The sequence below is a fragment of the Thioalkalivibrio versutus genome (assembly GCF_001999325.1).
Taxonomy (GTDB): domain Bacteria; phylum Pseudomonadota; class Gammaproteobacteria; order Ectothiorhodospirales; family Ectothiorhodospiraceae; genus Thioalkalivibrio; species Thioalkalivibrio versutus.
Genome location: NZ_MVAR01000008.1, coordinates 1 through 52,208 on the forward strand (window position 1 = coordinate 1; position 52,208 = coordinate 52,208).

The window sequence follows — 52,208 nt, forward strand, 5'->3', positions numbered from 1 at the left end:
GGGTTCTTCATCCGGCGCGCGACCCCGCGGGCGTAGGTATCCAGCCAGCCCTCGACCATGCGCTGCGGCCCCAGGCAGGCCGCCAGCGCCTGTTCCTCGGCCGCGTGCGTGAAGCCTTCCAGCTCGCCGTCATTATCGCGCGGGCCGAGCATGATGAACGGCTGCCCACCGGTGTGGAACGAGTGCAGATCCAGCAGCACATCATGCGCCGCCAGCAGCGGGCACAGCACGTTGGCGATGCGGTCCTCGAAGTCCTGTGGGTCGTCGGTCACGCGCAGATTGCGGTTCAGGTTGCGCTCGCCCATGCGGCTTTCCAGCTGATAGGCCAGCGGGTTGGTGCGCGGCACCAGCGTCAGTTGTCCGCGCAGCAAACGCCGCTGCCCCGACTCCAGCTCCGCGTGCAGGCGTTCGGTGGCCTGGGTGCCACAGGTCTCGTTGCCGTGCACCGCCCCCAGCACGATCAGACGCGGCCCCGGCTCCAGGCCGTGAAAGGTGATCGAACGCAAGGCAGTGGGACGGGACGGATCGGACATCGGGGCAGCTCCGGGCAAGAGACGGGCCTAAAGGCTACCGGAGCGGCCCAGGGGATGCCATGCGGGCATGCCTGACGACACTGACCAGCGGGCCCCCTCAGGGTGTCGGCAGGCCGGCATGCTTCGTCATCCAGGCATCCAGCGCCTCGATCTCCAGCGGCCGACTGTAGAGATACCCCTGACCCAGGGCACAGCCGCGCTCCTGCAGGAAGGCCGCCTGCTCCGCCGTCTCCACGCCTTCGGCGATCACCTGCATGTTCAGGTTGCGGCCCATCGCGATGATGGTGGCGGCGATCTCGCGGTCGGCGCTCTCGCTGGCAACACCATCCACGAAACTGCGGTCGATCTTCAGGACATCCAGCGGATAGGTCCTCAAGGCCGCCAGCGAGGAATACCCGGTCCCGAAGTCGTCGATGGCCAGCTTCACCCCCAGCGCCTTCAGCGCCACCAACCGTGCAATCGCCTGATCGCCCTGCTGCATGATCGCGGTCTCGGTGATCTCCAGCTCCAGCTGGGCGGCCGGGAAGCCGGTCAGCGCCAGGATCTCCGCCACGCGATTGACGAAGTCGCTGCGCTGCAGCTGCACCGGGGACAGATTGACCGCCAGACCGAAATCTCCGGCGCCGCGGTCCAGCAATCGGCGCCCGGCGTCGCAGGCCTCGCGCAATACCCACTCGCCCAGCGCAACGATCAACCCGGTGTCCTCGGCGATCGGGATAAAGCGATCCGGCGGGATCATCTCCCCCTGTGCCGGCTGCCAGCGCAGCAGCGCCTCCATGCCGAAGGGTTGCCCGTCCTCCAGCCGCACCTGTGGCTGGAAATGCAGCCGCAACTCGCCGTTGTCGTCCTGCAGGGCCTGGCGCAGTCGGTTCTCCAGCTCCAGGCGCTCGTCGGCCGCGCGTGTCAGGGCCTGGGTATAGACACTCCAGGTCTGGCGCCCGGATGCCTTGGCCTGGTACATCGCCGCATCCGCGTGCTGGATCAGCGCGGTCACGGTGTCGCCATGATCGGGGTAGAGACTGATACCGATGCTGCCATTCAGATAGACCGAACGCCCGTCCTCCAGCGTAAAGGGGCGCTCGAAGCTTGCCAGCAAACTGCGGGCGCAGCGCGCGATCTCGTCGTCGCTGTCCGGGTTCTCCGCCACAATCAGGAATTCATCGCCGCCCAGCCGACCCAGCACATGGGTTGGCCCCAGCACCCCGCGCAGACGCCGCGCGACCTCCACCAGCACCTGATCGCCCGCCGGGTGCCCCATGGAATCGTTCACGTTCTTGAACCGGTCCAGATCGAGATTCAGCACCGCAATCCGGTGCCCATGCATGCGGGCACGCTCCAGCGCCTGCCCCAGCATCACCTGCAGCTGGCTGCGATTGGGCAGGTCGGTCAGGGCGTCGTTCTGAGCCAGGTACTGCAACTCTTCCTCCGAGCGGCGCAACTCGGACATATCGGTCAGCACCCCGGAGTAGTGCAGGGCCTGACCCTGTTCGTCGTAAACGGTGTTCAGGCTCAGCCACTGCGGGGCCACCTCACCATTGTGCCGGCGGTTCCAGATCTCGCCCTGCCAGTGACCCTCGCGCTGCAGGCTGTCCCACATGTGCTTGAAGAACTCTCCGTCATGGCGCCCGGACTGCAGAAAGCTCGGGTTGCGCCCCAGGGCCTCGCCCTCGGAAAAACCGGTGATGTCGACGAAGGCCGGATTCACCGCGACGATCCGCGGGGTCAGGTCGGTGATGATGATGCCGTCACGGGTACTCTCGAATACCGCCGCCATGCGCCGCAGGCCCAGCAAGGCCTGGCGCCGTTCCAGCGCCGCCCCCAGACTGGAGGCGACGATGCGCGCCAGGCTCTGGTCCGCATCGGTCCAGCGCTGCGCGCGCCGCACCCGGTCGAGCGCGAGGAACCCGCGGTACTCGCCCTCCACGTACAGGGGTACCAGCAGCACAGCCTGGCTTTGCGAGGCCTCCAGGATCGCGCGTTCCTCATCCGGCAGCTCGCGGGTCAGCACATCGATCGCACCGCCGCCCTGCAGGATCTCGTGCCAGCGCGGCAGGACCGATTCCAGGCTCAGGTTGCGCAGCGGCGGCGGGCGGATCATCTCCTCGGCATCCGAACGCACCCAGTAGTAGCGGTGGATATCCAGGGCCTCGCGCACCGCGTGGTCCAGTTCGGCCACCAGCACATAGGCCCGGTCGGCGCCAGCCTCCTGCCCCAGTTCGGCCAGCAGCCGGTGGATCACGCTGGCGGGGTTGTCCTCGCGCAACAGTTCCACGGTCAGCTCGGCGGCAGTGCGCAGCGCGCGCTCGCGCTCGCCGAGTGCCTGCGAGACGCGCAGCTTCTGCGCCGCCAGCCCCGCGATCTGGGTGAACTCGTCGATCAGCACCCGTTCGCCAGGGTAGGGTCCGCGTGACGCGCCGAGATAAATACCCAGGGTGCCCAGCACGCCACCGTCGGCATCCCGGAAGGGGAACGACCAGCAAGCGCCAAAGCCCGCCCCACGCACGAGATCGCAGAACCCGGCCCAGTTCGGGTGCGTCCCGCAGTCCTCGATGATCATCGGCTCGCCACTCCAGGCGGCCTCGCCGCAGGAGGCCACCCCCTGGGCAGCGCGGATCCGGCGGGTCGCACTGCGCAGCGGGTCCGGCAGCCGCGGAGCCGCCACGCCGTAGAGTTCCTGACTGTCGGCATCCAGCAGCATGATGCAGCCGTGCAGGTCAGGCGCCAGCGATTCCAGGCCCTTGACCACATCCTCCAGCAGGCGTGGATCGCGCTCCCCCGTGGCCAGGCGTGCCAGTACGTTCCCGCGTACCTCCTGAACGCGCTGGTCCAGCACCCGCCGGGTCACGTCCACCAGACTCCCGGACAGGCCCGTGGCCCGGCCCGCGGCATCCAGATTGACCTGGCCGCGCAGCTCCAGCCAGCACAGCGAGCCGTCGGCTGCGCGCAGACGAATCTCGGCCTCCAGCCGGCCGTCGTCGGCCTCCACGGCGCGCGTCAGCAGTCGCGCGGCCAAACCGCGATCCTCCAGCGGCATGAACGACAACATCTCCTCGCCAATCGACAATTCCACCGAATGGCCGGTGATGGCCGTCCAGGCCGGATTGAGGAAACGCCAGCAACCGGCGGCATCGGTCTCGAAGACGATATCGCCGGCGCGTTCGATCACCTCGCGGTAGCGCCGTTCGGAGGCCGCCAGCGCCGCACGTTCCCGGCGCAGCCGCACGCGGGCATACACCTGGTCCAGCAGCATCGGCAGGGTCTTCAGATAGCCCTCGTGCTTGACCGTGTAATCCTCCACGCCCATACGCAGGGCACGCGCGGCGAGGTCCTCGGTGCCTTGCCCGGTCACCAGGATGGTCGGCAGGTCCAGTCCGCGGTCCTCGCGCACCAGGCGCGCCAGCTCGAGGCCGTCGATCCCGGGCAACCGGTAGTCCACCAACAACAAGTCAAAGCCCAGCTCCCCGGCGGCACTTTCCGGTAGCGCCGCCAGGGCCTCCTCGGCGGTGTGCATCGTCGCCAGCTGCACATGTGGGGCCGTGCGCGCCAGTTCGCGACAGGTCAGGCCGACATCGAATTCGCTGTGCTCGACATACAGTACCCGCAGCGGCTCACGCGCCTCGATCACCCGCAGCTCGCGCCGGGCGCAAGCATCCACCACCCGCCCCGGAAGGCGCTCCAGGTAGCCATCGGCCTTGGTCAGATAGTCATCGGCACCCGCGCGAAACGCCGCCACCACGGTTTCCTGTTCGCCGTGCCCGGTGAGCACCAGCACGGCCTCGCCGCGTCCCGCGGCGTGCAGCTCGCTGATCAAGTCGAGACCGCTGCCATCCGGCAGGCGCAGATCCACCACCACACAGTCGAAGCCATCCGCCCCGGTCAGCGCCGCGCGCGCCTCGGCCAGAGACCCCGCCGGGGACACGTCGGCGCCCGGCACCTGACGTTCCAGGACGCGGCGCTGCAGATCGGCATCTGCCGAGTTATCTTCTACGAGCAGGATTCGCATGGGGTCTCGGGTTGCAAGGGGGCCGCGGCTTCAGACCGGCGGGTGGTTAAGCAGGCACCAGTAGAGCTCGACCTGCTCGGCGACCTGCACGAACTGGGCGAAATCCACTGGTTTGACGATGTAGGAGTTGGCGCCGCAGTCATAGGCAGTGGCGATGTCACGGTCCTCATTGGAGGAGGTCAGCATCACCACCGGAATGCGCCGGAAGCGTTCGTGCGCACGGATACGCCGAAGCACCTCCAGTCCGTCCACCTTGGGCAGCTTGATATCCAGCAGGATCACCGCCGGCGGCGCGAGTTCGCCGCGCTCCCAGCGATCGAGAAACTCCAGCGCCTCCACCCCATCGCGCGCGGTCTCCAGCGGGTTGGAGAGGTTTCTCCGCTTGAAGGCGCGCTGCATCAGATCGATATCCACCGGGTTGTCCTCCACCACCAGGATGGAGGGCTGACGTCCGGCGTGGCTCATCGCGGGAACTCCACGTGGAAGGCGGCCCCCTCGCCCGGCGTGCCCTCGGCGCGGATCTCGCCGCGCAGCCGGTGGACTGCACGGCGCACCAGGGCCAGGCCGACGCCGGTCCCCGGATAAGCCTCGGCTCGGTTCAGGCGCTGGAAGATATCGAAGATACGATCCCGAAACGCCATGTCAAAACCGATCCCGTTATCCCGCACCGTGATCCCGAGTGTAGCGCTGCGGGATTCGGCCTGCACCGTTACCTGCGGGGCCTCGCGCTCGGCACTGAACTTGAACGCGTTCTCCAGCAGGTTGCGCAGGATCAGGGCGACGCCATCCGGGTCGCTTACAAAGCAGAGATCAGGGTCGATCTCGATACTCACCTCGGCGCGCTCACGGAGTCCCGGATCCACCGACTCCAGCACCTCCTCCACCAGCGCGCGCACGCGGACGGTGCGCTCCTCCAGCGGCCGACGCTCCATGCGCGAGTAGGCCAGAAGATCCGAAATCAGTTCGTTCATCTGCGCCACGCCATTGCGGATATTGCTGAGGAAGACGCGACCCTCACCCTCCAGCTGCTCGCCGTAGTCCGCCTCCAGCAACTGGCTGTAGCCCTCGATTCCGCGCAGGGGTGCCTTCAGGTCGTGGGAGACGGCATAGGAAAACGATTCCAGTTCCTGGTTGAGCGCCTGCAGGGCCGCCGTGCGTTCCGCCACCCGCTGTTCGAGCGTGGCGTTCAGATTGCGCAGTTCCAGTTCGTTACGCTTGAGCTCGGTCACCTCCAGCACCGTGCCCTGTACGTAATGCAGGCCGTCGGCGCGCTCGATCGGCGCCTCCATGGTGAGACTGAACCAGGCCTCCTCGCGCGCCTCGGGCCGGGCCTTCAGGAGCAACCGCTGGGGCCCGGGCCGGCCGCCGGCGATCAGGGTCTCCATCGCCGCGGAGAAGCTCGCCCCGTCCGCGGACTCGAGGTCGAAGAAATTGCGGGCAAACGACTCCAGCGTCGGCTTGCCGTAGTGGGCATCACAGCCCAGCAGCGCATACAACCGATCGGACCACCACAGCTCGCGGCTCTCCAGCAGGTACTCCCAGCTGCCCAGGCCGGCGTGGCGCTCGGCCTGGCTCAAGCGATCCACCTGGCGTGCCAGGGCGGCCTCCGCCTGCTTGCGCGCCTCGATATTGCGCAGCGTCACCAGCAGCAGCTTCTCTCCGGCGATCTCGGTGACCTGCAGGTTGGCCTCCACCCAGAACCCGTGGCCGTCACGGTGCCGGGCGCGCCACTCGAACACCAACTGTTCGCCACGCCGGGCGCGCTCCATCAGGGCCTTCTGGCGCTGAACGTCGAATCCGGTCTCGTCCGCGCTAAGGTCGTCCACGTTGCAGGCCAGCAGCTCGGCACGGCTGTAGCCGTACATCTTCTCGGCCGCAGCGTTAATCCCGATCAGGGCCTCGGTATCCAGGTCTTGCAGCAGGATCGCCTCCTGCACGTTGTCGAAGATCGCGCGGAAGCGGGTCTCGGAATCACGCAGGTCCTGCTCGGCGCGCCGGCGTTCGGTCACGTCCACCAGCAGACCATTGATACGGATGACCTGCCCGGACTCGTCACGGGTCAGCCAGGTCCGGTCTTCCAGCCAGACCCAGCCGCCCGGTCCGTCCCGCAGACGATACAACTGGGTGTAACGGTCCGGGCCGCGCTCGATGTGCGCGGCGACCTCGGCCACGATGCGGTCGATATCGTCGGGATGAATCAGGTCGGCATAGTGCACCTCGCCGCGCAGCAGGGCATCGCGGGCAATGCCCCAGCGCTCGATATTCGGGGAGACAAAGGTGACCGGCCAGCCGGGGGTGGTAGCCCACTCAATGGCAACCACTGGGGAACGTTCAACAATCCCGGTGAGCCGGCGCGCCTCGCGCGAGGCGCGGTCACGATCCTTCAGGGGGAAATACACCAGCAGGAACAGGAGGATGGCTGTGACCACCACGTAGCCCCAGCCCTTGAGGGTCTGCAACTGCCCCAGCAGCTCCAGATCGTCGACCATCAGCAGCAGGGCCCGGTCGGACAGGGCGATCCAGAGCAGCCCGACGATCAGATACAGCACGGCGACGAGTAACGCGGTGCGCCCCGCGCTGGGTCTCCAGCTTCCCTTGTTGCCTCCCGCCATGCCATTCCTCCGACCGCCACGGAGACGCGGCCGGCATTCCCTGCCCGCCAGCTGTCCTGTCTCGAGCATCGACCACCCGTGGCCCAAGCGCAACCCAGGGCAGGCGGGGCCAGTTCGCGGGCTTCGGAGCGCGGTTCGAAAATGGTATTCTTCGCCGCTCCCGCAAGCGGACGCAGCGATGTTCAAGCAACTCGAAGGCGAGTCCCGTGGCGAGCGCCACCCGACCCCAGCGGTCCTGGATCGCCTGAAGCTCAATGCCGGCGGTTTGATCCCCGCCATTGCCCAGCAGCACGACACCGGCGAGGTCCTGATGCTGGCGTGGATGAACCGCGAGGCCCTGGACGAGACCCTGGCGACCGGACGCGTCTGCTACTACTCGCGCTCGCGCCAGGCGTTGTGGCGCAAGGGCGAGCAGTCCGGGCAGGTGCAGCAGCTGCATTCGCTGCACCTGGACTGCGACGGCGACACCCTGCTGCTGAAGGTCGACCAGACCGGCCCGGCCTGCCATACCGGGCGGCGCAGCTGCTTCTACCTGCAGGTCGGACAGGACACCGTCGTGGTGACCAGCGATCCCGAGATCGCCCCCGAGACGCTGTACGGCAAGGACACCGGGCAATGAGCGCGGCCCGGACCCTCACCCTGCACAACACCCTGGGCGGGCGCGACGAGCCGTTCGTGCCCCAGGACCCGGAGCGGGTGACGCTCTACGTCTGCGGCCCCACCGTGTACAACCGCGTGCACATCGGCAATGGCCGGCCGGTGGTCGTGTTCGACGTGCTGTTCCGCGTGTTGCGCGAGCTCTACGGCCCGGATCACGTGGTCTACGCCCGCAACATCACCGACGTCGACGACAAGATCAACAAGGCCGCCGCCGACAACGGCGAGCCCATCGCCGCGCTGACCGAACGCTTCACCCGGGCCTTCCACGAGGACATCGCCGAACTCGGCACGCTCAAGCCGACCCTCGAGCCGCGCGCGACCGAACACATCCAGCCGATGATCGAGCTGATCGAACGCCTGATCGAACGCGGCCATGCCTACGTGGCCGACGACCACGTGCTGTTCGACGTGACCTCCTACCCGGACTACGGCGCCCTGTCCGGGCGCTCGCTGGCGGACATGCAGGCCGGCGCCCGGGTCGAGGTCGCCGACTACAAGCGCCACCCCGGCGACTTCGTGCTGTGGAAGCCGGCCGCGGCGGGCGAGCCCGGCTGGGAGAGCCCCTGGGGCACGGGCCGCCCCGGCTGGCACCTGGAATGCACGGCAATGATCCGCAGCCACCTGGGCCCGATGATCGACATCCACGGCGGCGGCCACGACCTGGTCTTCCCGCACCACGAAAACGAGATCGCCCAGGGCTGCGCGGCCGAGGGCTGCCACGAACACGGCACCCACTACGCCCGTTACTGGGTGCACAACGGACACCTGACCATCGACGGCGAGAAGATGTCCAAGTCACTGGGCAATTTTCAGCTGCTGCACGACCTGCTGCAGCACTACCCCGGCGAGGTCCTGCGCCTGGCGCTGCTGTCGCGCCACTACCGCGCCCCGCTGAACTTCTCGGAAGAGACCCTGACCCAGTCGCGCAACAGCCTGAATGGCCTGTACCGCGTACTGCGCGATGTGGCCGACATCGAGGCCGACGACATTGCTGCCTCCAACACGGCAGTGTTCACGGCGCTGCTGGATGACCTGAACACCCCCGCCGCGATCACCGCGCTGCACCGCATGACCGACGCCCTGGCAACAGCATCCGACGATGCCGAACGGGCCCGCCGCAAGGGTGAACTGCTGGCGGGCGCCGCCCTGCTGGGTCTGCTGCAACAGGACCCAGCCACGTGGTTTCAGGGCGACGCCGGGGACGATGACCTGGCCGCCTGGGTGGAGGAGCGCATCGCCGCACGCAAGGCCGCGCGCCAGGGCCGCGACTTCGCCAAGGCGGATGCCATCCGCGACGAACTCGTCGCGCGCGGCATCGAGCTGGAAGACACGCCGGATGGCACGCGCTGGCAGCGCGCCACCTGAAGCCGATGCATCTGCGCCCCTGGCTCATGCGATTGACGCTGGTTCTGGGTCTGCTCCTGCCGGCCGGCGCGCTCGCCCACCCGCATGCGTGGATCGACCTGCGCATGGGGCTGGTCTTCGACGATGCCGGCAACCTGGCGAGCATGGAGCAATCCTGGCGCATCGACCCGACCTACAGCCACATGCTGCTGGAAGACCTGACCCGGGACCTCGACGGTGCCACCGGCATCGATGCGGCGCTGGAACACGCCGCCGAACGCATGCTCGGAAACCTGGCTGCCTATGACTACTTCACCGAACTGAACCTGGGCGACGAGCGCCTGGACGTGCCGCAGGCCCGCAACGCGCGCCTGACCCTGGAGGACCGGCGCCTGCACCTGCGTTTCGAGCTGCCGCTGGACGAACACGACATCACCGCCGGTGACGCCTTCACCTACCGCGTCTTCGATCCGGAATACTGGATCGAGATCCGGCACGATCCGGACGACATCGTCTTCGTGGAGAATCGACCCGGTTGCGAGGTCGCCGTCACCGAGCCCCGACCGGACCCGCAGCTGATCCGCTACGCCGCCACCCTGGAACGTTCGGACCGCAGCCCGGTCAACGACCTGGGCCGTCACTTCGCGGAAACCGCCACGCTGGAATGCGACTGAGCCCGGTGCTGCCGCGCGATCGGACGCCACGCACACCACACCGCAGACTGAGTGTTATACAGTAACGCCATGCGCACCGACCAAGACCTGTTCCGAGGCCCTTCCCTCAACCTGCTACTTCTGTTGCTGGCCCTGCTGTTTGGCGGCTCCGGACTCGTGCAGGCCGAGACCGGCCACCCGCTGGGCGCCCCCACCGGGGCGCCCGCCGAACGCGACGCGCCCGCCAGCGGCAATCAGGCGCCAACCCCACTGGTTGAGCCCCCGAGCCACCTGGAACGCCTGACCGGCTGGATGCTGCAGACCCAGCGGCAGTTGCACCGCAGCCTGACCGAGGGCCTGCACGCCCTGCGCGACGGTCCGACCACACAAACCGCCGGGGCGCTCATCCTGGTCAGCCTGCTCTACGGGATCTTCCACGCCGCCGGCCCCGGCCACGGCAAGGCGGTGATCAGCGCCTACCTGCTGACCCAGCCGCAGAACCTGCGGCGCGGCATCTTGCTATCCACCGCCTCCGCGCTGGCGCAGGGCGTCACCGCCATCGCCCTGGTCGGTGTGTTGATCGGCCTGTTCGGTTGGCTGGCCCGCGACACCCTGGGTCAGGTACGCACCCTGGAAATCGCCAGCTTCGCCCTTGTCGCGCTGCTCGGGCTGTGGCTGATGGTTCGTGCCCTGCGCCATGCCTGGCGGCTGCATCGCGCCCACCGCGCTCAAGCCCACGATCACGATCATGCGCACGAACACGACGCGCACTGCGGCTGCGGCACCCCGCACCACGTGGATCCCAACCAGCGTGGTACCTGGTGGGGCACAGTGCTGGCCGTCGGCATTCGCCCCTGTTCCGGCGCGGTGCTGATCATGGCGGTCTCCACCGCCCTGGGCCTGGCCTGGGCTGGCGTGGCCGCCGTGCTGGCGATGTCACTGGGCACGGCGGCGACGGTCTCGGTGCTGGCGACCCTCGCCGTCTCCGCACGTGACTGGACCCGTCGCTGGCTGGGCCCGACGCGCCTGGGCCGGCTCACCTACATTGGGCCGTCCCTGGGCCTGGCCGGGGGCGGCGTGATCGCCCTGATCGGTCTCAGCCTGGTCCTCGGCGCCATCGCCTACCAACCCGTCGCTCACCCGCTGGGGATTCGCTAGGCAGACGACGCCTCCACGGGGCCGAGCTTGCCCCGGATGGACACCTCCTCTAACGTCCGGGTCATCGGACCCCAGCGCGCGAGGCCCTCATGTCGTCGACCACCATCACCCCGGAGCAGGCCCCCACCCTGCCGGCGCTGTTCCGCACCCGGGTCTCCATGAGTCGGGATGCCCCGGCCTATCGCCACTTCAGCGCCGACGACCAGACCTGGAAGCAGACCACCTGGGGCGAAATGGCCGCGATGGTGGATCGCTGGCAGGCTGCGCTGGCGCGCGAAGGTTTCAAGCCCGGGGAACGCGTTGCGCTGATGCTCGGCAACTCGCGCGAGTGGGTCGCCCTCGACCAGGCCGCCAGCGAACTGGGGCTGATTACCGTGCCGCTGTACACCGACGACCGCCCCGACAACGTCGCCTACATCATTGGCCAGACTCAGGCCCGCCTGCTCTTGCTGGGCGAGAGCATGCACAACCGGCGCCTGTCCGAACACTTCGAAAACATGCCCTCGCTCAAGCGCATCGTGTGTCTGGGCCAATCCGAGGGTGAGCCCGATGACTCGCGGGTGATGCACCTCGACCGCTGGCTGGAACGCGGCGACCCCGACCAAGTGCGTCGCCCGGACCTGGACCCCCTGGGCCTGGCGACCATCGTGTTCACCTCCGGCACCACGGGGCGACCCAAAGGCGTGATGCTGTCGCATCGCAATATTCTCGACAATGCCCAGGCCTCTTCCACCGCCGGACCGCTGTCGGATACCGACCGCTTCCTCTCCTTCCTGCCCTTGTCCCACATGCTGGAACGTACCGGCGGCTATTACATGCCCATGCTGATCGGCGCCGAGGTCGCTTTCGCGCGCTCTATCCAGGGTCTGGGCGAGGATCTGATGTCCGTGCAGCCCACCGTGCTGATCTCGGTCCCGCGCATCTACGAACGTGTGCATGGCCGCATCCAGGCCGGCCTGAAGGAGAAATCCGCGATCGGCCGTGGCCTGTTCAAGGCCACGGTGGCCATTGGCTGGCGCCGCTTCGAATACCAGCAGGGCCGTGCATCCTGGTCCCCGGGCCTGCTGCTGTGGCCCCTGCTGGAACGAATCGTGGCGCACAAGGTGCTGAATCGCCTGGGCGGCAAGCTGCGCTTCGCCGTGTGCGGCGGCGCGCCGCTACCGCCACCGATTGCCCGCTTCTTCATCGGCCTCGGCCTCCCGGTACTGCATGGCTACGGCATGACCGAATCCAGCCCGGTGGTCAGCGTCAACACCCCGGACGACAACCTGCCCGCCTCCATCGGCAAGCCCCTTCCGGGTATCGAAGTAAAGATCGGCGAAATGGACGAGCTGCTTACCCGTTCCAGCAGCGTCATGCTTGGCTACTGGAAGAACGAAGAGGCCACCGCCTCCACGATCGACCAGGATCACTGGCTGCACAGCGGGGATCAGGCACGAATCGACGACGATGGCCGCATCTTCATCACCGGACGCCTGAAGGACATCCTCGTGCTGACCAATGGCGAGAAGGTCCCACCGGCGGACATGGAGATGGCCATCGCCCTGGACGCCCTGTTCGATCAGGTCATGGTGGTCGGCGACGGCCACTCCTTCCTGAGCGCCCTGGTCGTCCCCGAACCCGAGGCCTGGGCGACCTTCGCCGAGGACCACGACCTCGACCCCAGTGCCGCCGGACGCCTGTCGCGTGCTACCGAGCGCGCCCTGCTCCAGCGCATGCAGTACCAGCTACGCGACTTTCCCGGCTACGCCAGGATCCGCCACGTCCACGTGGTGCACGAACCCTGGTCAGTGGACAACGGCATGCTGACCCCGACCATGAAGCTCAAGCGCCCGGTCATTACCAAGCACTACGCCAAAGCCATCGAGGCCATGTACGCCGGCCACGACTGATCTTTTCTCTTTTGATCCACCACGAAGCGCCCCAAAAACGAAAAAGGCCCCGCAGCGCAACGCCGCGGGGCCTTGATGGGCGCGCCAGGCGCGCCGCCGGTTCAGATGAACAGGCAGATATCGGACTCGCCGGCGAACTCGAAGAACGCGGCGGCCCCGGCGTATTCCACGCCGTCGATGAATTCACTGGTGTCCATGTCGAACAGGTCCACCGTCATCTGGCAGGCAATCATGCGTACCTCGGCCTCCAGGCACAGCTCGCGCAGGTCGCCCAGATCGGAGACGCCCTTCGCCGCCATCTTTTTCTTCATCATCACGGTCATCATCTTCTGCATGCCCGGCAGGGCCTGCAGAAGCACCGGCATCGGCATCGGCATCGGCATGCCCGGATTGCCCAGCGAGGTCACCTGCAGATCCAGTTTCTTGCGCAGCAGTTGCAGGCCATAGAAGGTAAAGAACACTTCGCAGTCGTAGCCCAGAGCGGCCGCCGTGGAAGCGAGGATGAAGGGCGGATAACCCCAGTCCAGGCTACCCTTCGTCGCAATGATGGCCATCTTCTTTTGATCACTCATTTCTACTTTCTCCTCCAGTGGTAACAGGAATCGGATCCGCCACAGCCCCCTGCGCACGATCCGTCCCCAGTTGGTTAAAGCCCGTGGGTGTCGGGGCGGGACAGCCTACTGCTCCGACGCCTGACGCCCCCTGCGCCAGTCGCGGATCAGTGCACACCCGGCACAAACCCCCAGCGCTGCCATGCTGGCCCATACCGAGATGGGCACCAGGATCATGGCCAGCGCGAACATAAGCCACGCCAGTATGGTCATCGTTCTCCTCCTGCACAACATTAGCGGCCGGTAACCGCGCCCGCTGGTCGTGCTGCTTGCTGCGAGCCGGCGCAGGAGGAGGCATCATGCCTGCCCCTACCCCTAGCGCCTCTCCGGCGCCTCCGGCTCGGCGTAATCGCGGGGCGCATCCGTGCCCGGCGTCGGGTCGGGGACCGGGGCTTCCGGCTCCTTCGGGTTGTAGACATCGCTGGCCGAGGCCCGCCCGCCCTGGCGCGAGACCGGACTGGCATCCACAAACTGGTTGTTCAGGCGCTGGATGTAGGCCTCGGCGCGGTCGCGCAACTGATGCAGGCGGCCGATCATCCGCCGCCCCAGACCCAGCGGTGCACGCCCCATCATCGGGCGCCAGGGACGCGTGTTCTTCTCGAAGGCCGCGCGCCAGTTACCGGCGGGGGTCTCGGTCGGCAGCGTCCGCGCGATGCGGCGCGCCAGCCAGCGGCGATTGAAGAAGTGAATCCCGCCGAGCACGATGGCCAGCACCACGATGCCAAAGACAGTCAGCAACGGGCGCTCGCCCATGGACTGCCAGACGCTGCCATCGGTCCACGGGGCCACGCCACCGGTCCACTGATAGCCAATCAGACCCAGGATCACCGCGACCACCGCGAACATCCCGGCGTCGAACTGCACGACACGGCGGCGCCAGCGCGCGAGCGCACGTTGCAGCGCCGGCATGACGTCCATCTCGATGGATTCGGCGATCGCCTGCAGCGAGCCAAGGATCCGGTAGGAACGCGAGGAACTGATCTCCTGGATCTTGGCGTGGATCTCCTGACGGTCGCGCCGGGATTTCTCCTCGTAGCGCTCGCGCACCTGAGGATCGCCGATCTCGACCGCCGCACTCTCGTTGTACAGGCAGTAGAAGCGCCCGGTGGCATTGCCCTGGCGCACCACGGCGCGCTGCCAGGCGGAAACGACCTCTTCCAGGTTGTCCTCGCGCCAGGTGGTGTCGATCTGGTTAAGGATAAACACCAGTTTGGTGAAATCATTGCGCTCGGCGACGCGATTGACCAGGTGCTCCAGGGTGTCGCGCATCGCGCCAGGTTCCGGGTGGCGGGCATCGAAGAACACCAGCACCAGGTCCGACAGATCGATGATGTGGTCGGTCAGCTGCAGGATCGTCGCGCGCTGCTCGTCGGCATCGAACCCGGGAGAGTCGATGATGATGCGCCCGCGCAGATGCTCCGCGCGCGCGGTCTTCATCGCCAGAAAATGATCCACCGTACGCCCGCCGCCGTCGGTGATGCGCTCGATCTCGTCGGATACGCGATAGAACGGGAAACGCGGATCGCCGTCCAGCGCGAGCCCCGGCAGCTCCTGCACGTGCTCGCTTCCGCCGTAGCTGATCACGGTGAACTTGTCGTCCACCGCCTGCGAACCGCTGCGCTGCACGGTGGTGCCCACGTATTCGTTGATGAAGGTGGACTTGCCGGCCGAGAACGTCCCCAGCATGGCGATCATCGGCCACCAGGAGATGGTGAAGGCGTAGGAGTCTTCGGTGGGATCCAGCAGACCGGCCGCATAGCCGACCCGGTCCAGATCACGGAAGGGGTCGACCACCCCTTTCAGGACCGGATTCTCTTCGGCAAGGCGGTCGCTGAGCAGCTTGAGCTGCTTGCGTACCCGAGGGCCAGGACGATTGAACATGCGGACTCCGTCAGTCGAAACGCGTGATCAGCGCGGGTAATACGGCCCCGGCGAACCCCGGACCGGACCGCTCTGATCGGTGAATGGGTTGAACATGTTCATCATACCCATGGGCGCCCCCACATTGCGATTCAGACTCCACATATCCTGTTGCATGCCCGTGATCGCGCCCGCCATCACGCTGGTATCCCGCGTCATCGAGCCGATATTGGCATCCATCGAGCGCGTATTGCCCGCGATCACCGCCACTTCCTCGTTCATTACCCGCATGGTGTTGTTGATGTCCGTCATCTGGTGGTCCATCGAGGCCATGTGCCCGGCGATAGTGGACATGTCGCGATCGACCACCTGGGTCATCTGGGCGATCTCCTGGGTCAACTGGCTGACATCCCGGGTCAGGCTGGTGATCAGCCAGAACCCGTAGATGGCCAGGACCACGAAGGCCAGCAAGGCGGCGTACACAATCAGCTCCACACGCCGGGAGCGGGCATCCGCCTTGTCCGCCTCGTCGCGGACCCTGTTGAAATCACTGTTGCTCTCGTCGCTCATTGAACGCCCTTGGTCGATGCACGGAAACGGATTCGCTACCCCCGTCAGAAGGCGCCGACGGCGGCGCGGTCAATGATTTCCTCCAGTGATTCCTTCACAAAAATGGCCTGCTCGCGCAGATCCTCGGGCAGCGGGCGCCCTCCGTGGATCATCGGCTCCAGATCCAGCGTCATCAGCCACAGATTGCCCTCGGCATCTTCCTGCAGCACGATCCGGCACGGCAGATACGCAGCCATCGCCGGGCTGTGGCGAACCATCTGCGCGGCAATCGCCACATCACAGAACATATAGATCTTCAGGAACGGAAAGTCCTCCCCGGTAACGCTTCGTACCTCCTCCCCCATCGGCAATTCGCCGACGTTGCGGATATTCAGCTCGTTGGCCACCAGGCGCAGAATATCCTCGACCTCTTCGACCGCCAGGCCCGCGTCCACCTTGCGCTTGTAGACCATGGCCTCCGCGGCGTCGCCGGTCTCCAGCACCGTGCGGGCCATCTGCGAATAGACCTTGGGCGCCTGGGAATCCAGCGAGCGGACCTGACCGAGGTAGGGCTCGAAAGCAAAAATGGCATACCCCACCCCAATCAGTGCCAGCAATCCGATCACGACCAACGCATTGCGTATGAAGCGCATGAAGCTCTCCTGCTCGGTGCCCGCCGTCCGGTGATCACCGGACGCGACACATTATTGTTTCTTGCGGCGGTTGCGCCCGAACAGGGCTACAGCCAGGGCGTCCAGCTCGGCGGCGGCCTTGCCGCGGGGCTCCAGTTCGCGCACCGAGAGCCCTTCGCTGAAGGAACGGCGAAAGGCCATGCGCTGCTTCAGCCGCGGCTTCAGCAAGCGGACCCCCTCGATCTGCTGCAGCGCCTCGTGCGTCTCGTCGGTCTCGCGCACGGCCTGGTGCGTATCGGCACGATTGATGAATGCCAGGATCTCGGGACGATCACAAGACCCCCGTTGCTCCTGAATGCGCTGAACGAAGCGATAAGTCGACCAGACGTCCGCCTGGCTGGGCGGCACCGGGATCAGCACACGGTCGGCACCCTCCACCGCAGTCATCAGGGAGGCCATGTCCGACGCACCGACATCGATCAGCACCTCGTCGTAATCGCCCGTGCGGGAGCGGACGGCATCGAGATCACTGACCCCGTCCAGCGCGGGTTCGTAGCCTTCCTCGTGGCGCACCTCCAGCACATCGCTGAGGGTTCGCTGCGGATCCAGATCCACGGTCAGGGCGCGACGACGCCCCTCCAGCAACCACAGGGCCAGGTTAAAGGCCACGGTACTCTTGCCGGTACCACCTTTCAGATTGGCGACGACGGTCTGCATGGCGTCTCCTTCGAGCATTGCGGATTGGCGGCTACGCGCAACCCACCAATCCGCACGGCTCCGAAAAAAAGGGGCCTGCCCGACACCGGGCAGGCCCGAACAGCGACGGGCTTAGTTGCCTTGGCCCTGCTGCTGCGGCATCTGACCCTGCGGGCCATAGCCCTGAGGACCGTAGCCCTGCGGACCGTAACCCGGACCGTAGCCGTAGCCCGGGCCGTAGCCATAACCCGGGTGGCCGTAACCCTGACCATAACCCCGGCCGTAGCCATCCCCATAGCCCTGACCGTAACCGTGGCCGCGACCACGACCACTGGCGGAGAAGTCAAAGTTACCGTCACCCATCATGTCGCCCATCATGTCGCCCATGCCGTAATTACGACCGGAGCCGTAACCGGGGCCACCGAAGAACGGCATGCTCGGGCCATAGCCGTAGCCCGGGCCATAGGCGCCGGGGCCATACCCGTAGCCGGGGCCGCCCCACTGGGCGGAGGCCATCATCGGGGCGGCCAGGCCACCCAGGGAAACGGCGAGAACTGCTGCTTTGACCAACTTGTTCATGGTGCTACCTCCTGAAGGAGTCATGCCCTCAATTTGAATGCGTGCACGCGGGGAGGGCTTCTCGAATGCACGCCTTACTGGTCAGGGGAACGGGAAACCGCCCATCCCCCAGGGGAAGACCGAAGACGGCCCGCCCATGCCCGGGTAACCGGACTGCCCCGGATACCCGTATGGATAGCCCCCCGGCATCCCGCCAGGGGTGTGGAACGACGGAGCAGCCGGTGTGCCGTACGGGTGTTGCGGCCCGTAACCGCGGGACGCCGGAGCGTGCTGCGGCGGGCCTGGCGCATCCCGCGATTCACCCCGCCGTGACGGGTCGTAATCGCGGTCCGGAAAACGCCCGCGCGGGCGTTCCGGGGCCGACCGCTGCACCTCCGGCGTACCGGAGGCCCAGGGGTTGTGGCGATCACTCGCCGCCAGGTCAGCGGCCGGCAACAGAAACCCCGTGGCCAGCAATACCCCGAGTATCGGGGCGTTTCTGACCCGCCTGCGTTTCAGTTGACCGGACTGCCTGCCCTGCATGGCGAACTGCCTCCGTCTGACTTCCACTCCGACGGGCACCAGCGCCCGTCGGCATGCGATCACCGATCCGCAGATCAGTTGCCGCCCTCTTCCTGCATGGATTCACGACGCTCCTGCATCATCTCCATGCGGCGCTCACGCTGGCGCTCCATCTCTTCCTCGTACGCCGCACGCCCGGCTTCCATCGCCTTCTGACGCGCTTCCCGCATGGCTTCCATCTCTTCCATGCGCTCCTGGCGCTCGGCGTGCTGGGCCTGGATGCGCTCACGCATCTCTTCCGGCATGTCTTCCGGCAGGTTGTCCGGATCGAACTGCTGCATCTGGCCGTAGCCCTGACGCTGCTGCATGCCATAGCCCGGCTGCATCATGCCCGGATGGCCGAAACCACCCTGCTGCGGACCGGGGCCATACCCCGGGCCGTAGCCCGGACCGTAGCCCTGATGGCCGCGGCCATAGCCCTGGCCGTACCCATCACCGTGGCCGCGCCCGTAGCCCTGCCCCTGACTGCGCCCGGACATGCCGAAGCTGAAGTCACCGGAGCCTTCACGCTGCTGCATCATCCCGCCACCGGGATATGCGCCCATGCCGGAGCCGTACGGGGCGTGCCCGTAGGGGCCGGGCACCGGGCCCTGCTGGCCCATCGCCGGACCCTGGCCGTAACCCTGATCCTGTTCCTGGGCCTGGGCGACGCCCAGGGCCAGTACGGATGCCACGGCGGCACTGGCCAGCGCGGTACCAATCATTCGGGAATTGAAACGCTTCTTCATTGCGAACCTCCTCGAGGTCTTGCTTGCATGTTCACTTGAGTCGAATCCCACGCCGGGTGCGGCCCTTGCCGGATGTGCCCGGTTTGCCGCTCCCCTTGGGGGTGCTGCCGCTGTCCTTGCGGCCGGTCTTGCTGCTCGTGGTGCCGGTCTTGCTTGTCCCGCCGGCCTTCTTGTTGGATGCCGTCAACGCGCGCTTGTTCGCGCTCGCGCTGCCCGTTTTCCGGGTTCCGGTGCTCTTGATGGTGCTGCTTGCGCGTCCTTGCGTGGCGTCACCGGACACGGACGTGTCGCCGGAGGTCTTGCTCGCGGCTGCGGTGGGCTTGTCCTTCGCGCTTACCGAGGTGCCCGCTGGCGACTTCTTCGGAGTGTTCGTCCCGGCGGCATCGCCAGCACCCCGCGTGGAGGTCGCCTGCGCGGCACGGGACGCGGTCTTGGAAGGGGCCGGCTCTTTCGCGGTCCCCGCGGCGGAGTCGGGCTTCACAGCCTGGGTGCGGCTGGACGGCGCGGCACCGGCGTCCTGGGCTCCGGCATTCGCGGTGGCCGGTGTGGAGGCCACGCGCTCTGGGGTGCCGGTCGCCTCAGGTGCCTGCGCAACAGGGCCCGACGGCTTCGAGTCAGCCGACGGGTTTTCCGAACGGGGCTGCGGAGTCGCCGCAGTCCCGCCGGAACCCGTGCCCGACGCGCCACCGCTCCCCGGGGCACCGCCCGTCGGCCCGCCAGGCCCGGCGGAGGGACCGCCCGATCCGCCGCTGGGCGGCGGGGGGCCGCCATCGCCATTGCGGCGGCGTTCAATGAAAGACCGAATCAGGCGCCCCAGGGCGAGCGCCAGATCGCGCAGGCCCTCGATGAAAGCCACGACCAGGCACTTGAGATAAAGCCCCGCGTATTGCACGACCTGGGTGACCGGCCCGCCCTCGCGCGGGCCGAACAGGTCATTCCCCTCGCCGGATGCCCCCGGAGACGCACCCTGGGTCGCGCTGGCCGTCACACCGGCATGCACAGCATGGCCATTGCCATTGCCACAGCCCGCCGTGGCCGCACCGTCCTCGTCCAGGCTGGTCGGGCAGAAGGCACGGCGGCCGGAGATGCAGCCCAGCGGGATCACCACCAAGGTCAGCAGGGTGGCCACCACCGTGCCGAACATCAGCGAGATCGCCATGCCCTGGAAGATCGGATCGAACAGGATCACGCTGGAGCCGGCCAGCAGGGCCAGCGCGGTGATGATGATCGGACGGGTACGCGCCTGGCAGGCCAGGATCATCGCGTCGCGCACGTCGTGGCCCTCGTCCACCGCCTGGCGACCGAAGTCCACCAGCAGGATCGAGTTGCGGACAATAATCCCCGCGAGCGCGATAAAGCCGATCATCGAGGTCGCGGTGAATTCGGCGTTCATCAGCCAGTGGCCGGGAATAATGCCGATCAGGGTCAGCGGGATCGGGGCCATGATGATGCCCGGCAACACGAAGTTGCCGAACTCCCAGACCACCAGCATGTAGATCAGGATCAGCGCGATCGCGAAGGCGATCCCCATGTCGCGGAAGGTCACGTACGTCACCGTCCACTCGCCGGCCCATTCGAAGGCGGTCGACCCATCATTGGGCGGCGGCCCCAGCCAGTGCGGCTGTACCTGGCTGCCATCCGGAAGACGGTAGTCCTCCAGCTGTTCCTGGACCTCCAGCATGCCGTACACCGGCGCGGCCAGACGCCCGACCACCTCGCCGGTCACGTACTCCACCGGACGCAGGTTCTTGTGGTAAATCGGCTCGTCCTGCGGGCGCTGGACGAATTCGCCCAGCTCGGCCAGCGGGATCGACCCGCCCTGCCGGGTGGAGATCGGCAGCATCTCCAGCTGCCGGATGTCATTGCGCGTTGCCATCGGCAGACGCATCTCGATCAAATGCGGCTCGACCAGCGACTGCGCCTTTACATCGCCCAGGATCTGCCCGCCGATCGCGGTCTCCAGGGTTCGATTGATGGTGTCCACGGTCACACCGCGGCGCAGCGCCTTGTCGCGATCCACATCGAAGTGCCAGACGTTGTGTGGCGCCTGCAGGAAGCTGTCCACATCGGCCACGTGCTCGGCACCGGCGAACATGCCCTCGAGATCGCGGGCTACAACGCGGCGGGTGGCAGCATCAGGGCCGTAGATCTCGGCGACAATCGACTGCAGCACCGGCGGACCCGGCGGCATCTCGACCACCTGGATGCGCGCGCCGGCCGCCTCGGCCAGCGGGGTCAGGCGTTCGCGCGCCTCGGTGGCAATATCGTGCGAGGTCCGGCTGCGGTCGCCCTTGTCCACCAGCTGTACCTGGATGTCCCCCTGCCAGGGTTCGTTGCGCAGGTAGTAGTGCCGCACCAGGCCGTTGAAATTGAACGGCGACGCGGTCCCGACGTAGGACTGCAGAGCCACCACCTCGTCCATCTCGCGCAGGGCGCTGGCCATGTCGTGGCTCAGCGTCGCGGTCTCGGTCAGGGCCGTGCCCTCGGGGAAGTTCACCATCACCTGGAACTCGGGCTTGTTATCCAGGGGCAGCATCTTCACGCGGACGTCCGTGGTCATGAACAGGCTGACCATCAGGAAGAAGATCACGATGACCGCGATCAGAAAGGCGTAGCCGCGCACCCGGTTGTCGGCCAGCCCCGGGATTACCGTACGGTAGAACCGCCCCAGCTTTTCCGCCTGGCGATGTTCCTTGTCGGTGGCCTTCTCCAGATACGCCATGCTCGGGCGCAGGCGCTGGGTGAGCCACGGGGTGAATACAAACGCCGCCACCAACGAGAACAGCATGGCCACGGACCCCAGCACCGGGATCGGCTGCATGTACGGGCCCATCATCCCGGAGACGAAACCCATCGGCAGCAGGGCCGCGATGACCGTGAAGGTGGCCAGGATGGTCGGGTTGCCGACCTCGCGCACCGCATCCACCGTGGTCTCGGTATCGATGCCGCGCTTCATCAGCCAGCGTCGGTAAATATTCTCCACCACCACGATGGCGTCATCGACCAGGATGCCAATGGAGAAGATCAGCGCAAACAGGCTGACGCGATCGATGGTGTAGCCCAGCAGCCACGCGCTGAACACAGTGAACAGGATCACCACCGGGATCACGATCAGCACCACGACCGCGGCACGAACCCCCAGGAACAGGCCCACCAGGATGGTCACCGCGAAGGTGGCGATGAACAGCTTGAAGAGCAGCTCGTTGACCTTCTCGTTGGCGGACTTGCCGTAGTTGCGCGAAACCGCCACCTCGACATTATCCGGGATCACGCTGCCCTTCAGACGCTCCAGGCGCTCGAGCACGTCGTTGGCGACGGTCACCCCGTTGCTGCCGGGCTTCTTGGCAATGGCCAGCGTGACCGCCGCGGCGCCTTCCGGTGCCGCATCCGGTTGGGGGGCTGCCGGACCGGAGTAGTGGCGCACGAACCGCTCCAGCTCGCCCGGGCCGTACGTCACCTCGGCCACATCGCGCAGATAGACCGGCTGGCCGTCGCTGACCGCAACCAGGAGTTGCTCGAGATCGGCGGCGCCGGTGAAGAAACGCCCGGTGTACACCGCAGTACTCAGCCCCCCGCTCTCGATGCGTCCTGCCGCGCCCTCGACATTCGCGGACTGCACGGCCTGGGCGATCTGATCCAGGCTGATGTCGTAGCCCGCGAGGCGTTCCGGCAACACCTCGATGCGCAGGCGCTCCTCGCGTCCACTGACCACGAAGCTCTGGTTGGTGTCGGGGACCTCGTTCAGCTGCTGCTGTGCATCCAGTGCGATCTGGCGCAACAGGGCGTCGTCCACCTCATGCGACCAGAAGGTCAGGTTGAGCACCGGCACGTCGTCCGCGCCCTTGACCTTGACCATGGGCTCGCTGACGCCGGGCGGCATCAGGTCGCGATTGGCGATCAGCTTGTCGTGCACCTTGACGATGGACGACTCCATGTCCTCGCCAACGTCGAACTGCACGGTCACCATCGCCTCGCCTCGATGCGACGCGGAGTAGACGTTGTCCACCCCGGACAACTCGCTCATCAGCCGCTCCAGCGGCCGTGCCGCGAGGCTCGCCACCTGCTCGGAGGGCACGCCGGGGTAGGACACCATGATGTCCACCATCGGCACGGAGATCTGCGGGTCCTCCTGGCGCGGGGTGACCATCAGGCCGAGAATGCCGATCGCGATACTGGCGATCAGCAGCAGCGACGACAGCGGCGAATGAATAAAGGCCGCCGCCATGCGCCCGGCAATGCCGGGGTCGCCGTGTTTCTGCCGGAAACCGGTATCGGATTGTTTGTCGTCTTCGGCCATCGAGCTTGAACAGTCCTGTTGTCAGTCTGGCGTCCCGAGCACCGGTTCGGCCGGCGCGTCGCCACCGGTGCACCTGCCAGGGGGCAGCAACCGGCGCTGATATTCCCGGCCTGCGGCCGGATATGGATCCCTACATACGGCTCCAGGGGTCCGTGACACCGTCGCGGCGTCCGACGCCCGAATCCGGGGAACCGCGCCCCACGGGCTGGCCGGAACGCACACCCGCGCCCGGTCGGGCCAGGATCTGCATGCCCGGCTCCAGCCCGGAGGTCACCACCACCTGGTCGCCGCGTCCGCCACCCAGGCGCACCATGCGCACGCGGACGTGGCCCTCGCCATCAAGCACGGCCACGCGCGGCAAGGCACCGCCCGGGATCAATGCCGAACGCGGAATCACGACCCGGTTACCGGAAAGCTCGCCCTGCGGCAGATGCACCGCCGCATGCATGCCCGGGCCACCGCGCACGCCCTGCGGCAGGTCGAACTTGACCGTGACGGTGTGGCGCTGCGGGTCGGCCAGGGGGAAGATCCGGGCGACCCGGGCCTCCACTTCGTCACCGGTATCCAGCCGCACCTGTACGTAGTCGTCTTCCTGCAGGCTGCTCACCAGCCGCACCGGCACCTGCGCCTCGACGCGCAGGAATTCGACATGGCCGAAGCTCACCAGCGGCTGACCGGGCTGGACGGTATCGCCCTCTTCCACGTGCTTGTGCATCACCAGGCCATCGAAGGGCGCCTCGGACCGGGTGTCGCGGATGGCCGCGTCCAGTTCGGTGACCCGGGCCCGGGCCTGCTCCCAGCGCGCCTGCGCCTGATCCACGCCGATGTAGCGGGAATAGAGATCCGTACGCCGGTCCAGCGCGGGATCGCCCATGCCCATGACCTGGCCCATCGGCTGGGTGAACATCTGGTCGAACATCGACGGCACGCCCATGCCCGGCATCTGGCCAATACTGCGCGACTGCGGCGAGACCATCTCGCGGCCGTACTGCATCTGGGCCTCGCGGATCGCGGCCTCGGCGGTGCGCATCTCGGCCTCGGCCGCCTGGCGCTGGGCGCGCAGCCGGTCGTCGCTAATCGCGACCAGCACCGCCCCCTGTTCGAAGCGATCGCCCTCGGCGCCCGCCACATCCACCACGCGTCCCGCGGACTGCGCGGTCAGGGTGACTTCGCGATAGGGGACCACGGTGCCACTAACGGTCTGGGTGGCAGCCTGATCCGGCTCCACCGTGAGGATCAGACCAGCGGCGTGGGCCGCCGAGATGCCGAACAGCGGCAGGGCCAGTGCGGTACCCAGGAGGGTGCGGGCCAGGAGGCGTCGGGAAACTCGCGCAAACATGATCGTCCTACCTCGCGCCGAATGTCGCGATGAAAGAGGGCGCCCGCACCCGGCGCACCTGCGCGCACGGGACCGAGGGCAGGGAATGGACCGCACTCGACCGGACGCCAGGGAAACTGGCGGCGAGGCCCGTCCGGCGACCCGGGTGAGCCGGCTGAAAACCGCAGTGGGTATCCATTACCCAGTATGTAGATGAACTCATGCCCGACTACAAGCAACGTATATGCCAATATATCGACATTCTTATAAAACAATCAGTTAATTAGGATTTCCTGATATTCAAGCAATGACTGTTGCAACACCCCCGTTTCGCGCTATAACCGAGACAGGGATTGGCGAAACGGGCCATACCGGGGGTGCTGCAGGCGGCCCCGGGTGTTGCAACACTGCACCGTTTCCGCCGGGCCCTCCAACAAGAAAAGGAGGCGGGATGACCACAACCGAACTGGCCGAGATCTGCATCCGACACAGTCGCGACCCACACCTCATCAGCGACACCCGGGGCCGTGTCCTGTTCGCCAACCCGGCCTTTCACCAGACGCTGCAAATCCCCTCCGATGCCCGCCTCACCCTGGCGAACCTCGGACCACTGAATCTCGAACAACACCTGCAAGAGGCCGCCATTGCCGCCGGTGAGCACGATGCCGACGCCAACAGCACGCCGCACGCCCTGCACTTCTCGCTAATGGCGGAACTGGACGACGAGACCCTCCCGCTGGAGGTGATCAGCCAGCCACTGCGCCTGAACGATGACCAGCGCGCGCTGCGTCTGATCACCCTGCAACCGCAGCGCCGGCGAACAACCGCGGTGGAAACCGTCAGCGAGGACGGACAGGACGGGCTCGAGGACAGCCACTTCCATTCCCACGACGCCAGCTGCCGGCCCACGCTGCAGTTCGCACGGCGCGTGGCCGCCAGCGACGTGCGCGTGATGCTCATGGGCGAATCCGGCACCGGCAAGACGCGCCTGGCCCGGGCCATCCACCAGTCCAGCCGCCGCATCCGTGCCCCGTTCGTCGAGATCAACTGCGCGGCGATCCCCGAGGAGCTGCTGGAATCCGAACTCTTCGGCCACGCCCGCGGGGCCTTCTCCGGGGCGGTCAGCGACCGGGTCGGGCGCTTCGAGGCGGCCGACGGCGGCACCTTGTTCCTCGACGAGATCGGAGAGATGAGCCCGCGCCTGCAGGCCAAGCTGCTACGCGCGGTCCAGGATGGCGCCTTCGAACGCGTCGGCGAGAACACCACCCGGCAAGTGGATGTGCGCATCCTTTCCGCGTCCAATCAGAACCTGCGCAGCCGCGTCGAGGCCGGCGCGTTCCGCACCGACCTGTTCTACCGCCTCGCGGTCGCCACGGTGGAAATCCCGCCGCTGCGCGAGCGTCCCCGGGATCTGGAAGCCACCCTGCAGGCCTACGAGGTGCACCACGGCATCCGCATCGCGCCGCATCTGAAGGAACGGCTGCAGGAGCACCCCTGGCCAGGCAACTTCCGCGAGCTGGAGAACGTCTTCGAGTGTCTGACCCTGCACGCCCGCAACGGTCAGGTGGACGACTTTCCCCTGCCCCAGCCGATCCGGATGGATGCCGATGCGGCGGACACGATCCATGCGCCGCGCACCAACCGCCATGACCCGGCCCACGTTCCCGACGGCCAACCGAACAACCGGGCGGGCCACCCGACCCGCGACGGCCAGCCCAGCGAGCATCCGGAGGCCCGGCGCCTGCGCGAGGCACTGGTCGCCCATGCCGGAAACCGCTCGCAGACCGCCCGCGCCCTGGGCATGGATCGCAGCACCCTGTGGCGCAAGCTGCACCGCTACCAGCTAGTCTGAACCTGCGGCTGGCAGACGACCGCCCCCACAAGAAAAGGCCCCGGAGGTGTACACCCCCGGGGCCTTTTCGGTTGCCCTGCCCGCGCCTTCCGCCGGCGCGAAAAGACCTAGCGGTACTGTCGCAGGTGGCGGGCGCCATCGCGGTGGTGGCGGTCATACACTGGCGCCAGGCGCTCGATCATCGAACGCCGCTCGCTCGTCGGCAACAGCCCCAGGGCGCTGTCCCAGGCCCGCATCGCGCCCGCGGCATCGTCAGCGGCATACAGGGCGTTGCCCAGCTCGCCGTAGAGGTCGGCACGCTGCGCCGAGGTGGCCGGAATGTCTTCCAGTGCCGTGCGCAGCACCTCGACCGCCTCCTCGGGTCCGCCCCGCCAGTAGGCGACACGCCCGGCCTCCAGCGCCTCCTGCACCTGCCGCGCGACCTCTTCTTCGCTCATCGGCTCGCCGGTGGCCCGGAGCTGCGCCTGTTGCTGCGGGTCCGGAATCGGGCGCTGTGCGCTGCCCTCGTCCTCACGCTCGTAGGCCTCGCCCGTCATCGGGTCCATGTCGCCCTCCGACAAACGCCCCTCACGCGGCGCTGTTTCGTCCGCTGGGGCCGGGGCATCCTCGGCGACCGCAACGGCCTCGACATCCGTGTCCTCCGGCACCGCATCGGCGCTGGGGGCCAGTACATCGCGCGCCGACCAGGCGATCAGCCACAGCACGATCACGATCAGGATCCAGTAGCGATTAACGAAACTTCTCTGCTTGTTGTCTGCCTGTTCCATGCCTCACCTTTTCCGGTTTTTCCATTGGCGGAGCGACTCGGGCAACACGGATGAATGCATTCATCAGCGCTACTCCGGGGTCTCCGTCAAGCGTTCATTCCATTACCTATTTCTATCCTGCACCGAAACGCCTTCCAGAGCGAACAGGATAATGGACAGCACATCGGCGCCAATTCTCCCTTGTAAGGGGATGCTGATTAAAACACCCGGGCGGCGTGGGTCAGCGCAAACCGAGCACATCCTGATGCCCGACGGTCAGCTCGACCTCGCCGCGCGCGAGCGCCACGGCGCGCGCCTCGCCCCAGGCACGCAGATCCGCCGCCCGGCCCGGGTCGATCGCGCTGGCCGCGGCCACCCAGCCGTCGATCAGGGCCGCACCCAGCCCCGCCCGATGCGCGTCAATCCGCCAGTCACTGGCGCAGGTTTGCACCCGGTACCCCAGCCCCTCGAGCCGCGCCGCACAGGCCGGCGCGGCGGTCGGCCCCAGGGCCGGGCCGAACCCCTTGTCCGAGCGCTGGTGGCGATTGACCGCGTCCTCCAACTCGGCATCCAGGGCATGCGGCTGCGACCAGCGAATCCGTCCGTCATAACTCAGTGCGAACAACACCGCGGCGCCCTGTTCGGCGCAGGCCGCAAGCAACCGGTCCAGCCAGTCCTCCGAAACCAGATCCAGCAGCGCCGAACCCGTCACCAGCGACGATCCGCCCGCGAGGGCCGCAGCCGGATCGTCGGCCAGGTCGCTCACCCACCGCTCGAGCTCAATCCCGGCGCCGGGAGCGACGGCGCGGCCCAGCAGCCCGGTATCGTGATCCACCAGCCGCCAGTGTTGCGGGGACGGCAATCGCGGCGCGAGGTAGCGCAGGTTGGAGCCGGTGCCGCTGCCCAGATCCGTCACCTCAAGGGGGCCGGCGACACGACGCCCAGCCAGATGCGCACGCAGGGATTCGACCAGGGCCTCCGGCCGGGCGGCATGATCGGCTGCCTCGCGCAGGGCCAGCCAGTCGGCGTCGAAGGATTCCGTCATTGCAGCCACGCCTCCAGCGTCTGTTCCAGTGCGGCCACCGCACCATCCCAGTCCGAACGTTCCGCCATCGCGTCGCGCGCCACCCGTCCCATCCGGTAGCGCGCTCCAGCATCGACCAACAAGGCGTCAATGGCCTCGGCAAGCGCCCCGATATCTCCCGGCGGCACCAGCCGACCAGCCGCCTCCGGCACGGTCGCAGGGATCGCCCCACCAGTGGTACCGATCACCGGCAAGCCGCGCGCCATCGCCTCGGTATAGGCCATGCCGAAGCCCTCGTAAGCGCTGGGCAGGACAAACAGCGAGGCCCGCCCGTACCAGCCCTCCAGCGCCGCATCATCGCATTCGCCGGCCCACTCGATCCGGTCTCCAAGCCCGGCCTCGGTGATCGCCGCCTCCACCCGCTGCACATAGGCCGCGCCCCGCCCCCGCGACCCCACCAAGCCCGCCCGCCAGTCCGTGGTCCGTATGCACGCCAGGGCCTGCACCAGTTCCAGCTGGCCCTTGCGCGGCACGACCGAGCCCACACAGAGCAGCAGCGGCCGCTCGCCGGGACCGGGCCCCAACGCCTGCGGCCGCGGCTCGATCCCCGGCGGTATCGCCTGGAGCCGCCCGGAAGACACCCCCCAAGTGGCCACCTGCCCGGCGGTGAAGGCACTGGTGGCCAGCACGCCCTCGACCTGCCCCACGGCGGCGCGTTCACGCGCCAGCAGGTCATCGGCCCGCGCCGGTTCCAGCCCGGTCTCCAGACCCAGCGGGTGATGCAGCAGATAGATCAGATGCAGGCGCTCGGCGTGGCGGGCCAGCACCCCGGGAAAGGCACCCGCCGCCAGGCCATCCAGCAGCACGGCCCGCCTATCGGGAAAGCCCGCAAGCGCGGCGTCCAGGGCCGACTCGGCCGCCGGATTCGGCCCGGGGAATGCTCCCTCCAGCTCGCGCACCGTCACCGTCCAGCCGCGCACCCTCAAGCCCGCGACCATGCGCGCATCGTAGCGATACCCGCCGGTGCGCTGCTCCAGCGACCCCGGCACCACCAGGCCGAGCTCACGCATTCGGCTCAGGGTGCCGCCTCGTAGCTGGCCCAGGCCACGTGCGACTCGTTCAGCGTCACGCACACCGCGTCCAGCTCGCGGGCCGATTCGCCCAGCTCACCGTCATGGATGGCGCGCGCCACGCGCTGATGCAACGCATGGGCGAGGAACTCGGTGGTGGTGTTCTGGCCGCGAAACTCCTCGCGCTCGTCCAGGTTCTGGTAGTTCAGATCGGCCAGGAGGGCCTTGACCACCTCGCTGGCGCGGCCGATATCCACCACCAGCCCGTCGGCATCCAGTGCCTTGCGGCGGAAGGTCACGTCGACCACGTAGGTCGCGCCGTGGAGCTTCTGGGCCGGGCCAAAGGTCTCGCCGGAAAAGCTGTGGGCGATCATGAAATGATCACGGACGTTCAGGCTGTACATCGGGCAATTCCCCGCAGGTCGCGTTAATCGGAAAAGGGTCAATAACGGATACGGTGGCAGAGCGTGCGTTCGGCCTCGGGCCCGGAGACACGCTGCATCGCCGTCGGCAGGTCGGCGAACGCATCCTCGCCACTGATCAGGGCATCCAGCGCCGGATCGGTCAGCAGCGACAGCGCCAGCGCCAGGCGGCGGCGATAGTCCCAGCGCGCCGCGCGCTCCGGCGGGATGCGTCCGACCTGCGAGCTGCGCAACGTCAGCCGCCGCGAGTGAAAGGCCTCGCCCAACGGCGCCGGCACCGGCTGATCGCCGTACCAGCTCATCTCCACCACCCGGGCCTCGACCCCGGCGAGCGCCAGCGCCTGCTCCAGCCCGGCCGGGTTGCCGCTGGCATGCACGACCCCGTCCAGGCCCTGCAGGTCCGGATTCGCTTGCGCCGCGTCCGGGGTGCAAAGGCTCAACCCCAGCCGGACCGCCGCGTCCTCGCGCTGGGGGTTGGGGTCGATCAACGTCACCTCGGTGCCGGGGATCGCCCGCAGAAGCCAGGCCACCAGCAGCCCGACCACCCCCGCCCCGATTACGGCGATGCGATCCCCCGGACCGGAGTGCGCATCCCAGACCGCGTTGATCGCCGTCTCCATGTTGGCCGCCAGCACCGCGCGCTCCGCGGGCACCGCATCCGGGATCGGGACCACCGCGGCCGCGGGAACGACGTAGGCGCTCTGGTGCGGATACAGACAGAACACCCGCTGCCCCAGCGGCGCATCCCCTTCGCCCCCCGCCTCGACCATTCCGACGCTGATGTATCCGTACTTGACCGGCCCGGGGAACTCGCCCGCCTGGAACGGCGCGCGCATCGCCTGATGCTGGCTCGCGGGGACCCGGCCATGAAAGACCAGCGCCTCGGTCCCGCGACTGATCGCGGAAAACTGCGTGCGCACCCGCACCTCCCCCGACACCGGCTCCGCCAGTGCCTCCGGACGCAGTTCGCCCGTGCCGGGACCGACGACCCAGAAGGCCTGTTCGGGAGCCGGCGTGGTCACCGGAGGCACTGCAAGGTCGGCATGCAAGGCGGCGTCATCATCCGCGCAGTGTGGGCGAAGCGCATTCCAAGCGGCAACTCCCGGCGCGCGGCGTGGTCGCAAGGCAAGGCCCCGGAGACCTCCCACGGAGGGCTACAATCCCCCCCATGGAATCATCCACCGCCAAACGTCGCTCCGCGGCACGGATACGGACCGGTCTCCGCGTCTGGGCGGCCGACGGGCTCGTCGCCGGCCTGCTGGGCCTGGTCGTCACGGCGGCGCTGATGCTGCACGCCGAACTGGGACCGCACGCAATCCTCGGCTTTGTCGTGCTCTGGTTCGTGCTCGGCGCCCTGCTCGCCACCACCACCCCCCCGGACGGACTGGCCCGGGACGGGCGTGGCCCCGGCCCGGCCAACCGGGTCACGCTCCTGCGCGCCGCCCTGACCGCACCCCTGGGGGCCCTGGTATTCGTCCCCCCTGCCACGGGTGACCCATTGCTGGCCCTCTGGGTGATTGCGCTGGCGGGCCTGGCCCTGCTGCTGGACGGGCTCGACGGGGCCGTCGCGCGGCGAACCGACAGCGCCACCGCATTCGGGGCCCGCTTCGACATGGAACTGGACGCAGCGATGATCCTGGCTTTGTCCGTGCTCGCCTGGCAGATGACCGCAGTCGGCCCCTGGGTGATCCTGATCGGGCTGATGCGCTATGCCTTCGTGCTGGCCGCCCGCCCCTGGCCCTGGCTGGCCGGGGCGCTGCCACCCAGCCGCCGCCGCCAGACCGTCTGCGTGCTGCAGACCGTGGTGCTGCTTCTGGTGCTGATCCCCGGCCTGCCCGCCATTGCCGCCATCACCATCGCCCTGGCCGGGCTACTGGCCCTCGGCCTGTCCTTTGCCGTGGATATCCACTGGCTGTACCGCCACCGACCGGAGGTGTGTCATGACTGACGCCCGCAACCACCGCTTTTCCAGCCGCCTGCGCTCCGCGCTCCTGACCTGCCTGCTGACCGCGACCTTCGCCCTGCCCGCTGCCGCCCTGGCCGATGCCGACCGCTGGGTCATCGACCCCGACCACTTCGCAGTCGGTTTCCTGGTCGATCACGCCGGCTACGCCAAGGTCATGGGCATGTTCCTGGAGGCCGAGGGCGAGTTCACCTTCGACCCGGACTCGGGCGAGCTGGAGGGCGGCTTCTTCGTCGTGCAAACGGACAGCGTGTTCACCAACCACGCCGAGCGCGACGACCACCTGCGCAACGAGGACTTCCTGCACGTCGAGGCGTACCCGGAGATGCGCTTCACCGCCACGCGCTACCAGCCCACCGGCGACAACACCGGGCGCCTGAGCGGCGGCCTGGAGCTGCTGGGCGAGACCCGCACCATCCATCTCGACGTGACCATCAACAAGGTCGGGCGCTACCCGTTCCCGCTGGGTGGCCTGTTCGGCCGCCCGTACGTGCTGGGGGCGTCGATGCGTGGCAGCTTCGATCGTTCCGATTTCGGCATGACCTACGGCCTGACCCGCGACATCGTTGGCGACGAGGTCGAACTGATGATCGAGTTCGAGGCGCAGCGGCAGTAACGGACGGCCGTCTGAAAGGATTCACCACGAAGCACACGAAGAGACGAAGGAAACACCGGGGCGTGTAACCACAGAGGGCACCCAAGGCACGGTGCATGGAAAGCTCCCGGCCTGCCGCGCAGGGCGCGACGGCTACGGCCGGAAGACCGCGTGATCGCGTGATCGCGGGGTCCGGGGCATCCGGACGCAGCGGATCCGACACCCGGGACTAGAACACTTCCGCGTCATCCCGGCCGTAGCGCAGAGCCGGGATCTCCAGCCCATGACACCCACGCCGCCGCGCACCCCCGCGAGATCCCGGATCACCGCTTCGCGGTTTCCGGGACGACGCGGGTCGAGATCGCTCCCGAGTGCGATTCGATGGCAAAACGAAAAGGCCCCGGGCAGTAACGCGCCGGGGCCTTGCAGGGCGAAAGGACTGGGGGGGGGCGTCAGGCGGTCGTGTTGATGTTGGTGCCCACGTTTGCCGGCAGACCCTGTGTGGCGGCCTGCATATCGCCAATGTCGGGCAGTGCCTCCAGCATCGACTGAGCGGCCATCTCCTGCGACTCCATCGCCTTCTTCTGCAGGGCCACATCTTTCTGCATGGCCAGCTGCTGCTGGCTTTGCTGGGTGGCCATTGCGGCAATCGCGCTTGCGTCCATCCTGGTACTCCCGAACTCTGAATGTACAGGCCCTCCTGCGCTCAGGACGACGGACCTGCCCCCGGTGACGGCCGCATCCCGCAAGACTTGAGCCTCCATGCACGATTTTTTCGCACGCGGGAGAATGTTCAACGCACAACCGCACGAACGGCGATTAGCACCGGAACCCTCGTCCCTAATCCCTTCCCTTCTCCGTGCCCTCTATGTCCGCTGTGGCGCAACCCGCCCTTAGCCTTCTTCGCACCTGCATGCACTTCGTGGTGAACAAGGTCCTCGACCTTCAATCAGTCTTCCCGGCGTTGTGTCCGGCAGGACCTTCGGGCGCTCGGCAGACCCGCGCGGCAAAGCGCCGCATCACGCCACGGGCCACGCGATCCTCGGGTTCGATACAGAACCCGGCCTGCTCCACCGCGGCCTCAGTATCGCGATTCGGATGGCAACCGCCAGTGACGCAGGTCCAGGCCGGCTGCACCCGGTCCTGGGCCCGTCCCAGCAGCGGGCGGGTGTGGCGCACATGCTCCAGCATGCGCAACGCGCCGCCGTCCGCCAGCACCCGGCGCACCTCGCCCAGGGCCCGCGGCGGGTCCTGGACGCTGCAGAAAACCAGGCCGGAGACCACGCTATCGAACACCCCATCCGCAAATGGCAGCGCCTCGGCCTTCGCCACCACCAGCGGGACCGCCGGCGCACGGCGTCGCGCCCACCGCAGCGCGGCCAGGTCCGGATCCATGCCGATCACTTGCGTCGGATCCGCGTACAGCGGCAGATCGCGCCCGGTCCCGCAGCCGACCTCCAGCACCCGGCCTTCGGCGCCCTCCACCAGGCGCCGCCGCCAGCGGCGCAGCCCCAGAAGATCGGCACCAGCCATCAGGCCGTCATACAGCCAGGGGATCTGTTCAAGACCGCGCATCGCGACTCCGTGGGTGCCAGGGGGAGAAATGTGACGCATGCCACATTCTTGCGGCGGGTGGCAGGAACCTGTTTCCACAGTCCCTGTCCACTTATACAAGTTGCGGAAATCATCGGCTCGTGGCAACGGCAGCCGGTGATCCGCCGTTCGGACGCAAACCCTCCATCACACGGGTGTCCGAATGATCTTTGGCCCGGCGTCTTCGCCGGGCCATTTTTTTGCGTGGCCGCTCCGACCGGTACAGGCTGACGCGTTCGCGCCAGCACAGCGTCTCCCTCAGTTGCCGGTACGGCCGATCAGATTGAGGAATTCGCGCCGGGTGCGCCCGTCCTCGCGGAAGGCGCCCAGCATCACCGAGGTCGCCATCGAGGAGTGCTGCTTCTCCACCCCGCGCATGGTCATGCACATGTGCTTGGCATCCACCACCACGCCAACCCCCTTGGCCCCCGTCACCTGCATCAGCGCCTCGGCAATCTCGCGGGTCAGGCTCTCCTGGATCTGCAGCCGCGCGGCGAACATGTCCACGATGCGGGCAATCTTCGACAGGCCGATCACCTTGCCATCCGGCAGGTAGGCGACATGCACCTTGCCGATAATCGGCAGCAGGTGATGCTCGCACAGGGAGTACAGCTCGATATCGCGCAGCAGGACCATCTCGTCGTTATCGGACGAGAACAGCGCATCATTCACGATGGTGTCCAGGTCCTGCTGGTAGCCACGCGTCAGATACTGCATCGCCTTGGCCGCGCGCATCGGCGTGTCCCGCAGGCCCTCGCGTTGCGGATTCTCGCCGAGCCCGGCGAGAATCTCGCGGTAGTGCTCGGCGAGTTGTTCCGGGGCGGCCAGCGGCTGGCCCGAGGCAGGGGTGGCCGTCGGCTCGTCGGCCATGCGGGCATCTGCGTTCATCGATGGTTCCTTGTTCTCGTTCATTCTCGCGTTCTTCCTCTTTCCTGCTCAGGCCGCGATGGTGACCGCGAGGCCGGAGGCCAGGGCCAGCATCGCGCCCACGGTCAGCACCAGGCGCAGACCGAGATAGCCACGGGGCAACGCCCGCCGCTGCAGGCTCAGCCGGTCCACCCACCACACCCCAAGAAACAGCACGGCCAACGTCATCAAGGCCTGCGGCAGCGGCTGCAGCACCGCCAGCCAGGCCAGGACGGACGGCACCACCGCCCACACCGGCGCCGAGAGCGGACCCACCCGGTGCTGCCGATCCGCCAGATAGATTCCCCAGTGGACCGCCCCCAGGAACGACAGGATCACCGCACCATAGAGCGCCAGGGCCTCCAGCGCGAAAACCTGCCATTCGGGCTGGGCCATCCAGGCGCCGATGCCGAAGAACGCGAAGGGTAGCAGCCCGGCATACCCGAGCACCTGCAATGCAGGTGCCGGGGTATCCGGGCGCGCACCCTCGCCGCGCGCCTGCAGGGCCCGGTGGCCCAGGTACTCGCGCAGTTCAGGGAGGCCGCCGATCACCCCTTCGCGCGTCACAAACAGCGGCAGCACCGCGGCGCCGGTGGCCTGTTGCAACGCATGGAACTGCTCGCGGTTATGGGCCGAACCCATGCCCCACTCCAGCCGCTGCCAGCGCCCCGGGGCCGTCGCCTTCAGAAGCGCCTCGGCATCCCGGAAATCCGACAGCCCGGAGGTGATGCCCACGATCTCGTGGGTCGTCAGTGCATCGCGCACCTCTGCCGGCCACTCGGGGGCGCCCGCTTGCGCCTGGTTATCTGTGTTCACGATCCGCGTCTCCCGCTGCACCTGTTTCGCGGTATACCGCCCTCCTATTGGAAGCCGGGGAACTTTTTACCGCCACCATTTACAAAGATTGTACAGTTATTGTATAAGATGTACATCGCCCTGCGGCCCGGAGATCCACCACCATGCAACGCTCGCGCATCGCCGTCATCGGCGGAGGCATCGCCGGCCTGTCCGCTGCCTGGATTCTGCAGACCCGGCACCAGGTCCAACTGTTCGAAGCGGAACCGGAGCTCGGCGGCCATGCCCATACGGTGGAGGTACCCGATCCGCAGGGCCACACGGCCATCGATACCGGCTTCGTGGTCTACAACGAGCGCAACTACCCCCTGCTCACCCGCCTGTTCACGGAACTCGACGTCCCCACCCAGGATACGGACATGTCCTTCGGCTATTCGCGCCAGCCCGCGGGCGTCGAGTATGCCGGCTCCGATCTGAACACCCTGTTCGCACAGCGCCGCAACCTGGTGCGCCCGACTTTCCTGCGCATGGCGCGCGATATCCTGCGCTTCAACCGCCTGGGCAAGGGCCTGTTCGAGCGTGGCGAAAGCCCGGAGGGCACGCTCGGCGCGTTCCTCGCCCGACACCGACTGGGCCGCGGCTTCACCGAGGACTACCTGCTGCCGATGGCGGCCGCGATCTGGTCCTGCCCGCCCGAGGAGATCCGCGAGTTCCCGGCCGCCAGTTTCCTGCAGTTCTTCCACAACCACGGCCTGCTGGATCTGCGTGATCGCCCGCAGTGGCGCACGGTGGTCGGCGGCAGCCGCGAATACGTCCAGCGGCTCGCGGGGCGCCTGGAACCCGGCAGCGTGGTTCACCAACCGGTGCGCGCAGTGATCCCCGAGGCCGACCGGTGGCGGGTCCTGACCCACGATCAGGCAGCGGGGTTCGACGCGGTCGTGTTCGCCTGCCACGCCAACACCGCGCGCTGGCTGCTGAACAAGGCCGACCCGGCCCGCGAGCGTCTGCTCGCCGCCTGCCGCTTCCAGCCCAACCGCGCGGTACTGCACACCGACCCGGCGCTGATGCCCCGCTCGCGCCGCGTGTGGTCCTCCTGGAACTATCTCTCCGGGCGCTCCACCCAGGCGCGCGACAGCGTCTCGGTCTCCTACTGGATGAACCGCCTGCATCGCCTGGAACGGCGCCAGGACTACATCATCAGCCTGAACCCCTGGCGCGAGCCGCACCCGAACACCGTGCTCGGCGAACAGCACTGGGAACACCCGGTCATGGACACCGCGGCGGAGAAGGCGCGTCAGCGCCTCGCGGCCACCCAGGGCGAGAACAACCTGTACTTCGCCGGTGCGTGGATGGGCTACGGCTTCCACGAGGATGGACTGCGCTCGGCCGTTTCCATCGGGCGATCGCTGGGCATCGAACCGCCCTGGTCCTGCCCTGCGCACCCCCCCATGCAGAGCGCCCGCCAACCGGGCTCCGCCATTCACGGCGGCGTAGCAGCACCGGCGCACGCGCCGCCTGCGCAATCCCGGAGCGCGTGAATGGACGCCGCCCTGGTCCATGGCACGGTGCTGCACCAGCGGTTCTTTCCGCAGCAATATCGCTTTCGCTACCCGGTAACCAGCGCGTTGTTCGATATCGATCGCCTGGCGGAGACCACCCGGCGCTGCCGTCTGTTCTCGCTGAATCGCTTCAACCTGTTCAGCCTGCGCACCCGCGACCACGGCCCGCGCGACGGCCGCCCCTGGCGCCCGTGGATCGAGGCCCACCTGGCCGAACACGCCATCGACCTGGCCGGTGGCCCGATTCACCTGCTGACCATGCCGCGCGTCCTCGGGCACGCCTTCAACCCGCTCAGTGTCTGGTACGCCCGGCATGCCGACGGCGACCTGCGCGCCATCCTGCTGGAGGTGCGCAATACCTTCGGCGAGCACCACCACTACCTGCTGCACGAGAACGGCGCCCCCATGGCCCTCCCCGTGCGCCAGGAAAAGAACAAGGCCTTCCACGTCTCACCGTTCATCGACATGCACGCGCGCTACGCCTTCACCCTGACGCCGCCGCGCCTGCAGTCCGGCGCATCGCTGCGCATCGCGATCAACGAATACCAGGACCAGGACCTGATGCTGGTGGCCTCGCAACACGGCCGCCTGCGCCCGTTCAGCGACCGCGCACTGCTGGCCGCCTTCCTGAAGAAACCCTGGATGACCCTCAAGATCCTGCCGCTGATCCACTGGCAGGCTCTCAGAATCTGGTGGCGCGGCGGGCGCTATCACCCACGGCCCGCACCCCCCGCACAGGAGATCGACTAATGGCCCTCGACCACATCGACACCCCGCAGGAAGGCACGGCCCGGCGCGACTGGGCCCTGCGCCTGGTCGCCCGCGCCCTGAAAGACATCGACACCGGGCAGATCACCCTGATCGGTCCGTCCGGCGACCGCATCACCTTGCGCGGGCGCAAGGCCGGCGTCGAGGCGGTATGGCACTTCCGCCGCCCGTGGCGGGCCATCCTGCGCCTGCTGCGGCACGGCGATATCGGCTTCGCCGAAGGCTTCATCAGTGGCGACTGGATCACCCCCGACCTGCAGACGCTGCTGCGCTTCGCCACCGACAACGAGCAGGCCCTGGCGCCGATGGCCGAGCGCCCGACATGGCAGCGTGCCATCGACCGCATGCGCCACTGGATGCACCGCAACAGTCGCCGCGGAAGCCGCGCCAATATTCGCTTCCACTACGATCTCGGCAACGACTTCTACAACCTGTGGCTGGACCGCACGATGAGCTATTCATCGGCACTTTTCACCCGCGGCGACGAGGCCCTGGAACAGGCCCAGGCGCAGAAGTACACCCGCCTGCTGGATCAGCTGAACGCCGAGCCCGGCGCACACATCCTCGAGATCGGCTGCGGCTGGGGCGGCTTTGCCGAGATGGCCGCGCAACGCGGCTACCGCGTCACCGGCGTGACACTCTCGCAGGAGCAACTCGACTATGCCCGCGCGCGCATCGAACGCGCCGGCCTGAGCGACCGCGTGGAACTGCGTCTGCAGGACTATCGCGACCTGCAGGGCACCTTTGATCACGTGGTCTCGATCGAGATGTTCGAGGCCGTGGGCGAACACTGGTGGCCGACCTTCTTCGCCAAGGTCCGCAGCTGCCTGCGCCCCGGCGGCCGCGCGGCGCTGCAGGTCATCACCATCGCGGAGGAGGCCTTCGAGCACTACCGCCGCAACGCCGACTTCATCCAGCTCTACATCTTCCCCGGTGGCATGCTGCCCTCGGTCCCGCGCTTCAACGCGGAGGCCGAACGCGCCGGGCTCGCAGTCAAGGACCAGGCCCTGTTCGGCGAAGACTACGCGCGCACGTTGCGCCACTGGCACCGGGAGGTCCGCCAGGCGGAGCCGGTCATCGAGGCGCTGGGCTACTCGCAGTCGTTCCTGCGCATGTGGCGCTACTACCTCGCCTATTGCGAGGTCGGCTTCGACACCGCCCGCGTGAACCTGATGCAGGCGGTTCTGCAAAGCCCGGTCCAGTCCGCCGCGCCGGGCCGCGACCCCGCGAACCAATGAGGTGAGCACCCTTCGCTGGCCGCGGCTGTTCGCCTACGGCGGCCTGGGCATGCCCCTGGCCGTCCTCGGCCTGCCGCTGTATGTCTTCCTGCCCGCGCACTACGCCGAGCACACCGGCCTGGGCGTCACCCTGGTCGGGGTATTCCTGTTGCTGGCACGGCTGCTCGATGTCGTCACCGACCCGCTGATCGGCCATCTCTCCGACCGCATCCCCGGCGCCTGGCGACGGCGCGCGGTCATGCTGGCGGGCGTCCCGTTGCTGCTGATCGCCGCGCCCTTCCTGTTCCGCCCACCGGCGGATGCCGGCGCCTGGTATCTGCTGCTCTTCAGCACCCTGGTCTACCTCGGCTGGACACTGGTCGCCCTGCCCTATGCCGCCTGGGGCGCCGAGCTCTCCGGCGACTACCACGAGCGCTCGCGCATCACCGCCACGCGCGAGGGCTTCGTCGTCCTGGGCACGGTGACGGCCGCCGCGCTCCCCGCGGTCCTGGGCCTGCAGGACGATGCCGGCGCGGCGCTGGCCACCCTTGCAGTCCTGCTGTGGGTGCTGCTGCCGATCGCCTTCGTCGTCCTGCTCTGGCGAGTGCCGGAGCGCCCGGGGCGCCTGGAACCGGTGCCCTGGCGCACCGGCTGGACCCTGCTGCGGTCCAACCAGCCGTTCCGCCGCCTGGTCCTCGCCTGGGTCCTGAACGGTACGGCCAACGCCATCCCGGCCACCCTGTTCCTGTTGTTCATCACCCACGTGCTGGAGGCTCCCGGACACGCCGGGCCACTGCTGCTGGTCTACTTCGCCACCGGCATCCTCGCGCTGCCCCTGTGGCTGCGCCTCGCCCGCCGGCTGCCCAAGCACCGGGTGTGGACGCTGTCGATGCTGCTCGCCTCGGCCTTCTTTATCTGGGTTCCGTTCCTCGGTTCCGGCGACGTGCTCGCGTTCTACGCCATCACCGTATTGACCGGGCTCAGCCTCGGTGTGGACCTGGCGCTGCCGGCCGCGATGCAGGCCGACGTGATCGACCAGGACACCGCCGACGGCGGCGGCGAGCGCGCCGGACTCTTCTTCGGGCTGTGGGGCATGGCTACCAAGCTGGCCCTGGCCCTTGCGGTGGGTCTTAGCTTCCCGCTGCTGGGCCTGGCCGGCTTCTCCGCCGCCGGCGACAACGGTTCCACCGCCCTGCTCGTGCTGGCGCTGGCCTACGCCGGCCTCCCGGTGCTGTTCAAGCTCGCGGCGATGGCCCTGATCTGGCGCTTCCCCATCGACGCCGACGCCCAGCACGCCCTGCGCGAACGCATCCACGCGCGCGAACGCGCCGCGCCTTCAGCCCAGCCCGGAGGAACCACCCCATGAATAGCCAAGCCACCCGCCGCGGGACCCTGCTCGCATCCTTGCTGCTGCTTGCACTGTTCCTGACCGTCGCACCCGCCAGCGCCACGACCGAGATCGACGGCGTCCGCTTTGCCGACGCGGTCACGATCGACGACACGACCGTCCCGCTGCGCGCCGGGCGGCTCTATCGCTACACCATCTTTCGGGTCTACGTCGGCGCGCTCTACGTCCCGGAAAACGTCGCTCCGGACGATGTGCTGACGGCCGACGTGCCCAAGCGCCTGGAACTGGAGTACCTGCGCGCCATCAGCGCCGACGACTTCCGCAAGAGCGGCAACCGCCTGCTGGAAGACCAGCAGACCCCGGAAACCCTTGCGGCCCTGTCCGACCGACTCGAGACCTTCAACGCCGCCTACCGCGACATGGAGGCCGGCGACCGCTACGCCCTGGAATACCGCCCGGGCCACGGCACCCGCCTGCTGCAAAACGGCACACCGCTGGTCGAGGTCCCCGGCCACGACTTCGCCACGGCCTACTTCGGCATCTGGCTGCACCCGGAAGAGCCCCTGTCCGGTCGCTTCCGCGACACCCTGATCGGCCAACGCTGAATCCGTCGCATCCCGGTTGCCCGCAGTTGCATTCGCGCAAGTGCATCGCAGGCTCAAACCAGGCGCCAAACGTTCACCGGTCATCGCGAGGCGCGAAGCGCCGTGGCGATCGCCCCGCCCTGCCACCCGCACGCGCCCATGGATGGCCGCGCGGCGCGCACAACGACAAAAGGCACCTCCGGTTCATGCACAGTGATTGGTTCGCGCGGCTCACGATCCGCTAACTGACTCACAGGAAGATTGCCCCAACGTAGACTAAACTTTTCCGTTCGGGACCCAGGGCCAGGAAGGCCGGGGAGCCATTCATCCACCCGTCCGCTCGCGTACGGATCGGGGCTCTCCCTCACAGCGTTCCGACGGAGGATTGCCATGCAACACCGCATCGCCTTCCGGGAGGCCACCTGGCCTGCCGACGCCGAGGCACTGTCCCAAGTTCGCTGCGAGGTCTTCGTCGAGGAACAGGGCGTGCCCGAACCACTGGAGTTCGACGGCCTGGACGCCGCCGCCCTGCACTGGCTGGCCACCGGGCCAGGGGACGAACCGGTCGGCACCCTGCGCATGCTGCCTTCCGGCCAGATCGGCCGCATGGCCGTGCGCGAACCCTGGCGCGGACACGGCATCGGCTCGCGCCTGCTGGACTGCGCCGTCCACGCCGCCGCCCGCCACGGCTGGCGCGAGGTGTGGCTAAACGCCCAGAGCACCCGCATCGGCTTCTACGCCCGCCACGACTTCTTCGTCATCAGCGACACCTTCGAAGACGCCGGCATCCCCCACCGCCGCATGCTCCACCGCGTCCACTCCCCGATCGCACGACCCAGCCAACCCTGGAGCCACCCGAACCACGGCCTCGCCGCGCATCCGCTATAGCTCATTCCGGGGCCACGCTCCCCGTGATGCGATTCGCTGCGCTCATCCGCATCCTACGAGGGTCCTTGTGGGCGCCGACTCACCCGCGCGAATCGGCAGCACCCCCACCCCGCAACGCCCACAAACGTAGGGTGCGTTGAGCCCTGCGAAACGCACCACTCACGGGGCGCGGGGGCATCCACCCCCCACGATGCGATTCGCTGCGCTCTTCGGCATCCTACGAGGCATTCTGTGGGAGCGTGCCTGCACGCGAATCCCCGCCCCGAAACCAACGAATCCAGCCGGCCCCCGACGCCGCGCGAAACCACCACCGAACCCAGAGATGCGAACACACCCGCACTCGCCTATGCTGAGAGGAGCACCCAGCACGCGAGCGACACGCCGATGACCACCCCCGAACGCGACCCGACCCTGATCGACGCCGAGGCCCTGCTGGCCGAACTCCTGGCCGCCACCCGCCGGCGCCTCTGGCTGCATGCCCGCGTCGCGCTCCTGGCCGAGATCGCGGGTGCCGACCTCGGCGCCGAGCTGGCCGGCATCGCGCGCCGCAATCGCCACACCGATATCCGCCTGCTGGTGGACGACGATCTCGCCCTGAAAGAACAACTCCCGAGCCTGGTCGAGAGCATCAAGCGTCTGCCCAGCGCCGTCTCGGTGCGCCGGCTGGCGGCCGCGGAGGAAAGCCCGCTCACCGTCACCGCCATCGCCGATCACAGCGGCTGGATGCAGCTCACCCAGGCCGGCGGCCGCCGCATCCTGCGCGGCGACGTCGAGGACCGGCCCGGCACCCAGCGCGCAGCCCAGGACTTCGAGGCCAACTGGAGTCTCAGCGATGAAGCCGTCGAGCTCCGCCGCCTCCTCGTCTGACATGCCCCGCATGGTGGATCGGCGCCGCTGGCTACGGGGCGCCCTCGCATTAGCCGCCGGCACGCTCCTGCCCGGGGCCGCGCTCGCGCGTGAACCCCACACTGAGGTCGCCGTTCTGCCGCTGCAGAACCGCCCGGCCCACAGCCTGCTGCCCGAGCTCCAGGCCCTGTTCGGCGACACCGCCACCCTGCGCGGCGACGGCTTCCGCCTGCTGGTGCGCGCCGACGCCCACACCCTCCAGCAGATCCGCGAGGTCGTCGCCGAACTTGACGCCCCGACCCAGGACCTCATCCTCTCCGTGCGCCGCCACAGCGACGCACCGCGAACCGAACGCGGCAGCGGTTTCGAGTTCGAGAGCGGCCCGGAAGGCACCGAAGGGCGTATCACTACCCAGCGCCTGCGCACCACGCGCCGCGACGACCAGACCCAGCACCTGCGCCTGCGCGAAGGCACCGATGCGATCATCCTGGTGGGCGAGACCCGCACCGCCGGCTTCCGCATCATCCACGGCCGCGCCGGCGTCGGCGTCGAACCCCTGCTACAGGACACCGCCCGCGGCTTCCGCGTACGCCCCCAGGTGCAACCCGACGGCCGCGTGCGCGTCGCCATTGCCCACCTCCACGAACGCCCGCTCGCGCGCGGCGCCGTGGACCGCGACGCCGTGGATACCCAACTCACCCTGGAGCCGGGCGCCTGGCATACCCTCGGCGGTGCCCACAGCAAGAGCGCCGCCGAGCAGCGCGGCCTCGCCTCCCGCCGAACCACCCGCGACCGCGACACCCTCACCCTCGAAATCCGCGTCGATCCCGTCCGCTGAACCGCCCGCTTTCGGCCGCCCTGCGCTCCGACGGGACCCGGCGCCGATCGCCATACCCCCCCCAAAAAACGCAAAAAGGCCCCAACGGGGCCCGGTCTCGCATAAAAAACGGGGCCCCTGGGGGCCCCGCAAAACAAGCTACAAACTTGTTGATATACCGCTTGGTAGCAGTGTCCGTTCTTAGAAGGACACCCGCATGCCGCCACCGACACCGGTGAACGACAGGCTGCCGGTATCAGCAATGACTTCGCCCTCAGTGTTCAGGGTGGAGTCATCGGTGCTGTTGTAGCCAACGCCCGCAAATGCCATCACACGGTTGCTGAAGTTGTGCTTCACAGCGATAGCAGCGTAATCGGTGTTGGGACGGTCGTCCCGACGGGTATGGCCCAGATTCAGCACGAAGTCATTGCGACCCATGGTGTAGGTGCCCGACAGGAAGTAGGTATTACCCTTGTTTTCCGGGTTCGCCTGGTTCAGACGCTCCCACTTGAAGTCTTCCACTTCGCCCACCACACGGAACGGGCCGGAACGCCAGTCCGCACCGACCTTGGTGGAACGGTATTCACCCAGGTCATCCCACGTCGGACCGTCCAGGTTCGAAACGTCGCTATTGACACCAGCATCATCAGCGTTGATGTGAGCGACGTAGAGATCGACCGGGCCCAGATCGAAGTTCAGGCGGCCGGCGAAGATCGTGTCGCTATCGTCGGCGTTATCAACAAACGCGGCGACATTCACGGACACCATTCCAAAGCTGTTGGAGTAGGCCAAACCATTGTTCAGGTAGCTACCATTCGCCAGACCACGATTCGGGCCCAGACGACCGCCGTTGGAACGGCCCTGCATGAAGGTCGCATTCAGCGGATCCTTGCCGGCGGTGCTGTAAGGGGTGCCCATGCGGCCCAGGGTCACACGACCGAAATTGCCATCCAGGCCAACGTACACGTCACGCGCTCCAGAATTGAAACCATCGCCGCTCGTGACGTTCTGCTCGATCTTGGCCAGACCGGTCAGGCCATTGCCGAGATCGTGATTGACCATCACGCCGATGCGGTTCGGGTTGGCACTGTCGCTAAAGTCGCCAGCACCACCCGCGTCGTGAACTCGGAAGCCGCTGTTGAAGTTATCACTGTCGCCAGAAGCGTTGTGATGGACAATCTGCGTCTGCAGCTGACCGAACAGGGTGACGTCGGTGTCGGCGGCGGCGAAGGCCGGGACTGCGAAGGCGCCGGCAACGGCGACGGCAAGAATCTGTTTTTTCATGGTGCGTATCTCCCAGGAGAGGTGTGTTGTTCGTTTCTTACGCCGCATCCACGGTCGATGCCGCGAATGACAGGTGTTTTATATACACCACGGTGTCTCGTTTCAACCCCTGGGCGAGAAAAAATTGCCACAGTTGGGTGGTAAACGTGACGCAGGATGGGTTTCGGAAGATCAAACACTTGCGGGAACAGGCTACAGAAAGGTGCGAGATATCCGGCAACTTGCTGAATCGAGGGGAGCATTAGGATCGGCTTACCTGCCTGGAGCAGAGCGAACGGGTGGCTTGATCAGGTTTTTCTTATTTTTTCGGGATTTGCTTCGTGAGGGGGTTTTGCAACGCTCGCAAGGCGGGTCAACGCGATGCAACGCCCGTTGTTTTTTTGCAACGAGGTCGTTTTCGGGTGACGGCGAGGAGGGTGTGTTGTGGAAATGCGACATGTCCTTGGGCCGTCGAAGCGTTGGCGGGAGGCGACACGTTTGCGCTGATCAGGCTTTGGCAGGGGCTTCGCGGCCGAGGCCGCTCCTACAGGGGCATGGTGGGCGGTTGAAGCGCGGGGGTTCATCCGGAGATCCCGGCTCTTCGCTTCGCTGCGGCCGGGATGAGGGGGTGCAGGACTCGTCTCGGTCTCTCTTCGAACAAGACCTCGGCCACCCGCCGCCGTCATCCCGGAAACCGCGCAGCGGTTATCCGGGATCTCGCACGTTCGGGGAGCCCCAATCCCTTGAGGTCGCGGCCCGGCCCTTCGCTTCGCTCCGGCCGATGACGGGTGGGGTGGACGCGTGGGCGGTATGCCGGGGGTTCGACGAACGGTCGGGGTGACCGGGCGTGGCGGATGGGCGGCATCGCGGGGACATGGCAGCGTGCCAGGGATCGATGAGGAGGGGTTCCCGAGGCCATGATGCGGTTCGCTGCGCTCAGCGCATCCTACGGGATACCACGGCCCCGCCATGCACAGGGTCCAGGGAGCGCTGCCGCACCCGATCCCGGCTCGGACTGCGGTTTAAAGCACTCGTAGGATGTGATGAGCGAAGCGAATCGCATCACCCCGGGCCGAACAGCCTGGGTCGCCTTAATCGAGCCCGAAGGCTCGGAGCGCGAGGCGGCGCTTGAGGGGGGTGGCCTGGTCGACCAGGCGAATGCCGAGACCGCGCAGTTCCGGGAGGCCCGCAGCGTGGGTGCCGAAGACGAGGCGAAAGCCGTCCATGGCGCGCTGCATGAAGGCGTTTTCGCTGCGGCGGTCACGGGTGTAGGCGCGCAGGACGGTCTCGGCACCCGGGTCGCGGCGGGCGGGGCCGTGCAGGCGTTCGACCAGGGCGCGGGCGTCGGCCAGGCCGAGGTTCAGGCCCTGCCCGGCCAGCGGGTGGATGGTGTGGGCGGCATCCCCGGCCAGGGCGACGCGGCCGGCGTGGTAGTCGCGGGCGTGGCGGGCTACCAGCGGGAAGCTGGCGCGCTTCGATGTGGCGGTGATCGCTCCCAGTCGGTGGTCGATCACGGCCTCCAGGGCCCGGCAGAAGCCGGCATCGTCCAGCGCGAGCGTGTCGTCCGCCTGGTGTTCGGGCTGGGACCAGACGATCGAGCTGCGTCCGTCCGCCAGCGGAAGGAACGCGATGATCTGGTCGTCGACGAAGCGCTGCCAGGCGGTGTCCTCGTGCGGGCGCTCGGTGGTCACGGTCGCGACCACGCCGCGGGCGTGATAGTCCTGTTCGCGCACCGGGATGCCCATGCGGGAGCGCAGGGGCGATTGCGCGCCGTCGGCCGCGACCACCAGACGGGCGGAGGCCAGCGGCGCATGTTGCGGGCCATAGACATCCACCCGATCCGGGCGGGTGTCAAGGCTCTTCCATTCGGTTTCCGGCCACAGGGCCACGCCGGCGGCCTCCAGCTCGGTCCACAGCACGGCCTCCAGGGCGGCGTGCTCCACGGTCCAGCCGAGCGCCGGCACGCCCAGCTCGTCGGCATCAAAGCGGATATGCCCGGGGCCGCGGCCATCCCATACGGCCATGCCGGAGAAGGCATGGGCGCGGCGCGCCTCGAGGGCGTCCTGCACCCCCAGACGGGCCAGGAACTCCATGGAGGCGATGTTGAGCGTGGCGACGCGCGTCACCGGGGTCGCGTCGCTGAAGGTAGGCGCAGCATTGCGCTCCAGCAGCCCGACGCGCAGGCCCTGGCGGGCCGCGCCCAGCGCGATGGCACCACCAACCGCGCCGGCGCCCACCACCAGCAGATCCAGCACGTCGCGGGAACCGGACGCGCTCATGCCCCGCCCCCTGCGTCCGGCCGCGCGAGATGGCGTGCGGTATGGCGCGGCAGCGGGCCAAGGCCCATCGCCGCCTGTGCCAGGCGATCGCGCGCCGGACGCAGGCGGTCGACCGCCATCATCCCGCTGCCCAGCGCATGCCCGCGCAGACCTGCCGCATGCAGCATGCCGCGGGCAAGGAAGTCGGTCGCGGCGACCACGCCGTTCACGTCACCGCGCCGGGCCCGGGCATAGGCGGCAAGGGTTGCGGGTGCGCCAGGGTCGGCGACAAAGCCGGGCGCCCCGCCCTGCCCGCGCCCCTCGCGCAGCGCGCCCAGCAGGGTCGCCACGTCGCGCAGGGCGAGGTTCAGCCCCTGCCCGGCCACCGGGTGCACCGCATGCGCGGCATTGCCCAGCAGCAGCGCGCGGTCCGCGACCGACTCCGGGGCATGCACCCGCTCCAGCGGGAAGCGCACCACGCGGCCCGCCGGGCGCAGCCGCCCCAGGGTCCAGCCGAAGCGGGCCTGCAGCTCGCGCAGGCGTTCGGCCTCGTCCAGTTCCAGGCGGCGCTCGCAGGTCTCCGGCGGGGCCACCCAGACCACGTTCATCCGGCCATCCGCCTGCGGCAGCAGCGCCAGCGGGCCCTCGTCGGTGAAGCGTTCGAAGGCCTGGCCGTTGTGCGGCCGCGCGGGCTGCACGTCAAAAACCAGGGCATCCGCCGCGTAACGCAGGCGGTTCACCGGCAGGCCCAGGGCCTTGCGGGTGGGCGACTGGATGCCGTCGGCGGCCAGGACCAGACGCGCGGCCCAAGTGCTCTCGCCTTCGGCGCCGTGGATGCGCAGTGCGCGCTGGCCGTCCGTCACCTCGCCGACGCCGGCCAGCGTCGAGTGGTGGCGCACGTCCACGCCGGCGTCCCGGCAGGCCGCGTCCAGCCTCGGCTCCAGCGCAACGGCCGGCACTACCTGGCCGAGGGCGTGGCGGCCGTGATCGGCCGCGTTCAGGTGGACGCGCCCCAGGCCACCGCGGCGGCTGACGACGATGGAACGGATCGCAGTGGCCCGTTCGGCCAGCGGCGCCCAGTAGCCCAGATCGTCCAGGAACTGCACGGAGCCGGCCGCCAGCGCATAGCCGCGGNNGCTGGCGGCGCACCGCGCTCGAACAGCGTGACCGCGTAGCCCGCCCGCGCCAGGGTGCAGGCGGCGAGGCCACCTACCGGCCCGCCACCGACGATGGCGATATCGGATCGTTGTTCGGTCATGTCAGCCAATTACCCCGTCGTTGCGAGGCCCCGCAGGGGCCGTGGCAACCTCTGGATGCCTGCACATTGGCGGGATCGGGTGGCAACGGAAGGCGATCGCCACGGCGCTGCGCGCCTCGCGATGACGGGAGTGGTGGGTTGGCGTCCATTTGTAGCGATGGCCATGCCGGCCGAAAAACACGCAGGCTCCTGATGGACCGTTGGCAAAATACCGCTGCGCAGGATGCGGATGAGCGCAGCGAATCGCATCACGGGGCGCGTGGCTCCGTGGTGAGCGGTGCGTTTCGCAGAGCTCAACGCACCCTACGGTTCCTGACGGACGGAGCGGGATTGTCGCTCCCCCATTCGCCTGCAAGCAGGCGCCTACGGAGGTTCGTGCATCCTTCCCCCTGTAGGAGCCTGCTTGCAGGCGAAGAGCGCCGGACCGAATCCCCGGCCTTTCATTGCGACGGGCGGTGTGGCGGGCGGGCATGGTCAGTTCCAGCCCGGGAGGTCGCCGGCCATGCAGGCCTCGATGTCGGCGACGGTCTTGGGGCAGTCGGCGGTCAGGACCTCGTGGCCGTCGCGGGTGACAGCCACGTCGTCCTCGATGCGTACGCCGATACCGCGCAGCTCCTTCGGTGCCTCGCTGTAGGGCCCGAAGTAGAGCCCGGGCTCCACGGTCATCACCATGCCCGGCTCGAGCTGGCGCCAGGCGTCGCCGACGCGATAGTCGCCGACGTCGTGCACGTCCAGCCCCAGCCAGTGGCCGGTACGGTGCATGTAGAACGGACGGTAGGCCTGGTCGCGGATCAGCTTGTCCAGGCGGCCCTTGAGCACGCCCAGCTCCTTGAGCCCGCGGGTCAGCTCGCGTACGGCGGTTACATGCGGGGTGTCCCAGTCGTTGCCGGGGCGGACCTGCTCGATCGCGGCAAGCTGGGCGGCCAGCACGCACTCGTAGACCTCGCGCTGACGCTCGCCGAAGCGCCCGGAGACCGGGAAGGTACGGGTGATATCCGAGGCGTAGCCCTGCACCTCGCAGCCGGCGTCGATCAGGAGCAGGTCGCCGTCATTCAGCGCGGCGCGGTTCTCGATGTAGTGCAGGATGCAGCCGTTTTCGCCACCGCCGACGATGGAGGGGTACGCGGTCTCGGTCCCGTAGCGGTGGAACTCGTGCAGCAGCTCCGCCTCCACCGCGAACTCGGTCAGGCCCGGCCGGCAGGCCTGCATCGCGCGCACATGCGCCTGGGTAGAGATGGCCGCGGCGTGGCGCATCAGCTTCAGCTCCGGTGCCTTCTTGAACAGCCGCTGCTCGTGCAGGTGGTGCTCCACCGCAACGAACTCGTGCGGCGCGCGCACGCCGTTGCGGGCCTTGGCCCGGACCTGGTTGACCCAGCCGAACAGGCGCTGGTCCAGGGGCTCGTCGCGTCCGAACGGCGCGGCCAGCACCGCGCGGTTCTCCATCAGCCCCGGCAGGATCTCGTCGATATCCTCGATCGGGAAGGCGCACTCGGCCCCGTACGTCTCCATCGCGCCGTCCGGCCCCGCGCGCCGCCCTTGCCAGGTCTCCTGGGTGGGGTCGCGGTCGCGGCAGAACAGGATGTACTCGCCCGCCGGGCGCCCCGGCACCAGAACCGCCACCGCATCCGCCTCGGGAAAGCCGGTCAGGTAGAGGAAGTCGCTGTCCTGACGGAAGGGATATTCGACGTCCCGGTTGCGGGTGCGCTCGTGGGCGGCCGGAACGACGATGATCGAGTCCGGCCCGATCGCCCGCATCAACCGCTGGCGGCGCCGGGCAAACTCGCCCTGCGGGATCTCCGGCATCCGGCCCGGCCGGGGGGCTTGTCGCGTTCGCGTCATTGCATCGGGATCCGTTTCGGGTCGTCCGGGGCCAGCTCGTCGGCAATCAGCAGCACGCCCACGCGCACGTATTCGTTGAGTTCTTCGAAGGCCGCCGCGTTGTCCTCGTCATCGTCCGGCTCCAGCTCGATGCGAGCAATCTCGGCGAAGTCGCGCAGGATCTCGCTGGCCTCGGCCGAGGGCTTGAGCTTGGCCAGCCGCGGCGTCTGCCCGAGCCCGGCGATGAAGCCGTCCACCCACTCCGACAGGGCCTGAGCCTGCGCCTCGATGGCGTCGTCCTCCGGCAACAGCGGACCGAAACCCAGCTCCACGTCGTAGAGCTGCGCCAGCAGCGCGCGGCGGATCGCCTCCACGGTCTTGTCGAAGCGCTCTCCTGCGCCTTCGGTCAGCGGCAGCGCCTCGCCCAGGCTGCCTTCCAGGGCATCCACATCGGAACCCGGATCGGCTACCAGGCATCCGGTGAACAGCCCGTGGGCCGAGGCCGGCGTCTGCGCATAGCCCATGCTGCGCAGCCCGTGTTCGAGCTGCGCGCGCAGGGCCTCGGGGTCGCGCTCCAGGCCGTCCAGGGACTTGGCGTTTCCGGTGCCCGGTGAATGCGTCATCAGAAGGACTCCAGCCGCGCTTCGTAGGGGAACAGCAGGAAGCGGTAGAGATCGTCCCCCACCTGCAGATGGGTGAACTGCGGCTCGCCCAGCTTGATCGCGCTGGAGCCGGTGGAGGACAGCATGTTGAGACCGAAGCGCTTGTCCTCGATCAAGGCGTTCAACAGCTGCTCCAGCTCCGGACGCGGCACAGTGCCCGTATTGTCGACAATCCGGCACGGCTTTCCGTTATGGGCCGTACCCTCGATCACGGTAGCGTCGGGGCCGGGTTCGGGTGGCTGGGTCATGGGCGACAACACTTGATGGCTTAGGGATTCCACGTATTGTGGCCAGCGCGGGTGCCAGGCCGCAACAAACCCCGGAATGCCTGGTGCACGAACGCGTACATTGACCGGCGTCTCCCTGTGAGTCACGCAAGTTGACGCTTCGCTCGAACGCCTCCTAGACTCCAGAGATTCATCGACTCGCGGCGAAAGCCGCACCTGCCACGCGGGGCCCGAGGCCATGCAGCCGAACGACGATTCAGCGATCGACCCGACCGAACGCCTGGAGGCCGCGATCACGCGCCTTCTGGAAGAGCATGCGGCCCTGCGCGAGGAGAACCACCTGTTGCAGGAGCAGATCCGCCAGCTCAAGGGCGAACGCGCGACCTTCAAGGAACGCAACGAACAGGCCCGCCACCGGGTCGAGAACATGATCGCGCGCCTGCGCTCGATGGAGCACAGCGAATGAGCCAGTCCGAACCCGTCCGCGTCTCCATCATGGGCAAGGAGTACCAGATCGCCTGCCCACCGGAGGAACGCGCCGACCTGTTTGCCTCGGCGTCGCTGATCGACGAGCGCATGCGCGAGTTGCGCGATGGCGGGCGCATTGTGGGCGCCGAGCGCATCGCGGTGATGGTGGCGCTCAACCTGGCGCACGAGATGCTGGAGTGCCGGCAGCAGAAGGCCGGCGCGGACACCTCCGGAAGCTCGGAACGCCTGGTCGCCCTCGCCGACCGCATCGAGAAAAGCCTCGGCTCGTCGCGCTAACGCGCCTGGCGGCGTCCCGCCGTCTTTTCCCTCCTGCATTCCGCAATACCCGGGTGCGGCCAACCACCCTGATGGCTAGCCCCAGTTCAACATCCGATGTTTACGGTGCCTTCGGTCCGCCGCCTGCCTGGCTGTGGCTGGCCTTGGTTCGTCCTCCGGTGTTTACGGTGGCCTCGGTCTGCTTACTGCCAGGCGCTGACTCGCCAGCGCGCCCCGAGGTCCTTTCTTGCTTGTCCAAGAAAGGACCCAAAGAAGGACACCCGGATTCCGCCCGGGAA

46 protein-coding genes and 1 pseudogene are annotated in these 52,208 nt (G+C 67.8%); 18 read left to right on the forward strand and 29 right to left on the reverse strand.

From position 1 onward, the window contains the following. The 4 genes from B0684_RS03360 to B0684_RS03375 form a co-directional block, all read right to left on the reverse strand. The coding region (locus tag B0684_RS03360) for a M14 family metallopeptidase (protein ID WP_198928520.1) at window positions 1–533 on the reverse strand (533 nt) is incomplete at its 3' end. Between the two features lie 97 nt (window positions 534–630). Then, window positions 631–4,536 carry an EAL domain-containing protein gene (locus tag B0684_RS03365; RefSeq protein ID WP_018168543.1) on the reverse strand — a complete coding sequence of 1,302 codons (3,906 nt, stop codon included), beginning with the start codon at window positions 4,534–4,536 and terminating at the stop codon, window positions 631–633. A gap of 30 nt (window positions 4,537–4,566) precedes the next feature. Then, window positions 4,567–5,001: a response regulator gene (locus B0684_RS03370; RefSeq protein ID WP_018168542.1), complete on the reverse strand. Its 435-nt coding sequence runs from the start codon at window positions 4,999–5,001 to the stop codon at window positions 4,567–4,569. Further along, the gene (locus B0684_RS03375) at window positions 4,998–7,085 is read right to left on the reverse strand and encodes a PAS domain-containing sensor histidine kinase (RefSeq protein ID WP_018649810.1); all 2,088 of its coding nucleotides are present in this window, start codon (window positions 7,083–7,085) and stop codon (window positions 4,998–5,000) included. Before B0684_RS03375 ends, B0684_RS03370 begins: the two co-directional genes overlap by 4 nt. 241 nt (window positions 7,086–7,326) lie before the next feature. Here B0684_RS03375 and hisI point away from each other — a divergent pair, with 241 nt between their 5' ends. The 5 genes from hisI to B0684_RS03400 all read left to right on the forward strand — a co-directional run bounded on the left by hisI (window position 7,327) and on the right by B0684_RS03400 (window position 12,855). Next, window positions 7,327–7,767: a phosphoribosyl-AMP cyclohydrolase gene (hisI, locus tag B0684_RS03380; RefSeq protein WP_018649809.1), complete on the forward strand. Its 441-nt coding sequence runs from the start codon at window positions 7,327–7,329 to the stop codon at window positions 7,765–7,767. Next, window positions 7,764–9,173: a cysteine--tRNA ligase gene (cysS, locus tag B0684_RS03385; RefSeq protein ID WP_018649808.1), complete on the forward strand. Its 1,410-nt coding sequence runs from the start codon at window positions 7,764–7,766 to the stop codon at window positions 9,171–9,173. The genes hisI and cysS overlap by 4 nt, the downstream gene beginning before the upstream one ends. A gap of 5 nt (window positions 9,174–9,178) precedes the next feature. Beyond that, window positions 9,179–9,826 (forward strand): DUF1007 family protein, encoded by a 648-nt coding sequence (locus B0684_RS03390; protein WP_018176013.1) that lies wholly within the window; start codon window positions 9,179–9,181, stop codon window positions 9,824–9,826. A 69-nt stretch (window positions 9,827–9,895) separates the two neighbouring features. Further along, on the forward strand, window positions 9,896–10,963 hold the full coding sequence (locus B0684_RS03395; protein WP_018649807.1) for a nickel/cobalt transporter: 1,068 nt from the start codon (window positions 9,896–9,898) through the stop codon (window positions 10,961–10,963). An 89-nt stretch (window positions 10,964–11,052) separates the two neighbouring features. Further along, the gene (locus tag B0684_RS03400) at window positions 11,053–12,855 is read left to right on the forward strand and encodes an AMP-dependent synthetase/ligase (RefSeq protein ID WP_018649806.1); all 1,803 of its coding nucleotides are present in this window, start codon (window positions 11,053–11,055) and stop codon (window positions 12,853–12,855) included. 101 nt (window positions 12,856–12,956) lie between these two features. On the opposite strand, the gene dsrE2 is transcribed toward B0684_RS03400, so the two are convergent. The 10 genes from dsrE2 to B0684_RS03450 form a co-directional block, all read right to left on the reverse strand. Next, on the reverse strand, window positions 12,957–13,427 hold the full coding sequence (gene dsrE2 / locus B0684_RS03405) for a sulfur carrier protein DsrE2 (RefSeq protein ID WP_018144415.1): 471 nt from the start codon (window positions 13,425–13,427) through the stop codon (window positions 12,957–12,959). A 105-nt stretch (window positions 13,428–13,532) separates the two neighbouring features. Next, window positions 13,533–13,679 carry a hypothetical protein gene (locus B0684_RS13865; protein WP_018144416.1) on the reverse strand — a complete coding sequence of 49 codons (147 nt, stop codon included), beginning with the start codon at window positions 13,677–13,679 and terminating at the stop codon, window positions 13,533–13,535. A 102-nt stretch (window positions 13,680–13,781) separates the two neighbouring features. Beyond that, on the reverse strand, window positions 13,782–15,347 hold the full coding sequence (locus B0684_RS03410; protein ID WP_018649805.1) for a dynamin family protein: 1,566 nt from the start codon (window positions 15,345–15,347) through the stop codon (window positions 13,782–13,784). A gap of 27 nt (window positions 15,348–15,374) precedes the next feature. Then, window positions 15,375–15,896 (reverse strand): hypothetical protein, encoded by a 522-nt coding sequence (locus tag B0684_RS03415; RefSeq protein ID WP_018144418.1) that lies wholly within the window; start codon window positions 15,894–15,896, stop codon window positions 15,375–15,377. 44 nt (window positions 15,897–15,940) lie between these two features. Beyond that, window positions 15,941–16,528 (reverse strand): DUF302 domain-containing protein, encoded by a 588-nt coding sequence (locus B0684_RS03420; RefSeq protein WP_018168534.1) that lies wholly within the window; start codon window positions 16,526–16,528, stop codon window positions 15,941–15,943. Window positions 16,529–16,579: 51 nt separating this feature from the next. Then, entirely contained in the window at window positions 16,580–17,224 is a 645-nt protein-coding gene (locus B0684_RS03425; RefSeq protein ID WP_018649804.1) for an AAA family ATPase, read from the reverse strand. Between the two features lie 111 nt (window positions 17,225–17,335). Then, window positions 17,336–17,782: a sulfur globule family protein gene (locus B0684_RS03430; RefSeq protein ID WP_018649803.1), complete on the reverse strand. Its 447-nt coding sequence runs from the start codon at window positions 17,780–17,782 to the stop codon at window positions 17,336–17,338. 596 nt (window positions 17,783–18,378) lie between these two features. Next, window positions 18,379–19,071 carry a sulfur globule family protein gene (locus tag B0684_RS03440; protein ID WP_077276961.1) on the reverse strand — a complete coding sequence of 231 codons (693 nt, stop codon included), beginning with the start codon at window positions 19,069–19,071 and terminating at the stop codon, window positions 18,379–18,381. A gap of 31 nt (window positions 19,072–19,102) precedes the next feature. Beyond that, entirely contained in the window at window positions 19,103–23,368 is a 4,266-nt protein-coding gene (locus tag B0684_RS03445; protein WP_018649802.1) for an efflux RND transporter permease subunit, read from the reverse strand. Between the two features lie 130 nt (window positions 23,369–23,498). After that, a complete protein-coding gene (locus tag B0684_RS03450) occupies window positions 23,499–24,707 on the reverse strand; it encodes an efflux RND transporter periplasmic adaptor subunit (RefSeq protein WP_018168529.1) in 1,209 nt (402 codons plus the stop codon). Window positions 24,708–25,137: 430 nt separating this feature from the next. On the opposite strand from B0684_RS03450, the gene B0684_RS03455 reads away from it, so the two are divergent. After that, complete coding sequence (locus B0684_RS03455) at window positions 25,138–26,538, forward strand: sigma-54 interaction domain-containing protein (protein ID WP_018168528.1); 1,401 nt, start codon at window positions 25,138–25,140, stop codon at window positions 26,536–26,538. A gap of 107 nt (window positions 26,539–26,645) precedes the next feature. On the opposite strand, the gene B0684_RS03460 is transcribed toward B0684_RS03455, so the two are convergent. From B0684_RS03460 to B0684_RS03480, 5 genes are all read right to left on the reverse strand, one after another. Next, a complete protein-coding gene (locus B0684_RS03460) occupies window positions 26,646–27,305 on the reverse strand; it encodes a tetratricopeptide repeat protein (RefSeq protein ID WP_018168527.1) in 660 nt (219 codons plus the stop codon). A 220-nt stretch (window positions 27,306–27,525) separates the two neighbouring features. Further along, window positions 27,526–28,329 carry a hypothetical protein gene (locus tag B0684_RS03465; protein ID WP_018168526.1) on the reverse strand — a complete coding sequence of 268 codons (804 nt, stop codon included), beginning with the start codon at window positions 28,327–28,329 and terminating at the stop codon, window positions 27,526–27,528. Continuing rightward, complete coding sequence (locus tag B0684_RS03470; RefSeq protein ID WP_077276962.1) at window positions 28,326–29,378, reverse strand: glycosyltransferase family 4 protein; 1,053 nt, start codon at window positions 29,376–29,378, stop codon at window positions 28,326–28,328. The genes B0684_RS03465 and B0684_RS03470 overlap by 4 nt, the downstream gene beginning before the upstream one ends. A gap of 5 nt (window positions 29,379–29,383) precedes the next feature. Further along, a complete protein-coding gene (locus B0684_RS03475) occupies window positions 29,384–29,782 on the reverse strand; it encodes a 6-pyruvoyl trahydropterin synthase family protein (protein ID WP_018649800.1) in 399 nt (132 codons plus the stop codon). 38 nt (window positions 29,783–29,820) lie between these two features. Further along, window positions 29,821–30,831: a zinc-dependent alcohol dehydrogenase gene (locus B0684_RS03480; protein ID WP_026313023.1), complete on the reverse strand. Its 1,011-nt coding sequence runs from the start codon at window positions 30,829–30,831 to the stop codon at window positions 29,821–29,823. A 137-nt stretch (window positions 30,832–30,968) separates the two neighbouring features. Here B0684_RS03480 and B0684_RS03485 point away from each other — a divergent pair, with 137 nt between their 5' ends. Beyond that, window positions 30,969–31,748 carry a CDP-alcohol phosphatidyltransferase family protein gene (locus B0684_RS03485; protein WP_018649798.1) on the forward strand — a complete coding sequence of 260 codons (780 nt, stop codon included), beginning with the start codon at window positions 30,969–30,971 and terminating at the stop codon, window positions 31,746–31,748. After that, window positions 31,741–32,379, forward strand: coding sequence for a YceI family protein (locus B0684_RS03490; protein ID WP_018649797.1), 639 nt, complete (start codon window positions 31,741–31,743; stop codon window positions 32,377–32,379). Before B0684_RS03485 ends, B0684_RS03490 begins: the two co-directional genes overlap by 8 nt. A 431-nt stretch (window positions 32,380–32,810) precedes the next feature. On the opposite strand, the gene B0684_RS03495 is transcribed toward B0684_RS03490, so the two are convergent. The 4 genes from B0684_RS03495 to B0684_RS03510 form a co-directional block, all read right to left on the reverse strand. Next, entirely contained in the window at window positions 32,811–33,023 is a 213-nt protein-coding gene (locus B0684_RS03495) for a putative motility protein (RefSeq protein WP_018649796.1), read from the reverse strand. A gap of 280 nt (window positions 33,024–33,303) precedes the next feature. After that, entirely contained in the window at window positions 33,304–33,933 is a 630-nt protein-coding gene (locus B0684_RS03500) for a class I SAM-dependent methyltransferase (protein ID WP_018649795.1), read from the reverse strand. A 276-nt stretch (window positions 33,934–34,209) separates the two neighbouring features. Beyond that, window positions 34,210–34,863, reverse strand: coding sequence for a GTP cyclohydrolase I FolE (gene folE / locus B0684_RS03505; RefSeq protein ID WP_018168518.1), 654 nt, complete (start codon window positions 34,861–34,863; stop codon window positions 34,210–34,212). A 24-nt stretch (window positions 34,864–34,887) separates the two neighbouring features. Then, window positions 34,888–35,694 carry a DUF3429 domain-containing protein gene (locus tag B0684_RS03510; protein ID WP_018649794.1) on the reverse strand — a complete coding sequence of 269 codons (807 nt, stop codon included), beginning with the start codon at window positions 35,692–35,694 and terminating at the stop codon, window positions 34,888–34,890. A gap of 122 nt (window positions 35,695–35,816) precedes the next feature. On the opposite strand from B0684_RS03510, the gene B0684_RS03515 reads away from it, so the two are divergent. The 8 genes from B0684_RS03515 (at window position 35,817) to B0684_RS03550 (ending at window position 43,700) form a co-directional block, all read left to right on the forward strand. Then, on the forward strand, window positions 35,817–37,190 hold the full coding sequence (locus B0684_RS03515) for an NAD(P)/FAD-dependent oxidoreductase (RefSeq protein WP_077276963.1): 1,374 nt from the start codon (window positions 35,817–35,819) through the stop codon (window positions 37,188–37,190). Further along, on the forward strand, window positions 37,191–37,961 hold the full coding sequence (locus B0684_RS03520; protein WP_018649792.1) for a DUF1365 domain-containing protein: 771 nt from the start codon (window positions 37,191–37,193) through the stop codon (window positions 37,959–37,961). Beyond that, window positions 37,961–39,217: an SAM-dependent methyltransferase gene (locus tag B0684_RS03525; RefSeq protein ID WP_018649791.1), complete on the forward strand. Its 1,257-nt coding sequence runs from the start codon at window positions 37,961–37,963 to the stop codon at window positions 39,215–39,217. Before B0684_RS03520 ends, B0684_RS03525 begins: the two co-directional genes overlap by 1 nt. A 1-nt stretch (window position 39,218) precedes the next feature. Continuing rightward, window positions 39,219–40,562, forward strand: a complete 1,344-nt coding sequence (locus tag B0684_RS03530) for an MFS transporter (RefSeq protein ID WP_018649790.1) — start codon at window positions 39,219–39,221, stop codon at window positions 40,560–40,562. After that, a complete protein-coding gene (locus B0684_RS03535) occupies window positions 40,559–41,149 on the forward strand; it encodes a chalcone isomerase family protein (RefSeq protein WP_018649789.1) in 591 nt (196 codons plus the stop codon). The genes B0684_RS03530 and B0684_RS03535 overlap by 4 nt, the downstream gene beginning before the upstream one ends. Window positions 41,150–41,518: 369 nt before the next feature. Continuing rightward, window positions 41,519–42,016, forward strand: coding sequence for a GNAT family N-acetyltransferase (locus B0684_RS03540; protein ID WP_018168511.1), 498 nt, complete (start codon window positions 41,519–41,521; stop codon window positions 42,014–42,016). A 384-nt stretch (window positions 42,017–42,400) separates the two neighbouring features. After that, window positions 42,401–42,883, forward strand: a complete 483-nt coding sequence (locus tag B0684_RS03545; protein ID WP_018649788.1) for a DUF7931 domain-containing protein — start codon at window positions 42,401–42,403, stop codon at window positions 42,881–42,883. Then, on the forward strand, window positions 42,849–43,700 hold the full coding sequence (locus B0684_RS03550; RefSeq protein ID WP_018649787.1) for a hypothetical protein: 852 nt from the start codon (window positions 42,849–42,851) through the stop codon (window positions 43,698–43,700). Before B0684_RS03545 ends, B0684_RS03550 begins: the two co-directional genes overlap by 35 nt. A 180-nt stretch (window positions 43,701–43,880) precedes the next feature. Here B0684_RS03550 and B0684_RS03555 read toward each other — a convergent pair whose 3' ends face one another. The 6 genes and pseudogenes from B0684_RS03555 to B0684_RS03580 all read right to left on the reverse strand — a co-directional run bounded on the left by B0684_RS03555 (window position 43,881) and on the right by B0684_RS03580 (window position 51,186). After that, window positions 43,881–44,963, reverse strand: a complete 1,083-nt coding sequence (locus tag B0684_RS03555) for a porin (protein ID WP_018649786.1) — start codon at window positions 44,961–44,963, stop codon at window positions 43,881–43,883. 1,070 nt (window positions 44,964–46,033) lie between these two features. Beyond that, the gene (locus tag B0684_RS03560) at window positions 46,034–47,221 is read right to left on the reverse strand and encodes an FAD-dependent monooxygenase (protein ID WP_018649785.1); all 1,188 of its coding nucleotides are present in this window, start codon (window positions 47,219–47,221) and stop codon (window positions 46,034–46,036) included. Continuing rightward, window positions 47,218–48,458: pseudogene (locus B0684_RS03565) on the reverse strand (FAD-dependent monooxygenase). Before B0684_RS03565 ends, B0684_RS03560 begins: the two are co-directional and overlap by 4 nt. Before the next feature lie 474 nt (window positions 48,459–48,932). Next, window positions 48,933–50,261 (reverse strand): Xaa-Pro aminopeptidase, encoded by a 1,329-nt coding sequence (gene pepP, locus B0684_RS03570; RefSeq protein WP_018649783.1) that lies wholly within the window; start codon window positions 50,259–50,261, stop codon window positions 48,933–48,935. Window positions 50,262–50,293: 32 nt separating this feature from the next. Next, window positions 50,294–50,899 carry a UPF0149 family protein gene (locus B0684_RS03575; protein WP_018649782.1) on the reverse strand — a complete coding sequence of 202 codons (606 nt, stop codon included), beginning with the start codon at window positions 50,897–50,899 and terminating at the stop codon, window positions 50,294–50,296. After that, window positions 50,899–51,186, reverse strand: a complete 288-nt coding sequence (locus tag B0684_RS03580) for a hypothetical protein (protein WP_018168504.1) — start codon at window positions 51,184–51,186, stop codon at window positions 50,899–50,901. Before B0684_RS03580 ends, B0684_RS03575 begins: the two co-directional genes overlap by 1 nt. A 217-nt stretch (window positions 51,187–51,403) precedes the next feature. Between B0684_RS03580 and B0684_RS03585 the strand changes: the two genes are divergently transcribed. Both B0684_RS03585 and B0684_RS03590 read left to right on the forward strand, forming a co-directional pair. Next, window positions 51,404–51,631, forward strand: coding sequence for a cell division protein ZapB (locus tag B0684_RS03585; RefSeq protein ID WP_018168503.1), 228 nt, complete (start codon window positions 51,404–51,406; stop codon window positions 51,629–51,631). Next, a complete protein-coding gene (locus B0684_RS03590) occupies window positions 51,628–51,930 on the forward strand; it encodes a cell division protein ZapA (RefSeq protein ID WP_018143885.1) in 303 nt (100 codons plus the stop codon). Before B0684_RS03585 ends, B0684_RS03590 begins: the two co-directional genes overlap by 4 nt. Window positions 51,931–52,208: the final 278 nt, after the last annotated feature.

Bases quoted from the DNA above. Each gene is read 5' to 3' on its own strand.
- hisI (WP_018649809.1), top strand. From the start codon at position 7,327: ATGTTCAAGCAACTCGAAGGCGAGTCCCGTGGCGAGCGCCACCCGACC.
- B0684_RS03450 (WP_018168529.1), bottom strand. From the start codon at position 24,707: ATGTTTGCGCGAGTTTCCCGACGCCTCCTGGCCCGCACCCTCCTGGGT.
- B0684_RS03490 (WP_018649797.1), top strand. From the start codon at position 31,741: ATGACTGACGCCCGCAACCACCGCTTTTCCAGCCGCCTGCGCTCCGCG.
- B0684_RS03495 (WP_018649796.1), bottom strand. From the start codon at position 33,023: ATGGACGCAAGCGCGATTGCCGCAATGGCCACCCAGCAAAGCCAGCAG.
- B0684_RS03550 (WP_018649787.1), top strand. From the start codon at position 42,849: ATGAAGCCGTCGAGCTCCGCCGCCTCCTCGTCTGACATGCCCCGCATG.
- B0684_RS03575 (WP_018649782.1), bottom strand. From the start codon at position 50,899: ATGACGCATTCACCGGGCACCGGAAACGCCAAGTCCCTGGACGGCCTG.
- B0684_RS03440 (WP_077276961.1), bottom strand. From the start codon at position 19,071: ATGAAGAAGCGTTTCAATTCCCGAATGATTGGTACCGCGCTGGCCAGT.
- cysS (WP_018649808.1), top strand. From the start codon at position 7,764: ATGAGCGCGGCCCGGACCCTCACCCTGCACAACACCCTGGGCGGGCGC.
- B0684_RS03365 (WP_018168543.1), bottom strand. From the start codon at position 4,536: ATGCGAATCCTGCTCGTAGAAGATAACTCGGCAGATGCCGATCTGCAG.
- B0684_RS03415 (WP_018144418.1), bottom strand. From the start codon at position 15,896: ATGAGCGACGAGAGCAACAGTGATTTCAACAGGGTCCGCGACGAGGCG.
- B0684_RS03515 (WP_077276963.1), top strand. From the start codon at position 35,817: ATGCAACGCTCGCGCATCGCCGTCATCGGCGGAGGCATCGCCGGCCTG.
- B0684_RS03580 (WP_018168504.1), bottom strand. From the start codon at position 51,186: ATGACCCAGCCACCCGAACCCGGCCCCGACGCTACCGTGATCGAGGGT.
- B0684_RS03420 (WP_018168534.1), bottom strand. From the start codon at position 16,528: ATGCGCTTCATACGCAATGCGTTGGTCGTGATCGGATTGCTGGCACTG.
- B0684_RS03400 (WP_018649806.1), top strand. From the start codon at position 11,053: ATGTCGTCGACCACCATCACCCCGGAGCAGGCCCCCACCCTGCCGGCG.
- B0684_RS03470 (WP_077276962.1), bottom strand. From the start codon at position 29,378: ATGCGTGAGCTCGGCCTGGTGGTGCCGGGGTCGCTGGAGCAGCGCACC.
- B0684_RS03560 (WP_018649785.1), bottom strand. From the start codon at position 47,221: ATGAGCGCGTCCGGTTCCCGCGACGTGCTGGATCTGCTGGTGGTGGGC.
- B0684_RS03430 (WP_018649803.1), bottom strand. From the start codon at position 17,782: ATGAACAAGTTGGTCAAAGCAGCAGTTCTCGCCGTTTCCCTGGGTGGC.
- B0684_RS03465 (WP_018168526.1), bottom strand. From the start codon at position 28,329: ATGACGGAATCCTTCGACGCCGACTGGCTGGCCCTGCGCGAGGCAGCC.
- B0684_RS03485 (WP_018649798.1), top strand. From the start codon at position 30,969: ATGGAATCATCCACCGCCAAACGTCGCTCCGCGGCACGGATACGGACC.
- dsrE2 (WP_018144415.1), bottom strand. From the start codon at position 13,427: ATGAGTGATCAAAAGAAGATGGCCATCATTGCGACGAAGGGTAGCCTG.
- B0684_RS03525 (WP_018649791.1), top strand. From the start codon at position 37,961: ATGGCCCTCGACCACATCGACACCCCGCAGGAAGGCACGGCCCGGCGC.
- B0684_RS03590 (WP_018143885.1), top strand. From the start codon at position 51,628: ATGAGCCAGTCCGAACCCGTCCGCGTCTCCATCATGGGCAAGGAGTAC.
- B0684_RS03395 (WP_018649807.1), top strand. From the start codon at position 9,896: ATGCGCACCGACCAAGACCTGTTCCGAGGCCCTTCCCTCAACCTGCTA.
- B0684_RS03475 (WP_018649800.1), bottom strand. From the start codon at position 29,782: ATGTACAGCCTGAACGTCCGTGATCATTTCATGATCGCCCACAGCTTT.
- B0684_RS03460 (WP_018168527.1), bottom strand. From the start codon at position 27,305: ATGGAACAGGCAGACAACAAGCAGAGAAGTTTCGTTAATCGCTACTGG.
- B0684_RS03585 (WP_018168503.1), top strand. From the start codon at position 51,404: ATGCAGCCGAACGACGATTCAGCGATCGACCCGACCGAACGCCTGGAG.
- B0684_RS03500 (WP_018649795.1), bottom strand. From the start codon at position 33,933: ATGCGCGGTCTTGAACAGATCCCCTGGCTGTATGACGGCCTGATGGCT.
- B0684_RS03555 (WP_018649786.1), bottom strand. From the start codon at position 44,963: ATGAAAAAACAGATTCTTGCCGTCGCCGTTGCCGGCGCCTTCGCAGTC.
- B0684_RS03370 (WP_018168542.1), bottom strand. From the start codon at position 5,001: ATGAGCCACGCCGGACGTCAGCCCTCCATCCTGGTGGTGGAGGACAAC.
- pepP (WP_018649783.1), bottom strand. From the start codon at position 50,261: ATGCCGGAGATCCCGCAGGGCGAGTTTGCCCGGCGCCGCCAGCGGTTG.
- B0684_RS03520 (WP_018649792.1), top strand. From the start codon at position 37,191: ATGGACGCCGCCCTGGTCCATGGCACGGTGCTGCACCAGCGGTTCTTT.
- B0684_RS03540 (WP_018168511.1), top strand. From the start codon at position 41,519: ATGCAACACCGCATCGCCTTCCGGGAGGCCACCTGGCCTGCCGACGCC.
- B0684_RS03390 (WP_018176013.1), top strand. From the start codon at position 9,179: ATGCATCTGCGCCCCTGGCTCATGCGATTGACGCTGGTTCTGGGTCTG.
- B0684_RS03455 (WP_018168528.1), top strand. From the start codon at position 25,138: ATGACCACAACCGAACTGGCCGAGATCTGCATCCGACACAGTCGCGAC.
- B0684_RS03545 (WP_018649788.1), top strand. From the start codon at position 42,401: ATGACCACCCCCGAACGCGACCCGACCCTGATCGACGCCGAGGCCCTG.
- folE (WP_018168518.1), bottom strand. From the start codon at position 34,863: ATGAACGAGAACAAGGAACCATCGATGAACGCAGATGCCCGCATGGCC.
- B0684_RS03445 (WP_018649802.1), bottom strand. From the start codon at position 23,368: ATGGCCGAAGACGACAAACAATCCGATACCGGTTTCCGGCAGAAACAC.
- B0684_RS13865 (WP_018144416.1), bottom strand. From the start codon at position 13,679: ATGACCATACTGGCGTGGCTTATGTTCGCGCTGGCCATGATCCTGGTG.
- B0684_RS03425 (WP_018649804.1), bottom strand. From the start codon at position 17,224: ATGCAGACCGTCGTCGCCAATCTGAAAGGTGGTACCGGCAAGAGTACC.
- B0684_RS03410 (WP_018649805.1), bottom strand. From the start codon at position 15,347: ATGTTCAATCGTCCTGGCCCTCGGGTACGCAAGCAGCTCAAGCTGCTC.
- B0684_RS03535 (WP_018649789.1), top strand. From the start codon at position 40,559: ATGAATAGCCAAGCCACCCGCCGCGGGACCCTGCTCGCATCCTTGCTG.